The organism is Salmonella sp. NW722 (genome assembly GCF_051702785.1).
In the GTDB taxonomy this organism is placed as follows: Bacteria; Pseudomonadota; Gammaproteobacteria; order Enterobacterales; family Enterobacteriaceae; genus Salmonella; species Salmonella enterica.
This window is the reverse complement of record NZ_JAMMIN010000010.1, coordinates 112,306-169,976: the sequence shown is the minus strand read 5'-3', so window position 1 is coordinate 169,976 and position 57,671 is coordinate 112,306. Positions and strand designations below refer to the sequence as shown.

Here is a 57,671-nt window from a genome sequence, read left to right as displayed (position 1 = left end):
CTCTAATGTCGTTCGCGTCCTGGGGCAGTCCGGTCATTCCAGCGACCCGGCGCGTGGGGTTAACGCCATTGAACTGATGCACGATGCGATTGGCCATATCATGCAACTGCGTGACTCGCTGAAAGCGCGGTATCACTACGAGGCGTTTACCGTTCCGTATCCAACGCTGAATCTGGGCCATATTCACGGCGGCGATGCCTCAAACCGTATCTGCGCCTGCTGCGAATTGCATATGGATATTCGTCCACTGCCGGGCATGACGTTAAACGACCTTAATGGACTGCTTAACGACGCGCTGGCCCCGGTAAGCGAACGCTGGCCGGGCCGCCTGACGGTGGCGGAATTACATCCGCCGATTCCAGGTTATGAGTGTCCACCGGACCACCAACTGGTTGAAGTAGTAGAAAAACTGTTGGGAACGAAAACCGACGTGGTGAACTACTGTACTGAAGCGCCGTTTATGCAGACATTATGCCCAACGCTGGTGCTTGGTCCGGGCTCAATTAATCAGGCGCATCAGCCGGATGAATATCTCGAAACGCGTTTTATTAAGCCAACCCGGGAATTGATTACCCAGGTAGTACACCATTTTTGCTGGCATTAATGCATATTGCCCGGTGACGTGATGTTTACCGGGCCTCCCCCGTCTTGTAGGCCGGATAAGCGCAGCGCCATCCGGCATCTCTACACCACATGTTCATAAGCATTTCTTATTTGGCACGATGCGAATTAACTTTAATAAATTACCGCCATTTTTTCGCTTGCTGAACCGATTTCGCAGTAATTGACGCCACGGGTTTTACGTGGCTTTATAAAGGTGAGAAGTGATGTGAAAAAGCTTGGTCCGAAAGATTTCGCGTTGCGGCAAGACGGCAAACGAGCACATCCCAGGGAGCTTACATAAGTAAGTGACCTGGGTGGGAGAGCGCAGCCAACGCCGCCGCAGCGTGAAAGATGCAGGACAATTACAACAGAGATGGGGTGTCTGGGATCATATGAACGAACAATATTCCGCGTTGCGTAGTAATGTCAGTATGCTCGGCAAGGTGCTGGGAGAAACCATCAAGGATGCGCTGGGAGAACACATTCTTGATCGCGTAGAAACAATCCGTAAGCTATCCAAATCTTCACGCGCCGGCAATGAAGCTAATCGCCAGGAGCTGCTCACCACGCTACAAAATTTGTCTAATGACGAGCTGCTGCCAGTTGCGCGCGCGTTTAGTCAGTTCCTGAACCTGGCCAATACTGCCGAGCAATACCACAGCATTTCGCCAAAAGGCGAAGCCGCCAGCAACCCGGAAGTGATTGCCCGCACTCTGCGCAAACTGAAAAACCAACCGGACCTCAACGACGCAACCATCAAAAAAGCGGTAGAGTCGCTGTCTCTGGAGTTGGTGCTAACCGCCCATCCGACAGAAATTACCCGCCGTACGCTTATTCACAAAATGGGTGAAATCAACAACTGTCTGAAACAGCTTGATAATACCGATATCGCCGACTACGAACGCCACCAGGTAATGCGTCGCCTACGCCAGTTGATTGCCCAATCCTGGCATACGGATGAGATCCGCAAGCAGCGTCCAAGCCCGGTGGATGAAGCCAAATGGGGCTTCGCCGTGGTTGAGAACAGCCTGTGGCAGGGCGTACCTAACTATCTGCGTGAACTGAACGAACAGCTGGAAGAAAATCTCGGCTACAAATTGCCGGTGGATTTTGTGCCGGTACGTTTTACCTCCTGGATGGGCGGCGACCGTGACGGCAACCCGAACGTGACGGCGGATATTACCCGCCACGTGCTCTTGTTAAGCCGCTGGAAAGCCACCGATCTGTTCCTGAAAGACATTCATGTTCTGGTATCAGAACTGTCGATGGTCGACGCCACGCCGGAGCTGCTGGCGTTAGTGGGCGAAGAAGGCGCGTCTGAGCCGTATCGCTACCTGATGAAAAAATTGCGCGCCCGTCTGATGGCGACCCAGTCCTGGCTGGAAGCGCGTCTGAAAGGCGAGAAGCTGCCCAAACCGGCTGGCCTGCTGACGCAAAACGAGCAGCTCTGGGAACCTCTGTACGCCTGCTACCAGTCGTTACAGGCCTGCGGCATGGGCATTATCGCCAACGGCGAGTTACTCGACACGCTCCGCCGCGTGAAGTGTTTCGGCGTACCGCTGGTGCGTATTGATATCCGTCAGGAGAGCACCCGCCATACCGAAGCGCTGGGCGAAATTACCCGCTACCTCGGTATTGGCGACTACGAAAGCTGGTCGGAAGCCGACAAGCAGGCCTTCCTGATCCGCGAACTGAACTCCAAACGTCCGCTACTGCCGCGTAATTGGGAGCCGAGCAACGATACCCTCGAAGTGCTTGAAACCTGCAAGGTTATTGCCGAAGCGCCAAAGGGGTCGATCGCCGCCTACGTGATTTCAATGGCGAAAACGCCGTCTGATGTGCTGGCTGTGCATCTGCTGCTGAAAGAGGCTGGTATCGGCTTTGCCATGCCGGTCGCGCCGCTGTTTGAAACCCTCGACGACCTGAACAATGCCGACGACGTGATGACCCAGTTGTTGAATATCGACTGGTATCGCGGGCTGATTCAGGGTAAGCAGATGGTCATGATCGGCTACTCCGACTCGGCAAAAGACGCCGGCGTTATGGCCGCGTCATGGGCGCAGTATCAGGCGCAGGACGCCCTGATCAAAACCTGTGAAAAAGCCGGCATCGAGCTCACCCTCTTCCACGGCCGCGGCGGCTCTATTGGCCGTGGCGGCGCGCCAGCCCACGCAGCGCTGCTTTCGCAACCGCCAGGCAGTCTGAAAGGCGGTCTGCGCGTGACCGAGCAGGGCGAGATGATCCGCTTCAAATACGGCCTGCCGGAAGTCACCGTCAGCAGCCTCTCGCTCTACACCAGCGCAATTCTGGAAGCAAATCTGCTGCCGCCGCCGGAACCGAAAGACAGCTGGCGTCATATTATGGATGAGCTTTCCGTCATCTCCTGTGAAACCTACCGCGGCTACGTGCGCGAAAATAAAGACTTTGTACCGTACTTCCGCTCCGCGACGCCGGAGCAAGAGCTGGGCAAATTGCCGCTCGGCTCACGTCCGGCGAAACGTCGTCCAACTGGCGGCGTCGAATCGCTGCGCGCGATTCCGTGGATCTTCGCCTGGACGCAAAACCGCCTGATGCTGCCAGCCTGGCTGGGCGCGGGTACTGCGCTGCAAAAAGTGGTGGAAGACGGTAAACAAAGCGAACTGGAAGCCATGTGCCGCGACTGGCCGTTCTTCTCCACGCGTCTTGGGATGCTGGAAATGGTGTTCTCAAAAGCCGACCTGTGGCTGGCCGACTATTACGATCAGCGTCTGGTGGCGAAAACGCTATGGCCGCTGGGCAAAGAGCTACGAGACCTGCTGGAAGAAGACATTAAAGTGGTGCTGGCGATTGCCAACGATTCGCACCTGATGGCCGACTTACCGTGGATTGCGGAGTCCATTCAGTTAAGAAACGTTTATACCGATCCATTAAACGTGTTGCAGGCCGAGTTGCTGTATCGTTCCCGTCTGACTGAAGAGCAGGGCAAATCGCCCGATCCTCGCGTCGAACAGGCGTTGATGGTCACGATTGCGGGCGTCGCCGCCGGTATGCGCAACACCGGCTAACGCCAAAAGAAAGCCGCCCTCACGCAGTTATGTGGGGGCGGCATGAAATACTGCTGTCATCCTCGTCATTTTTTCAATATATTCCTGTCTGCATTTTATGCATTTGTAAATCTTTCTTAGCAAAACGTGCGGCATAAAGCAGGTTTGCTTCAGATTCTTTTAAGGTTCAGGCGTTACGTTTGGCGCTACGATTAAAGACAGGCTCTCATTATGCAATCCACATTACTCCAGACTAAACCCGCGTTTAGCTGGAAAGCCCTGGGCTGGGCACTGCTCTACTTTTGGTTCTTTTCCACCCTCCTGCAGGCCATTATTTATCTCACCGGATACAGTGGGACAAACGGTCTGCGGGATTCGCTACTGTACAGCTCACTGTGGCTGATCCCGGTCTTTCTGTTTCCAGGCCGCATCCGGGTTATTGCTGCCGTTATTGGCGTCGTACTCTGGGCCGCCTCGCTGGCGGCGCTGAGCTATTACGTAATCTACGGGCAGGAGTTCTCGCAAAGCGTGCTGTTTGTGATGTTTGAAACCAACGCCAATGAAGCCAGCGAATATTTAAGCCAATATTTCAGTCTGAAAATTGTTCTTGTCGCCCTGGCTTATACGGTAGCGGCGATTCTGCTGTGGACACGTCTGCGCCCGGTTTATATTCCATCCCCCTGGCGCTATCTGGTGTCGTTTGCCCTGCTGTACGGGCTGATCCTCCATCCCATCGCGATGAATACCTTTATCAAGCATAAGTCGATGGAGAAAACGCTGGATAGCCTGGCGTCACGAATGGAACCCGCCGCGCCGTGGCAATTTATTACTGGCTACTATCAGTACCGTTTACAGCTCGCCTCGCTGAATAAACTGCTGAATGAAAACGATGCCCTGCCGCCGCTGGCTAACTTCAAAGACCACTCCGGCGATGCGCCGCGCACGCTGGTACTGGTGATTGGCGAATCGACCCAGCGTGGCCGTATGAGTCTGTACGGTTATCCGCGCGAAACCACGCCGGAACTGGACGCGCTGCATAAAACCGACCCCGGGCTGACCGTGTTTAATAACGTGGTAACTTCGCGACCGTACACCATTGAGATTCTGCAACAGGCGCTAACGTTCGCGGACGAAAAGAACCCGGACTGGTATCTGACGAAGCCATCGCTGATGAATATGATGAAACAGGCCGGGTATAAAACCTTCTGGATCACTAACCAGCAGACGATGACGGCGCGTAATACCATGCTGACCGTGTTCTCTAAGCAGACTGATAAGCAGTTCTATATGAACCAGCAGCGCACTCAAAGCGCACGCGAATATGACAGCAACGTGCTGGCGCCGTTTAAAGCGGTGTTAGCCGACCCGGCGCCGAAAAAATTCATTATTGTGCATCTGCTGGGAACGCACATTAAATACAAGTTCCGCTATCCAGAAAACCAGGGCAAGTTTGATGGTAAAACCGACCATGTTCCACCGGGATTAAGCAGCGACAAACTGGAATCGTATAACGATTACGACAACGCGAACCTGTATAACGACTATGTTGTCGCCAGCCTGATTAAGGACTATAAAGCGACCGATCCGAACGGTTTCCTGCTCTACTTCTCCGATCACGGTGAAGAAGTGTATGACACGCCGCCGCATAAGACGCAGGGACGAAACGAAGATTCGCCAACCCGTCATATGTATACGGTGCCGTTCCTGCTGTGGACCTCAGAGAAATGGCAGGCAGCGCATCCGCGCGACTTCTCACAGGATGTCGATCGTAAGTACAGCAGTTCCGAGCTTATCCATACCTGGTCGGACTTAGCGGGCCTGACCTATGATGGCTACGACCCGACGCGTTCCATCACCAACCCGCAGTTCAAAGAGACCACGCGCTGGATTGGCAACCCGTATAAGAAAAACGCGCTGATTGATTATGATACGTTGCCGTATGGCGATCAGGTCGGCAATCAATAGCCTGTATGCTGCCCGATAACGCTAACGCTTATCGGGCCTGGCGTGCTTCTCTCCCGTAGTCCGGATAAGGCGCAAAGCGCCGCCATCCGGCAATAATCGCTTGAGGACATCGGTTTTCGACGTTACTGTTTCCTCTGTTTGCGATCGGCAGGGGATTATCATGTATCACGACGTCAGCCACCTTCTCTCCCGTCTCATCAACGGCCCGCTGCCGCTGCGCCAGATTTATTTTGCCAGCGCCAGCGGCCCAGCGCCGGAACTGGCGTACCAGGTGGATTTTCCGCGGCTGGAGATTGTGCTGGAGGGCGAGCTTACTGACATGAGCATTACCGCCCCGCTCATTCCTTGCGATGTTCTCTACGTTCCGGCTGGCGGCTGGAACATCCCGCAATGGCAAACGCCCGTCACCACCCTGAGCATTCTGTTTGGCAAACAGCAGTTAGGTTTCAGCGTGGTCCACTGGGACGGTCAGCAGCATCAAAACCTCACGAAACAGCACGTTGCGCGCCGTGGCCCGCGTATCGGCTCTTTCCTGTTACAAACGCTTAATGAGATGCAGATGCAGCCGCAAGAGCAGCAAACGGCCAGATTGATTGTCGCCAGCCTACTAAGCCATTGCCGCGATCTGCTCGGCAGCCAAATCCAGACCGCCTCCCGCAGCCGCGCGCTTTTTGAAGCCATTCGGGAGTATATTGATGAACGCTACGCCGCGCCGTTGACGCGTGAATCGGTAGCACAGGCGTTTTATATCTCGCCAAATTACCTCTCGCACCTGTTCCAGAAAACGGGGGCCATCGGCTTTAACGAATACCTGAACCATACGCGACTGGAACACGCCAAAACGTTGCTGAAGGGCTATGACCTGAAAGTGAAAGAGGTGGCGCACCGCTGCGGCTTTGTCGACAGTAACTATTTCTGCCGCCTGTTTCGCAAAAATACGGAACGTTCGCCGTCGGAGTATCGCCGCCAGTATCACAGCCAGCTAACGGAGAAATAATCCACACGCCAGTAAAGAGAATACAGTAGATAAAACGCGCATTTACTGGATTATTGTAATATCAATGCAAAAACCTCACTCCCCCACATGGCATACAACAGCACGTTATACGTTAATCATCACCAACTTGTGAAGTAAATCACACTTTACCAAGAGCATCACATTTGTCCAGTTTTTGGCAGATTTGTCACATAGCGCATCCGGGGCACGCTCCTTTATCCTGTCCATAACGAAAACTCACGAAGAGAAAGACTATGGAACTCTATCTGGATACCGCTAACGTGGCGGAAGTTGAACGTCTGGCGCGCATTTTCCCGATTGCCGGCGTCACCACCAATCCAAGCATTGTGGCAGCCAGCAAAGAATCTATCTGGGATGTGCTGCCCAGGCTGCAAAACGCCATCGGCGAAGAAGGCACTTTATTTGCGCAGACCATGAGCCGCGACGCGAAAGGGATGGTGGAAGAAGCCAAACGACTGAATAACGCCATCCCCGGCATTGTGGTGAAAATTCCGGTGACCGCCGAAGGTCTTGCAGCGATTAAATTGCTGAAAAAAGAAGGCATCGTGACGCTGGGCACCGCCGTCTACAGCGCGTCGCAGGGCCTGCTGGCGGCGCTGGCGGGCGCAAAATATGTCGCTCCCTACGTCAACCGCGTTGATGCGCAGGGCGGCGATGGCATTCGTATGGTTCAGGAGCTGCAAACGCTACTGGAACATCACGCGCCCGACAGCATGGTGCTGGCGGCCAGCTTTAAAACGCCGCGGCAGGCGCTGGATTGCTTACTGGCAGGTTGCCAGGCGATTACCCTTCCTTTAGATGTAGCGCAACAAATGCTCAATACGCCTGCGGTAGAGTCAGCAATAGAGAAGTTTGAGCAAGACTGGAAAAACGCTTTTGGTAATCTGAACCTGTAGGAGAGAAATGTATGGATCGCATTATTCAGTCACCAGGTAAGTATATTCAGGGTGCAAACGTCATCGCGCGTCTTGGCGATTATTTAAAACCAATGGCGAACAACTGGCTGGTTGTGGGCGATAAATTCGTGCTGGGATTTGCCGAAGAGACTCTGCGCAAAAGCCTGACGGATGCCGGTTTGTCAGTAGAAATCGCCCCGTTTGGCGGCGAATGTTCGCAAAATGAGATCGACAGGCTGCGCGCCGTCGCCGAAAAAAGTCAGTGTGGCGCCGTACTGGGTATCGGCGGCGGTAAAACGCTGGATACCGCCAAAGCGCTGGCGCATTTTATGAACGTCCCGGTCGCTATCGCGCCGACCATCGCCTCTACCGACGCACCGTGCAGCGCGCTCTCGGTTATTTATACCGATGCCGGTGAGTTTGACCGTTATCTGCTGCTGCCGCATAACCCGAATATGGTCATTGTCGATACGCAGATAGTGGCGGGCGCGCCGGCGCGTCTGCTGGCAGCCGGTATCGGCGATGCGCTGGCGACCTGGTTTGAAGCGCGCGCCTGCTCACGCAGCGGCGCCACCACAATGGCGGGCGGCAAGTGTACACAGGCCGCGCTGGCGCTGGCGGAGCTATGCTATAACACGCTGATCGAAGAAGGCGAAAAAGCCATGTTGGCCGCCGAACAGCACGTCGTCACGCCAGCGCTGGAGCGCGTCATCGAAGCCAACACCTACCTGAGCGGGGTCGGTTTTGAAAGCGGCGGTCTGGCCGCAGCGCACGCGATTCATAACGGTTTAACGGCGATTCCGGATGCGCACCACTATTATCACGGTGAGAAGGTCGCTTTCGGTACGCTGACGCAACTGGTGCTGGAAAACGCGCCGGTCGAAGAAATCGAAACCGTTGCGGCGCTGTGCCATTCCGTTGGCCTGCCGATTACGCTGGCGCAACTGGATATTAAACAGGATATCCCGGCCAAAATGCGCACCGTCGCGGAAGCCTCCTGCGCAGAAGGTGAAACTATTCATAACATGCCTGGCGGCGCAACGCCGGATGAAGTGTACGCCGCGCTGCTGGTCGCCGACCAGTACGGTCAACGCTTCTTGCAGGAATGGGAATAAGGTCTGAGCAATACTCCTGACGATAGTCAGGAGTATTTCAGCTTGCTGACACAACAGAATTCATTTGCTGAATATCGACACAGGCGCCTTATCTGGCCTTGTTATCCAATCATCCAGGCCGGGTAAGCGAAGCTCCATCATCAGGTATTCCATAGCCTGGAATCAGTCCATTTTGTCCTGAAATAGACTTTTTTGTCACGCACCATTCTCTCCGCGGAAAGTCAAATGACGTACTGACACACTTCACGGACGAAGAAGATGAAATTCGCACAGGCGCTTATCGGTATTCTTGCTGCTTTTTTTATTAGCCATATCTCTCATCATTCGCCACGCTCTGATACCAGACCAATAACCGTTCAGGCGCAAACTAATGCTGCAATCGCCCAAAGTGCCGGGACGCAAATAGGTAAGACGCTATTTTATGATGCTGCCTATGTTCGTCTGGATTATCCGAATGGCGATCTTCCGCTGGAGCGTGGCGTATGTGCAGATGTCGTCATCCGCGCGCTGCGCAGTCAGCAGGTTGATTTACAGAAACGGGTACATGAAGACATGCAGGCGCATTTCTCTGCCTACCCGAATAACTGGAAGCTGAAACGCCCGGACAGCAATATCGACCATCGCCGCGTTCCGAATCTGGAAACCTGGTTCCAGCGTCACAACAAAGCGTTACCGGTGACAGATAAATATAGCGATTATCAACCGGGAGATATTGTCTCCTGGCGACTGGATAACGGCCTTGCGCATATTGGCGTGGTATCCCTGAACGTCACGCCTGAAGGGGTGCCGCTGGTTGTGCATAACATAGGCGCGGGAGCACAGGAGGAAGATGTATTATTTAACTGGAAAGTCACGGGGCATTTTCGTTATTTTTCGCATTAAACGCGGAAAACGTCAGCGACTACCGAATAGCAGCCGCTGACGAATTAACCCATCAGATTATTGCAGATCGAAACGGTCCAGGTTCATCACTTTCACCCATGCCGCGACGAAGTCCTTCACAAACTTCTCGTGCGCATCGCTACACGCGTAAACTTCCGCCAGCGCGCGCAGTACGGAGTTGGAACCAAACACCAGATCGGCGCGGGTCGCCGTGTATTTCACCTCGCCAGTCAGACGATCCCGGCCTTCGAACAGCTCATTAGATTCGTCGGTCGGTTTCCACTCGTAACGCATATCCAGCAGATTAGCGAAGAAGTCAGTGCTGAGCACGCCCGGTCTGTCAGTAAAGACACCGTTCTGGCTGCCGTCAAAGTTGGTTCCCAGCACACGCATCCCGCCAACCAGTACCGTCATTTCCGGTGCGGTCAACGTTAACTGCTGCGCTTTATCAATCAACAGCGATTCGGTCGTCGACACATCCAGACGCGCACGATAGTTACGGAATCCATCGGCAATCGGTTCAAGCAGCGAGAACATCTCGATGTCGGTCTGATCCTGACGCGCATCCACCCGGCCCGGCGCAAAAGGTACGCTGATGCTGACACCCGCAGCAGCGGCCGCCTGCTCGATACCGACCACGCCCGCCAGCACAATAATATCGGCCAGCGAGGCTTTATTCGTCGTTTTCTGGATCTCTTCTAATACCGGCAGAACGCGAGCCGCAACGGCGTTGACATCCCAGTCGCGCTGAGGCGCCAATGCCAGACGCGCGCCGTTAGCGCCGCCACGCTTATCGCCGCCGCGGAAAGTAGACGCGGATGCCCAGGCAACCGAAACCATCTCGCTAATAGAAAGCCCGGATGCAGCGATCGCCGCTTTCAGGTTGATAATGTCTTCCTGCGTTGGCTGATAGAGCGGTTGCGGCAACGGGTCCTGCCAGATCAGATCTTCTTTCGGCACTTCCGGTCCGATGTAACGCGCTTTTGGTCCCATATCTCTGTGCGTCAGTTTGAACCAGGCACGAGCAAAGGCTTCATTAAAGGCCTGCGGATCGTTAAGGAAACGACGGGAAATCTTCTCGAACTCCGGATCAAAACGCAGCGTCAGGTCGGTGACCAGCATGGTTGGCTTACGTTTTTTCGACGGATCGAACGGGTCCGGGATGATATCCGGCGCGTCTACCGCTTCAAACTGGATAGCGCCAGCCGGACTACGGGTTTGTACCCACTCATATTTGAACAGGTTCTCGAAGAAATAGTTGCTCCACTGGGTCGGCGTCTGCGTCCAGACCACTTCCAGCCCGGAGGTGATAGCATCCGCGCCAACGCCGCTACCATAGCTGCTGGCCCAACCTAAGCCCTGCGCTTCAATCGGCGCGGCTTCCGGATCGGCCCCTACATGGGATGCCGCTGCCGCGCCGTGGGTTTTACCGAGGGTATGCCCGCCAGCGATCAACGCCACGGTTTCTTCGTCGTTCATCCCCATATTGCCAAAGGTAGCGCGAATAGCGGCGGCGGCAGAAAGTGGTTCGCCGCTGTGATCCGGCCCTTCCGGGTTAACGTAGATAAGGCCCATCTCGGTCGCGCCCAGCGGCGCTTTTGCCAGCGCTTCAGGGTGTCGGTGAGTCAACCAGGCTTTTTCATCGCCCCAGTTCACATCCAGATCCGGTTCCCAGACATCTTCACGCCCGGCGCCGAAACCGAAGGTACGGAAGCCGGAGTTTTCCAGCGCCACGTTACCCGCCAGAATAAACAGGTCGGCCCAGGAAATTTTCTGGCCATATTTCTGCTTAATCGGCCACAACAAACGACGCGCCTTATCCAGGCTGACGTTATCCGGCCAGGAGTTAAGCGGCGCAAAACGCTGTTGACCACGACCCGCGCCGCCACGACCATCAATAGAACGGTAGGTGCCAGCGCCATGCCAGGCCATACGAATAAACAAACCGACATAGCTGCCCCAGTCGGCGGGCCACCACGGTTGTGAATCGGTCAGCAGCGCCTTGAGATCCCCTTTCAGGGCGGAGTAGTCTAACTTGCTAAACTCTTTGCGGTAGTCAAAGTCTTCACCCAGCGGGTTAGAACGGTTGGAATGTTGATTCAAAAGATCCACACGAAGCTGGTTCGGCCACCAGTCGCGGCTGGCTGTCCCTGCGCCTGCGCTTCGGTCATGCCCCCCCTGATGGAAAGGACATTTTCCAGTGGATAACGTGTTATGGGTATCGTCGGTCGTGCTCATATCTCAGCTCCCTTTTAAAGTGTTACCGTTACGATATACACCAGGAGCAAATAGATATAGTTGAATTAATCCACAGATTCGATAGCTAATACCTTTTATATTTTTAGTTACAGAGATGTAGATCAATATGAGGTGTAATAAAGCTCCCGGCAGGGAGCTGGAGGTTATAAACCCGGTCTTACGCCCAGCGTGTGGCAAATGGCATAACTCATTTCCGCACGATTCAACGTGTAGAAGTGGAAATCCTTCACTCCTTCACGGCTTAAAATTTTCACCATGTCCATCGCAATGTTAGCGCCCACCAGCTTGCGGGTTTCTGCGTCATCATCCAGCCCCTCAAACATCAGCGACATCCAGGACGGAATGCGGACATTGGTCATATCGGCAAATTTTTTCGCCTGTTTAAAGTTAGACACCGGTAAAATGCCGGGAATAATTTCTACGTCGATACCGGCGGAAACACAGCGGTCACGAAAACGCAGGTAGCTTTCCACATCGAAGAAAAATTGGGTTATCGCGCGGTTAGCGCCAGCATCCACTTTACGCTTCAGATTAAGCAGATCGGCCTGCGCGCTTTTCGCTTCCGGATGTACCTCCGGATAGGCCGCTACTGAAATATCGAAATCGGCCACCTCTTTGAGCAAACCAACCAGATCGGCGGCGTACATCTCCGGCTTACCGCTGCCCGGCGGCAAATCGCCGCGCAAAGCGACAATGTGGCGGATACCGTTATTCCAGTAGTCGCGGGCGATGGTGCGCAGTTCATCGCGCGTGGCGTCAATACAGGTAAGGTGCGGCGCGGCCTCAAGCCCAGTACGCTCTTTAATGCCTTTAATAACGCTATGGGTGCGGTCGCGTTCCCCGGAGTTGGCGCCATACGTTACCGAAACAAACTTCGGTTTCAGACTGCTCAGGCGATCGATGGAGTTCCACAGGGTTTGCTCCATTTCACTGGTGCGCGGCGGGAAAAATTCAAACGAAACGTTAATCTGACCCTGTACTTCCGCCAGGCTCTGATTCAGGGCTTCCCGCTGGTTGGCGTGAAAAAAGCTCATACCTTACCTCATCAATCGCATGTTATTATTTGTTGTGCTGTAAACATCTATCCGTTTAGACGTCCAGATGTAAAAATGACGGAAAAGCGGAAGGACGTCAACTGAAAAATCACGCCAAAGAATGAGGAATATTCAGCAAAGTTGAAAAAACTTCATTCTCCATCATCTTGAGCAATACCTTCTTCATACGGTTCCGGGTGTTCTTCAACACATAAAAAATAAGGCGTAAATGATATGATTCAACGGCTTTGGCGACGCAGGGACGGGGGAACCAGAAGATGAACACAGCGAATTTCGAGTCGATACATATCATGATCGACGCGCAAGTGTGGCGTAACCTGCCGCTGCATCTGCGCCTGTACCACGCTTTTCGTCAGTTGGTCATTTCCGGCGCGCTGGTCGATGGCGCAAAACTGCCGTCCGCTCGCGCGCTGGCGCAGCGGCTTCGCCTGTCCAGAGATACGGTTGAAAATGCCTATTCCCAGCTTCAGCGCGACGGCTTTATGACCCGCAAGCAAGGGGCCGGGAGTTTCGCCAGCCGCTAGGGGATTCCGCATATTCAGGGGCAGCACAACCTGCCGCCATCGCCTCGTCAGACGCCCACACTTAGCGCCCGCTGGCAGACGATTGCCGATCGCGCCGTATCTTTCGATGCCCGCCGGGTACAGACGTTTACGCTCGGCCTTGCGGAAACGCGAAACTTCCCGCAAACCATTTGGCAGAATTTTGCCCGCCAGATCCAGCGAGAGCGGGCGCATACGCTAATGCTGCATGGCGATCCGCAGGGAGAGCCGGAACTGCGCCAGCAAATTGCTCATTATCTCAATTTTGAACGCGGCGCGAAGGTCGACGCGCAGCAGATTGTGATTGTCAGTGGCGCGCGTCAGGCATTCTGGCTATGCGGGCAACTGCTGGCAGAGGCCGGGCAGTCGGTGGTAATGGAAAATCCAGGCTATCCCGGCGCACGTCAGGCATTCTCTGCCGCACAGCTCAACCTTCTTCCCATTGAAGTCGATAGAGACGGTATTCAGGTAGATAAACTGCCGCCTGCGCCGCTGGTTTACGTTACGCCGTCGCACCAGTTTCCCTCCGGTCATTTGCTCTCTCTGGCGCGGCGTCATGCCCTGATTGACTGGGCGCGGACGCATAATGCCTGGATTATCGAAGATGACTACGACAGTGAATTTCACTACAACGGCGCGCCCGTCGCCTGTATGCAGGGGTTAGATCGCGAGCAGCGCACCCTGTATGTCGGCACCTTCAGCAAAACGCTCTACCCCGGTCTGCGCATTGGTTATCTGGTGGTGCCTGCGTCGCTGGCCGCGCATTTTGCCGCTGCGCGCAATTTGCTTGATGGCGCAACGCCCGCGTTGACCCAATTGACGCTGGCGCGATTTATCGCATCCGGCCATTTTGCCGCCCATATCCGCACCATGCGCAGTATGTACGCGGTGCGGCAGGCGTGCCTGGCGCAGGCCATCAATCAGCATCTTAGTGACTGGGTGACGCCGGTCGTGACGCCCGGAGGATTACAAATGCCCTGCTGGCTGCATGAAGGTATTGACGAACAACAGACCCTTAACGCCGCGCGGCGGGCCGGGTTAAACATCGCCGGGATGCGCCAGTTCTGGCTGACGCACCCCGCGCCCACGGGCTGGCTGCTGGGATTCGCCGCGTTTACCCCCTACGAGATTGAAAATGGAGTCAAGCTTCTGCGGGCTGCATTATGCGCCGAAAACGCCCGCCAAGCCGGGTCATAATCTCATAAGGGATGGTATCGCAGGCGGCGGCAACCTCTTCCAGCGTCTGGCTCACGCCAATAAACTCCACAACATCGCCAGGCGTTGGCATGATGGCGCTGGCGTCCACCATAAAGCTGTCCATGCAAACCCGCCCCAATACCGGTAACCGAACCCCGCGCCAGCACACGCCCGCCGGAGGACGCAAATTACGTGGAATCCCATCAGCGTATCCGGCGGATACCGTGGCGATACGCAGCGGGCGAGTAGTAGTAACCGTACTGCCGTAGCCAATCGGCGTCCCAACTGGCACGTCTTGCACACGCAGAATGCTCAGCGTCAGCGTAAATGCCGGTTTTAACGGCGTTGAAAACCACGGCTGAGCGACGCCGAACAGCGCAACGCCCGGACGGCAGAGATCTTCCCGCCAGGCCGGATGCAGAAACATACCGCAGGAATTTGCCAGCGAATAACGGCTGGTTGGGAATGCCTTTTTTGCCTGCTGGAGTAGCGTATGCTGATAGACATTTAACGCATGATCCGGCCTGTCGGCGTTCGCCAGATGGCTGATGATATAGTCTGGCGCAGCCCAGCCACGCTGGCGAAAAATCGCGGCCAGCCGCGCCAGTTGCTCCGGCGTCACCCCCAGCCGCGACATGCCGGAATCAAGCTGGATCAAAACCGGACGCCGCTGCGACCGCGCCTCCTGTAGCGCCAGCCACGCCATCACCTGGTCAACAGAATTCAGCAACGGCGTGATCTGTTGCGCGCAACAAAACGGCATCGCCTGCGGCATGACGCCATTAAGCAACACCACCATCGCGTCAGCCGACAGGATTTTACGTAGCGCCACCCCTTCTGAAAGTTGCGCGACAAAAAAGATCCGGCAATTGGCCGCATACAGGGCTGGCGCAATCGCCTCCGCCCCCAGGCCATAGCCGTTGGCTTTCAGTACTGCGCCGCATTGCGCGGGGACGACATGGCGCGCCAGCGTTTGATAATTGTCAACGACAGCGGCGAGATCGACACAAAGAACGCCGCACGCCGCCTGAATTTCAGCAAGTTTCATCATTGGTAAGGCAACGGATAGTTAGTGGTTAATTTAGTCACTTTTTGCCGAATATCGGCGCAAATATCTGTAATATTCGGCGTCTTGATGGCAAAAATAATTTCACTGATCCAGTCCGCGATCAGCGCAAAATCACCGGCTTTCATCCCGCGGGTGGCGCAGGCTGCGCTGCCAATGCGAATCCCGGAGGTAATCGACGGCGGCTGCGGATCGCCTGGCAGCGTGTTTTTATTGACCGTGATCCCCGCCAGTTCGAGAAAGTATTCCACCTGAGCGCCGGTTAACCCCTGCGGGCGCAGGTCGATAATGCCCAGATGGCAGTCGGTACCGCCCGTTAACAGCGTCAGGCCGCGCTGCGCCAGTTGCTGACACATCGCTTGCGCATTTTCGATTACCTGCCCGGCGTAACGTTTAAATTCAGGCTGTAGCGCTTCGCCAAGCGCCACCGCTTTAGCCGCGATAACGTGCATCAACGGCCCGCCCTGCAAGCCGGGAAAGATGGCGCTGTCGATTTTTTTCGCCAGCCGGGCGTCGTTGGTCAGAATCATGCCGCCACGCGGCCCGCGCAACGTTTTATGCGTGGTGGTGGTAATTACATCAGCATACGCCAGCGGCGAGGGGAAATAGCCGCCCGCCACCAGCCCGGCAAAATGCGCCATATCTACCAGCAGTATCGCGCCGACGGCATCGGCAATGCGGCGAAAGCGGGCAAAATCATAGTGTCGTGGGTAGGCCGATCCCCCGGCGATAATCAGCCGCGGGCGCTCACGCTTCGCGATCGTCTCAACCTCATCCATATCAATAAGACCGCTATGCGCATCGACGCCATAGTGAAAGGCGTTAAACCATTTGCCGGATTGATTGACCGGCGAACCGTGAGTGAGATGGCCGCCGCATTGCAGGCTCATGCCCAGAATTTTGTCGCCGGGTTTCAGCAGCGCCAGATATACCGCCTGATTCGCCTGGCTGCCGGAGTGAGGCTGCACGTTAACGTAACGCGCGCCGAAAAGTTGCTGCGCGCGGGTTATCGCCAGCATCTCAACCTCATCAATGAACTTACAGCCGCCGTAGTAGCGGTGCTGGTAATAACCTTCGGCGTATTTATTGGTTAACACCGACCCTTGTGCCGCAAGAACGGCAGGGCTGGCGAAATTCTCCGAGGCAATCAGTTCCAGCGAGTGCTGCTGGCGCTGTTGCTCTTTGTTAAGCAGATCAAAAAGCGGATCGTTGTTTATCATGCGGTTCCCCCGAAAATTCATCATGCGATGATTTTCGCAGGGAAAGTTTCCCCCGCACCCCGCCACTTTTTACGCAGGACGCAGACCACCGGATAGAGGGGTAAATTTCGGCAGGAACATGCCGGGAACACAGCGCGTAACCCGGCAAAATTACAGGCGCTACGCCAGACGGTTGATATCCGTGGTCCACGAATGATCCAGGTCAGACATACCGCCGTCCGGCCTGAATGCGCTAAAGGCCATTGTGCACAGGCAAGTAACCCCTTACTTCTTCACATCCGCAACACGCATTCCTTTGAGCTGCTCATCCGTGATGGTGTTGCCCGCCTTAAAGTAATCAACTATCGCATTCGACACATAGTAGCCGCCGGAGGTGTTCCGCGCCTGGCCTTCCGTGAACGCCGCAAAACCATCGCCGCCGTCGGCAAGGAAGCTGTTGGTAGCGATGTGATAAACCGTAGCATCGTCAATCGGCTTGCCATTGAGCGTCAGCACGGTAACCCGCTGGCCGACAGGTTTGCTGCTGTCATACTTCATCTCCAGCCCTTTAGACACCTGCAATACGCCATTGCTTAATCCAGCGCCATGCTCCATCAGGCTGCGCAATTGTTTACCGGTTAAATCCATCGTGACCAGTTCATTAGGGAACGGGAAGGTACTGATTACCGCACCCATCGTCACCGCGCCAGCCGGGATTTCGTTGCGGATACCGCCAGAGTTAGTAAGCGCTAACTGGGTGTCTTTCCCCGCCGTAAAAAGCAGCGCATCCGCCGCCAGATTCCCCAGCGACGACGATTCGCCATACGCGCGCGTTAACTCGACCGGCGACTGGGCCACCGTTTGCTGCACGACTTTATCGAGCTTTTTGTTCCAGCCGTCGATCACCTGTTTCGTTTGCGGATCGGGCTTCCACTCATCAGCAAAAATGGTCTTCAGCTCGAAGTTCTTCACCGTAAAGTGGTGTGGTTTCTCTTTGTAATCCAGCACCAGTTTACCCACATCAATACCGCCGCTGTCCGTTGAGAGGATCAGCGTATAACCGACTTTAATCGGTTCCGGCGTACCGACATGCGCGTGGCCGGTAATCAAAATATCCAGCCCTTTTACCTGACTTGCGGTCTGAATATCTTTATCCAGCGCGCGTCGCACATCGGTATTCCCCATGCTGGACTGGCGGGCCGGGGTGCCTTCGTGGATCAGCGCGACGGTCAGATCGACTTTACCTTTAAGTTCATCAATGTAACGTTGCAGCCACTTAATTTCATCGCGTGCCTCAATGCCCACGCGCGTCGCGGCAGAAACCGTATCATTAAAAGCAAAGACACCGTGTAAGCCGATTACGCCAATCTTGACGCCATCTTTTTCAACAATGGTGTACGGCTTATCCCAGAAGGATTTACTGCTGTCCTCATAAAAAATATTGCCCTGCACGATAGGGAATTTCGCCCGGCTCAGTTGCAACAATGTATTGTCCCAGCCATGATCGAACTCATGATTACCGATAGTGGCAGCGTCATACTGCATGGTATTCAAAATATCGATAATCGCTTTACCCTTCGTCAGGCTGCTGATATACGGTCCGGTAAAGTAATCTCCGGCATCAAAAAACCACGTCGCCTTATTTTTGGCTTTTTCCTGCTTCACCAGCGTAGTGATATTGGCCCAACCGCCAATATCGCGTTTACCGTCAGCAATCCACGGTACTTTATAAGGCTCCACATGGGCGTGTAGATCGTTGGTGTAAATAATGGTGACATCTTTGGCGCAGGCCCAGAACGGCAGCGTGAACAAAATACCGGCAGCAAGCAGTTTTACTTTCATAAATAAGTCCCTTTCAGTCATATAAAGATTCGCTACGTTACGTTCTGAAAGGTTTTTTTATGTGAGAGTCCTCACACCCGCGTACCGTTTTATGAAGGCAGAATCAACGACCTGCCAAAATCGTTGGTAAAATGTATGCCGCCTCTGTTCACCATTAATGCCTGCAAAAGCGCTGGTTGTCGCAATCTTGGGCTGCCTGACTCGCCGGATTATGTGTGGCCGGACTATCGCCTGGGTTATCCGGCATTGCATTGTCGAGCCTGCGGCAGTTATCCGCCGCTCTTCAACGAGGTGGAATTTCGCCGCTGGGCGTCTGCTTATATCGCGCAGTATGCCAAAGAGCATGGTCACTTTTGTCCCGACTGCTATCAAAAAACATGGATTCGCTATGGACGTAATCCCGGCGGAACGCAGCGACTTCAGTGCCAGTACTGTAAGAAGGTCTGGACGCCAAAAAAGCACGCGCTGAATGTCGCCGAAACGCCGGAACAGATTTGCAGTATTCCGCTGCTCGTACCGTTTCAGGGAGCGAATGCCTTCCAACAATTGTACTTTTTATTCAGTTTTGACGCTGTTCGCGGCAATGTTCTTCACCTTTCCAGCAATTTCACGTTACTTTCTGCCGGAAAGAGTTTGCATTACCACTGGAAAGGAATTGCGCCGCCCGAGGGTGAGGATGGCGATATTATTCACCGTATCGCCATTAAAGAACGGCAATTTTTACAGCGTAGTCAGTTCGATGAGATTCAGTATGGCCCGGCGGCGCTTAAACGTAACGCGCAAGGAACAATACTTCGCCCGGTCATTACGGCGCATGGTCATTTTCGGGTGCTGAAAAACCGCTTTCCTGATGTCACGACACACATCATTGCCCATGAGTGTTTTTTGCGCGGCGCGGTCATTACGGCATGGGCGGAGCGGTTTCGCCAGCGTCTCTCCTCGCTGTGGTTCGTTGAGGAAGAGATAAACGATGACGATTGCCGCGCAGAGTGGCAACTGTTAGGCAAAACATGGCAGGGATGGTGGCAAAATCAGTGGCAACTCTGGGGGCAAGGTCACAACCGCAAAATGGTCTGTTCGTTAACCGGTTCCCACTTAGAACAAGGTGTCGCCGTTAATCTGGCGGCCAGTCGCCGCTTTGTTACCTGGCTATGGCAACAACCTGAATTCCAGCAAAGCGCCCACTATTCCGCCAAACGCGTCACACAAATTCTATATTTGCTGACGGAAAAATATAACTCACAATGGAATCACATTTAACCCAATGATGTAATGCCACGCATAAAAAATCACAGATTATCATTCAGAAGGCGCTATAGATTTAATCACCTCACATCCTGCTTTTATACGCTGAAAAAGAATAGAACTATTTGATAAAATGGCCCTTCGTTTTAAGTTAAAATCGGCTATAAACGTTATTCACATAATCAATATTTATTATCAATTTAAATAGTTCTATACATTCTTATTTTCTATGGAAAACAAGGGATAAATATGGAAATTACTTTACCGTCAATGTCAGATAAAAAATGGACCTGCGCCGATCTCCTGAGTAGCTATCGATTCTGGGGGATCACTTTTTTCTTTTTGGTGCTCTCTTTTATCAGTTCGCTGGGATCGTCGTATGGTGTTTATTTTTGGAGTAAATCACTGTCTATTCCAGCCGATCGTATTGGTGTTATTCTCGTTTGCGGCCAACTGGGATACCTCCTGGGTATGGTTGCCAGCTGGTTTGTCTGCCGTATAAAAAATTGTTACCCCTTCTACTTTGTTGCGCTTCTGTTAATCATTGGCGTGGTCTGTTCCTTCTGCATAAATGGCCCGTCTGACGTAGTCAGGCTTATCATAGCGCAGTTTTTAATTAATCTGGGTATGGGGATCATAACGCTGTTAGTCCCCATGCTGCTTTTCAGCGCTATCGGCAGTGCTCAGACATTTGTTATTTTATTTAGCCTCTGCTTACTGTTCAAATTTATCATCGCTGGCTATCTGTCTATATTTATATACTCAATTCCTTATATAGGAATAATCGTAATTACTTTAGCGGTTATCGCGCTTTTGCTACTATTACCGCTCAAAAAAGAACTTTTCTATATTGCACCGCCCAAAAGGTTCTCATCAACCCAGCGACCTGAGTGCGCAGAACCCGTTGTCGTCGCATTATTGGCCTTTTTCATTCCATTTTATATTATTTATTGGTTCTTCAGAATTCACCGGGAAATGCAATTTGTGGCGCCTTCGCCCCGACTCATGACCGCATGTGGCGCGGGATGGCTGTCAGCAATTATGCCGTTTGGCACAGCCATATTGTGTCTGACGCTTAGCGATGAAATCCGCGCTCTGCTGGCGAATAAAAACGAAGATGGCGGAATACGAACCGGCTGGACACTATTCTGGGCGTTACTGCTGCCACCCGTCGGCGCGGCGATTATCCAGGCAAAAATGAACCGTTTTATTACCGCTAATACCGCGGATACTGCTGACAGAGGATAAACATGGAAGGTTTTGAGCTATTTCCAAAAATTAAAGGCGCGATCAAATGGATGGCCGAGCACAGTGACTCGGTAATTCATTTTGGCTGGAATGTTGTTGCCGCCATCATTCTACTTTTCATCGGTAAGTTAATAGCTCGCTTACTATCGAGGGGGCTGGAAAAATTACTTCTCAGGCGGCAAGTGGATGCCACTATTGTCCACTTTTTCTCCGCGCTGGTTCGCTACATCACGATAGCTTTCACGGCAGTAGCCGCTCTTGGCCGTGTCGGTATAGAAACCTCCTCAATTATTGCCGTTATCGGCGCGGCGGGTTTAGCCATTGGCCTGGCGCTGCAAGGGTCACTTTCCAACTTTGCCGCAGGCGTACTGCTTGTCTCCCTGCGCCCTTTCCGCGCCGGGGAAATTGTACAAATTGGCCTGGTTATCGGCACAGTAGAAAAGGTCCATATTTTCTCCACCACTCTGCTCACTGCGGATAGCAAAGAAGTTGTCATCCCGAATGGTAAAATTATTGCTGATAATATTATCAACTATTCACGACACCCCTATCGACGTATTGATCTGATTATTGGCGTGGATTACCAAAGCCGTATTGCTGACGTAAAAAGCGTGATACATCGTATTATTGAACAAGATCATCGCATTGATAAAACCCGCGATATTACGGTCCGCCTGGGCGAACTTGCGCCCTCTAGCCTGAATTTCTATGTTCGCGTATGGGTGCCCAACGCTCAGTACTGGAGTACTTACTACGATCTTCTGGAAAATATCAAGGAAGCGATGGATGAAAACGGCATCAATATTCCTTACCCCCGGATGGATGTCCGGGTTGAGAATGTAAAAAGCATCACGCCATAATGTTTCGTCAGCAATCGGATGGCGCTTCGTATATCAGTATCTACAGAATGACTGCATAACGTATTGAAACGTATTGATGAGGGAGCGAAGCGCAACCCGGCGCTTCGCTCACGAAATTGCCTTTATTACAGCAACTGCGCCAGGCGGTTGATATCCGACTGAATCGCCCCGGCGGTCACATCGCGACCCGCGCCCGGCCCACGGATCACCAGCGGGTTATCGCGATACCAGCGGCTTTCAATAGCAAAGACATTATCGCACGGCAGCAGCGCCGCCAGCGGATGCTCCGGACGCACCGCTTCAACGCCGACGCGCGCTTTGCCATTGGCGTCGAAACGCGCCACGTAACGCAACACCAGCCCCAGTTCGCGGGCTGCCTCCAGACGCTGCACCATCTGTTCATTCAGCGCGTCGCCGTTTTCGAAAAAGTGATCGATAGACCCTTCTTCACAATGCGCCGGCACCAACGATTCTACACGCACCTGATCCGGCTCGATGTCGTATCCCGCCTCGCGCGCCAGAATCACCAGCTTACGCATGACATCTTTTCCGGAAAGATCGACGCGCGGATCGGGTTCCGTCAGCCCCTGCTGCCAGGCCTGATCCACCAGATCGGTAAACGGCACCGTGCCGTCAAATTGCAGGAACAGCCAGGATAGCGTCCCGGAGAAGATCCCGCTGATCGAGAGAATCGTATCGCCGCTGTCAATCAAATCCCGCACCGTGTGGTTGATCGGCAACCCCGCGCCCACGGTGGCGTTATACAGCCAGTAACGCCCGGTTTTTTCAAACGCGTCATGAATCTGGCGATACTTATCGCTGGCGCTTGCGCCCGCCAGTTTATTGGCGCTAATCACATGAAAACCGTGGCTGGCGAAATCCAGATACTGATCGGCCAGTTGCTCGCTTGCTGTCACATCCAGCACCACTAAATCATCATACGGATGCGCACGCATCCACAGGAATAGCGACTCTTCGTCCTGCTCAACGGCTTCATCATCAAAGAATGCCAGCGCGCGGCTGGCATCCAGCCCTTCATAATTCAGCAGGCTACGGCGGCTATCCACCACGCCCGCCAGCACAAATTCAAAACCAGTACGCGCGGAAAGCGTGCTTTGTTCACGGGCAAATAGTTCCAGCCAACGGGAGCCGATGTTCCCCTTACCGAACAGCATCAGGCCAATGCGTTTTTCGGCGCGGAAAACAGACTGGTGCAGCCCCTGAATCAGGCTCTCAGTCGGGCCGGTACGCAGCACCGCCACCAGACTGATGCCCTCCTCCGACTGCCAGGTAAACTCCACTGGCTGACCTTTCAACTGCTGCCAGAAGCGATGGCAGTGTAGCGGATTGCGAGTGACGCCCGCACCGACCATCGCCACCAGCGCCAGCCCCTGCCGCAGGCGCAATTCGCCCGGCAGCCCGACATCGTCGAGGAGTTTCAGTACGCTATCCGCTACCTCGGCGGTATAGCAGAACTGTAATAGCTGGCGATCGCGATGCACGCCCACCGCCAGCGGACGCGCCTGCGCCCGTTTTAAAATTTGGTCGAGCTCTTTGTGCGCCAGCCTGAAATCCTGGCTGGCGGGCACCTGAAACTCAATCAGACAGATATCATCGTGACTGGTCACGATACGCGCGCCCGTCCCGGAAGCCAGCACTCGTTCAATTCGGGTTGACCCTTGATCCGGCGTGTAGCTACAGCGCAACTGCAAATCGATATCGCTGCCGGACACTGGCTGTAGCGTGCGGGCGTGCAGAACAGGCGCCGCCAGACGCGCCAGCTCGCTGGCTTCGTCCAGACGCAGCAACGGCAGCAGGCAGGCATCTTTCACTTTGCGCGGGTCGGCGCTATAAACGCCCGCGACATCGCTCCAGATGGTCACGCGGGAAACGCCCGCCAGCGCGCCGATTTGCGTGGCGGAATAGTCGGAACCGTTCCGGCCTAACAGGACCGTTTCGCCGTCGTGATTGCGGCTGATAAAGCCGGTCACGACCAGACGTTTGCCAGGATGCTGCGCCAGTAGCTGTTGCAATAAAGGATAAGATAGCCCTTCATCAACCTGCGGCTGTGCGGCGCGTTCGGCGCGTAAAAATGCGCGCGCGTCCAGCCAGGCGGCATCCAGCCCCTGCTGATTCAGGACGGCGGACATCAATCTCGCCGACCAAATTTCGCCGTGTCCGACAATCTCGGCATAGACGGCATCCGTTACGCCGCCGTCGAGCAAGGCGGCAAGGCGTTCCAGATCGCTGATAAAAGCACTGGTTAAATCATCTGCCGCGTCGGCGGGAAGCAGCCCGCTAATCAGATCGCACTGGTAGCGGCGTAACGTCTGTAATACCTGATGCGCAGAAAGGCGATCGGTCTGGCTTAACTTGAGCCAGCTAATCAACTGGTTGGTGGTACTGCCTGCGGCGGACACTACCATCATATCGTCAGGCTGCGAATACTCCGCCATAATGCCTGCGACACGCAGGTAACACTTCACATCCGCCAGACTACTGCCGCCAAATTTATGCAGTTGACGACCTTTCGCCCCTGCCTGCGCAATCACACTCATGTTTACCCCTTGTTTGCAGCCCGGAAGCCATTTTCCAGGTCGGCAATTAAATCTTCGCCATCTTCAATACCGGTGGAGATACGCAGTAGCGTTTCGGAGATCCCGGCGGCGGCACGCGCCTGCGGCGACATACCGGCATGCGTCATGGTGGCGGCGTGAGAGATCAAACTTTCCACTCCCCCTAAAGATTCCGCCAGCGTAAACAGCGACAGCCCGCCCAGAAAACGACGCAGCGTCTCCTCATCCCCATCCAGTTCAAAACTCAACATTGCGCCAAAGCCTTTTTGCTGACGCGCGGCAATTTCATGCCCCTGATTTTCCGGCAGCGACGGGTGATACAGTTTTTTCACCAACGGCTGGGTTTGCAGATATTTCACAATCGCCTGCGCGTTGCGCTGCGCCAGCTCCATACGCGGCACCAGAGTTCGCAAACCGCGCAGCAGCAGATAGCTATCAAACGCCCCGCCAGTGACGCCAATATTATTCGCCCACCACGCCAGTTCAGTGACCATTTCCGGATCTTTGGCAATCACCACGCCGGCCACGACATCCGAATGACCGTTGAGATATTTCGTGCATGAATGCAACACCAGATCGGCACCCAACGCCAGCGGATTTTGCAGCGCCGGGCTTAAAAACGTGTTATCAACGACGCTCACTGCGCCCGCCTCGCGCGCCAGCCGACAGATTTTCGCAATATCCACCACGCGTAACAATGGATTACTTGGACTTTCTACCAGTACCAGCTTCGGTTTTTCTTCCAGCGCCGCCTGTAAGGCGCGTTCATCGCCCTGATCGACAAACCGCACACGATAACAGCCGCGTGTCGCCAGACTGTCAAACAGACGATAACTGCCGCCGTAACAATCATGCGGCGCGACCAGCAGATCGCCCGGCTTGAGGAAAACGGTGGTGACCAGATGAATCGCCGACATGCCGGTATTCGTCAATACCGCGCCCGCGCCGCCTTCCAGTTCCGCTAATGCGCGCTGAACCACATCACGCGTGGGATTACCGCGGCGGGAATAATCATGCGCGCGCGGCTCATTGAAACCGGTAAAGTTATAGGTACTGGAGAGGTGGATTGGCGGCACAACGCAGCCGTATTGCTCGTCGTCGTTTAATCCGCTACGCACTGCGATAGTGGCCTGTTTACGCGTCATATGAAGATATTCCTGGCTGAGTCGGTGAAAGTCAGGCCACAGATTAACCACTACCAAGATAGACGTCAATACATCTGGACATCTAAACTTCTTTGCGTATAGATTGAGCAAACCGCAAATAGCCGTTAAAATTATATGCATTAGCGCACATCTGCGACCGCTAACTTCGTGTCAGGGCCGCGCCACTACGGTAAACTACGCGCGATTATGGTCCGGGCTCAGGTTCAGACCTCAATATTAATGACGAAGAGGATTAAGTATCTCATGGCTGAATGGAGCGGCGAATATATCAGCCCATACGCTGAGCACGGTAAGAAGAGTGAGCAAGTCAAAAAAATTACGGTTTCCATTCCTCTGAAGGTGTTAAAAATCCTCACCGATGAACGTACGCGTCGTCAGGTGAACAACCTGCGCCACGCCACCAACAGCGAGCTGTTGTGTGAAGCATTTCTGCACGCCTTTACCGGGCAACCCTTGCCGGATGATGCCGATCTGCGAAAAGAGCGCAGCGATGAAATCCCGGAAGCGGCAAAAGAGATCATGCGTGAGATGGGGATTGACCCGGAAACGTGGGAATACTGATAGCAAAGCATGCGGTCAGAACGCCTCTGGCCGCGCTTTTTTAACGATTCCCCCTGTACGCGGCTATCTCCGACATTTTTCTAAACGTTCATCTTCCCGAATAGCCCTCGATAGATAAATTTGTCAGACATGATAAGTTTCTCTTCGTTACTTTCCTGAAAAAAATTCCCGACATGCCATAACCGATATAATTTTATTATATTTAAACTTCCAATATTTATTTAATGTTTCACGTAGCAAAGCGTACATTAATAATAATACACCGCCATATATTTACTGAACAAATAGTATAACGATGAGTATTGTTAAAAAGACCATGGACACCTCATATTTGTGACCAACATCATTATTCCCCTCCGCGGATTGTTTTACTTTTTTAAATGTTTTTTCATCTCCAATAAATAAGAAGGTTAATATACATTCATTTTATCGATAATATCGAATGGGGAAATAAATATGTTATTTACAAGGAAAGTCTTACCTGTATTATGCTGCCTGTGTTTGAGCGGCAGCGTTTTGGCCTCAGGCGTTTTAGACCCAAACAGGCCAATGGTCGCATCAGCAGATGTCATTCCAGTCCATGAAGGGCCATTAGGTATGGTCGATGTCGCCCCCTACGGCGGCGTTTTCCCATTAACAGCAATCATTAATAAAGCCAATCATAATGTACAGGACGTGAAGGTTACCGTTTTAGGGAAAGGGGAAAAAGGCATCCCGATCAGTTATGATGTCGGCCCGCAGGCTATAAATACCCATGACGGCATACCTGTATTTGGCTTGTATCCAGATTATGTCAATAAGGTTAAAGTTGACTGGACTGAAGAAGGTAAAAAACAAACTTATACGTGGTCCATTTACGCCGCACCGGTATCATTACCCTCTACTACCGGGCAAACTGCCGTTCTTCCTACGGTAGAACCGGTTAAAGTCGATAGCTCGCTTAAAAATCGCTTATATCTTTTTAACCATATAACGGGGATGCCAAGAGCCGGCCACATTATGCATGTCGCAGGCGGCGCGGCGAACTGGGATTATACCGGTATCAACTGGATTAGCGATACGAATGGCGATGTTCGCGGCTATATGAATATTGATAAATTCCGTAACCAGGATGATATAACGCGCTTTGGTTCCATGATGAGCTTCCATCAGGTTAACGATGGCAATCTTATTTTTGGCCAGGGTCAACGTTACTTTAAATATGATTTCTTAGGCCGCGTTATTTCCGATAAACGACTGCCAAAAGGATTTATTGATTTTTCGCACGCCATTACCGAAACGCCGAAAGGCACCTACCTGCTGCGTGTCGCAAAAGAAAATTATCCATTAAATGGTAAATACACCATCAATACGGTGCGTGATCATATTCTTGAAGTTGACCAGAACGGCGATACCGTCGATTACTGGGATCTGCCAAAAATCCTCGACCCCTATCGTGACGACGTTATTCTGGCGATGGATCAGGGAGCGGTATGTTTGAGCGTCGATGCCGAACACTCCGGTCAGGTCATGACCAAAGAGCAGCTTGCAAAACAACCCTTCGGCGATATCGCGGGTTCCGGCCCGGGCCGCAACTGGGCGCATGTTAACTCCGTCAGCTACGATCCTCGCGACGACAGCATTATCATTAGCTCGCGCCACCAGTCTGCCATCATCAAAATTGGTCGCGATAAAAAAGTGAAATGGATACTTTCCGATCCATCCGGCTGGAAAGGCGAACTGGCGAAAAAAGTGCTGAAACCCGTAGACAGCAACGGTAAACCACTAACCTGCGAAGCGCACCACTGCGACGGTGGATTTGACTGGACATGGACACAACATACCGGTTGGTTAGTGCCATCCAAAAGCACCGGAGGTAAAACCGTCGTGACCGCCTTTGATAACGGCGATGCGCGCGGCATGGAACAACCGGCCATGCCATCAATGAAATATTCCCGCGGCGTGGAATATCAAATTGACGAAAAAAATATGACGGTTTCCCAAATGTGGGAATATGGTAAAGAGCGCGGTTTTGACTGGTACAGCGCCATTACTTCCGTCACGGAATATCGCCCGGAAACCAAAACGATGTTCATGTACTCGGCTACAGCGGGAATGAGCGGTACAAAACCGATCGTTTCCGTTCTGGATGAAGTCAAAGACGGTACTCAGGATGTGATGCTGGAGCTAAAAGTACACAGTAACCGTGCCGGTATGCTGGGTTATCGGGCGCTGATTATCGATCCAGAGCAGATGTTTAAAAAATAAAGCGAGATAGTAAAAGTAAAACAGGCGGAAGCTAACTTCCGCCTGAATAGTTAAAACGTATTGTAGTTATGACATTCGCCTTATTGCCCTCGAAGAGGAATGCAAAAATATCAATGAATTACCAATCCAGCACCGACCCGATAAGCGCAGCGTCATTAGACAAACGCCACAATATACCGCGCCTTTGCTGGTGATATGTCATGAAAAAGCTCTTTATCGCCTGGATAAGTTTATTGCTATATGGCTGCACAACCTTTCCACAAGCCGTAAAACCTACGACAGGCGGACAGCCCTCCCCGACGGAAATCTATATCGTCAGTCATGGCTGGCACACGGGAATTATTGCGCCGGCCCATGATGTTAATACCGTTCTGCCACAGCTTAAAAAACGGTTCGCTCAGGAGACGCAGTGGTATGAAATCGGCTGGGGCGATAAGGGCTTTTATCAGTCACAAGAAATAACCACCGCGCTTACGCTCCAGGCCATGTTCTGGTCATCCGGCGCGGTTATGCACATCGTCGCCTTTTCCGGTCAACCAGAACGCTATTTCGCCGGTAGCGAGATAAAATCACTGCTCCTGCACACAAACCAGCGTAACAGTCTGATGCGTTATCTGGGCCGCAGCTTTGCGCGTGACGCAGAGGGTAATCTGATTCCGTTAAAACAAGGAATTTACGGCGATAGCCAGTTTTACGCCGCGAATGGCCGCTACGGCATACTCAATACCTGCAATAAATGGACAGCGAAGGGGCTGGAAAGCGCGGGACTGACTATAAATCCTTCGTTAAAACTCACGGCAGGAAGCGTAATGAAAGCGATTACGGATCACAGAATGTGTCTGAACAAATACTGTTATCCCTAGAAAACAAAAAAAGCGCCCTGCGGCGCTTTTTTCTGACGGTAACTTATTTGCTGCCAGGGATGCTGAAGCGCTTGTTGAAGCGCTCAACACGACCACCGGTATCAACAACACGCTGCTTACCAGTGAAGAACGGGTGGCATTTGCCGCACACGTCCAGGTTCAGGTCGTGACCCACGGTAGAGTGGGTTTTGATAACATTACCGCAAGAACAGGTTGCAGTAATTTCTACGTAATTCGGGTGAATACCTTTTTTCATGGGGAACCTCAGTGTAAGGCCGCGTCGCTCTTCCAGCCCTAACGCCAGACACCACGCGAAGTTAATAGTAAAGGGTTTGATGCTCACAACACGCACCAAAGGCGGCGAATCATACAGAATTTGACCACCGTATGCAAACTGATCCGCGCTCCCTTATCGTAATGTGTATACTACCCGACGAAATTTCAAGTCAGGAAGATGCTATGTCCGTCGCGCACGTTGCCTTGCCCGTTCCGCTTCCCCGAACCTTTGATTACCTGCTGCCGGAAGGCGGGGTCGCCAAAGCCGGGTGCCGCGTGCGCGTGCCGTTCGGCAAGCAGCAAGAGCGCGTGGGCATTGTCGTCTCGGTTAGCGACCACAGCGAATTGCCGCTCGATGAATTAAAATCGGTCATTGAAATCCTGGATAACGAGCCAATCTTTTCTCCCTCCATCTGGCGCTTACTCCTCTGGGCGGCGGATTACTACCACCATCCCCTCGGCGACGTTCTGTTTCACGCTCTGCCAGTTTTACTGCGTCAGGGAAAACCAGCCAGCAACGCGCCTCTATGGTATTGGTTCGCCACCGAAGAGGGGCAAGCCGTCGACATCAACAGCCTGAAACGTTCCGCCAAACAACAACAGGCGCTGGCGGCGCTGCGGCAAGGAAAGATCTGGCGCTATCAGGTAGCCGAGCTTGATTTTACTGACGCCACGCTGCAAACGCTGCGGCGTAAGGGGCTTTGTGAGCTTGCCAGTGAAACGCCCGCGTTTACCGACTGGCGGGAGCATTATGCCGTCGCAGGAGAGCGCCTGCGGCTGAATACCGAACAGGCGACAGCAGTCGGCGCGATTCACAGCGCGTCGGACGGTTTCTCCGCCTGGTTGCTGGCAGGCGTAACCGGTTCCGGCAAGACCGAAGTGTATCTGAGCGTGCTGGAAAACGTCCTCGCCCAGGGCAAACAGGCGCTGGTGATGGTGCCGGAAATCGGCCTGACGCCGCAAACGATCGCCCGTTTTCGCGAACGTTTTAACGCGCCGGTGGAAGTGCTGCATTCCGGGCTAAACGACAGCGAGCGTCTTTCGGCATGGCTGAAAGCGAAAAACGGCGAAGCGGCGATTGTCATCGGCACGCGCTCCTCGCTGTTTACGCCGTTTAAAAATCTTGGCGTGATTGTCATCGACGAAGAGCACGACAGCTCTTATAAACAGCAGGAAGGGTGGCGCTACCATGCCCGCGATTTGGCAGTGTATCGCGCCCATAGCGAGCAGATCCCGATTATTCTCGGCTCCGCCACCCCAGCCCTGGAAACGCTATGCAACGTGCGGCAGAAAAAATACCGGATGCTGCGTCTGACGCGGCGCGCAGGCAACGCCCGCCCAGCCCTGCAGCATGTGCTGGATTTAAAAGGCCAGCGTCTTCAGGCGGGACTGGCGCCCGCCCTTATCGCCCGTATGCGCCAACATCTCCAGGCCGACAATCAGGTAATTTTATTTCTTAACCGCCGGGGATTCGCGCCCGCGCTGCTTTGCCACGACTGCGGCTGGATTGCGGAGTGCCCGCGTTGCGATCACTACTACACGCTGCACCAGGCGCAGCATCATTTACGCTGTCATCACTGCGACAGCCAACGTCCGGTACCGCGTCAGTGCCCCTCCTGCGGCTCCACACATATGCTACCGGTTGGGTTAGGGACCGAACAGCTGGAGCAGGTGCTGGCGCCCTTCTTCCCCGGGGTGCCGATCTCACGAATCGACCGTGATACCACCAGTCGTAAAGGCGCGCTGGAGCAGCATCTGGCGGAAGTTCACCGCGGCGGAGTGCGCATTCTGATAGGCACACAAATGCTGGCGAAAGGCCATCACTTTCCGGACGTCACGCTGGTGGCGTTGCTGGACGTCGATGGCGCGCTTTTTTCCGCAGATTTTCGTTCGGCGGAACGCTTTGCCCAGCTCTACACTCAGGTTTCCGGCCGCGCCGGGCGCGCGGGCAAACAGGGCGAAGTGGTGCTCCAAACGCACCATCCTGAGCATCCCCTGCTGCAAACGTTACTGTATAAAGGCTATGATGCGTTTGCGGAGCAGGCGCTGGCGGAACGGCAAACGCTCCAGCTTCCGCCGTGGACCAGCCACGTCATTATTCGCGCAGAGGATCACAACAATCAGCAGGCGCCCGTCTTTCTCCAGCAGTTGCGTAATCTGATTCAGGCCAGCCCGCTATCAGACGATAAGCTGTGGATCTTAGGTCCGGTTCCGGCCCTCGCGCCAAAACGCGGCGGCCGCTATCGCTGGCAAATTTTACTTCAGCATCCTTCACGGATTCGCCTGCAACACATCATCAGCGGCACGCTGGCGTTGATCAATACGCTCCCTGAAGCGCGGAAAGTTAAATGGGTTCTGGACGTCGATCCGATTGAAGGATAGTCCTCACGATGCGAGGCGGATCGTAAAATTAAAGATCCATCACACTTTTTATGAAAATTCTGTAACCGCTTCCACGCACTATCTGATAAAAATGTTTTCGATGAGTGTTACCAGGGATAGATCTGCGCCAGCAGTTCCCAGGCGAGGAGAAAGAGTGAAATCGAACAAGCAGGTTACTGCCGCTACGATGAAGGATGTTGCGTTGAAGGCGAAAGTCTCTACGGCAACCGTATCCCGCGCGTTAATGAACCCCGATAAAGTCTCCCAGTCGACCCGTAGCCGGGTTGAACAGGCCGCGCTTGAAGTGGGTTATTTCCCGCAGTCGATGGGGCGAAATGTAAAACGCAATGAATCCCGTACGATTCTGGTGATTGTCCCGGATATTTGCGATCCCTTCTTCAGTGAAATTATCCGCGGTATCGAAGTGACCGCGGCAGAACAGGGGTATCTGGTGCTGATTGGCGATTGCGCCCATCAAAACCAGAAAGAAAAAACCTTTCTTAATCTCATCATCACCAAACAGATCGACGGCATGGTACTTCTCAGTTCCCGACTGCCCTTTGACGCCAGCGTTGAGGAGCAGCGCAATTTGCCTCCGATGGTGATGTCGAATGAGTTTGCGCCGGAGCTTGAACTGCCGACGGTACATATCGATAACCTCACCGCCGCGTTCAATGCCATGAACTACCTGTTGGATTTGGGCCACAAGCGGATTGGTTGTATTGCGGGGCCGGAAGATATGCCGCTCTGTCACTATCGCTTACAAGGTTACGTACAGGCATTAAGACGCAGTGGCATTGTGGTCGATCCGCATTACATCGCCCGTGGCGACTTTACCTTTGAAGCCGGGGCAAACGCATTAAAGCAGTTGCTTGAGCAACCGTTGCCGCCTACCGCCGTCTTTTGTCATAGCGACGTAATGGCGCTGGGCGCCCTCTCCTGGGCCAAGCGCCAGGGTCTGAAAGTGCCTGACGATCTGTCGATTATCGGCTTTGACAATATCGCGCTGGCCGAGTTTTGCGACCCTCCGTTGACAACCGTGGCGCAGCCGCGTTTTGACATTGGTCGCGAGGCGATGCTGCTGTTGCTCGATCAGATGCAGGGGCAAAATGTGAGCAGCGGCTCGCGTTTAATGGATTGCGAGCTGATTATTCGCGGTTCTACGCGCGCTTTACCCTAAAGTAAATAGCTTTAAGACTCACCTGTCTGGTCAAAGGCCCGCCGCTTCAGTAACATGACGGGCTGACGAACGAATAAATACAGCGAAACGATAGTGGCACAACGAGATTATGTACGTCGCGGCCAACCGGCTCCTTCGCGGCGCAAAAAGAGCACCTCACGGAACTCACGGAAGAAGCAAAGCAACATGCCTGCCGTCTCGCCGGCAATGGTCGCGATTGCGGCAGCCGTCCTTGTGACCTTTATCGGCGGTCTGTACTTCATTACTCACCATAAGAAAGAAGAGTCCGAAACGCTACAAAACCAGAAAGTCACCGGCAATGGGCTTCCGCCAAAACCGGAAGAGCGCTGGCGTTACATCAAAGAGCTGGAAAGTCGCCAGCCGGGCGTGCGTACGCCAACGGAACCGTCCGCCGGCGGCGAAGTCATGAATCCGAATCAGCTCACCAGCGAGCAGCGTCAACTCCTGGAACAGATGCAGGCGGATATGCGTCAGCAGCCGACGCAACTTAACGAAGTGCCGTGGAACGAGCAGACGCCAGAACAACGCCAGCAAACGCTACAGCGCCAGCGTCAGGCGCAGCAGCAGCAGCAGCAGTGGGCTCAAACGCAGCCTGTTCAGCAACCACGTACGCAGCCGCGGGTAAACGAGCAGCCGCAAACGCGCACGGTACAGTCCGCCCCGGCGCAACCCGCGCGCCAAAGTCAGCCGCCGAAGCAGACGGCCTCGCAGCAACCTTATCAGGATTTGCTGCAAACGCCGGCGCATACCAGCGCGGCAGCGCCGAAAGCCGCGCCAATTACGCGCGCGCCTGAAGCGCCGAAGGCGACAGCAGAGAAAAAAGATGAACGTCGCTGGATGGTGCAATGTGGTTCATTCAAAGGCGCCGAGCAGGCAGAAAGCGTCCGCGCTCAGCTGGCGTTTGAAGGCTTTGACTCCAAAATTACCACCAATAACGGCTGGAATCGCGTGGTTATCGGGCCGGTGAAAGGTAAAGAAAATGCCGACAGCACCATTAACCGTCTGAAGATGGCGGGCCATACAAACTGCATTCGACTCGCCACCGGGGGTTGAAACCCTCAAAATCTCCCCCATCTATACTTGCATTATGCCCCGTACGCCGTACGGGGCCGCAATTCAGCATTAGTAACCAAGGGGTCTGCTCGTGACAACAATAGTAAGCGTACGCCGTAACGGCCACGTGGTAATCGCCGGTGATGGTCAGGCCACACTGGGTAACACAGTAATGAAAGGCAACGTGAAGAAAGTCCGCCGCCTCTACAACGACAAGGTCATTGCGGGCTTTGCGGGCGGTACTGCGGATGCATTCACGCTGTTCGAGCTGTTTGAACGTAAACTGGAAATGCATCAGGGGCACCTGGTCAAAGCCGCCGTTGAACTGGCGAAAGACTGGCGTACCGACCGTATGCTACGCAAACTGGAAGCGTTGCTGGCCGTCGCGGATGAAACCGCCTCGCTCATCATCACGGGTAACGGCGATGTCGTGCAACCTGAAAACGATTTAATTGCTATCGGCTCCGGCGGTCCTTATGCCCAGGCTGCCGCTCGCGCTCTGTTGGAAAATACCGAGCTCGGCGCGCGCGAAATTGCTGAAAAGGCGTTGGATATTGCAGGCGATATCTGCATTTACACCAACCATTTCCACACCATTGAAGAATTGACCGCCAAAGCGTAAGGACCTCTCATGTCTGAAATGACCCCACGCGAAATTGTCAGCGAACTGAACAAACACATTATCGGCCAGGATAACGCAAAGCGTTCCGTGGCGATTGCATTGCGTAACCGCTGGCGTCGTATGCAGCTTGATGAAGAGCTGCGCCACGAAGTAACGCCGAAAAATATTCTGATGATTGGCCCAACCGGCGTCGGTAAAACCGAAATCGCCCGTCGTCTGGCGAAACTCGCCAACGCGCCGTTCATTAAAGTCGAAGCCACCAAATTCACCGAAGTGGGCTACGTCGGGAAAGAAGTGGACTCTATCATCCGCGATCTGACCGATGCCGCTGTGAAAATGGTTCGCGTACAGGCTATCGAGAAAAACCGCTATCGTGCGGAGGAATTGGCGGAAGAGCGTATTCTCGACGTACTGATCCCACCCGCAAAAAATAACTGGGGCCAGGCCGAACAGCAGCAGGAGCCTTCTGCCGCCCGTCAAACGTTCCGCAAAAAACTGCGCGAAGGCCAGCTCGACGATAAAGAGATCGAGATTAACCTCGCCGCCGCGCCGATGGGCGTAGAGATTATGGCGCCTCCGGGCATGGAAGAGATGACTAGCCAGTTGCAGTCTATGTTCCAGAACCTGGGCGGCCAGAAACAGAAACCGCGTAAGCTGAAAATTAAAGACGCGATGAAACTGTTGGTTGAAGAAGAAGCTGCTAAGCTGGTCAACCCGGAAGAGCTGAAACAGGACGCTATCGACGCGGTTGAACAGCACGGCATCGTGTTTATCGATGAAATTGACAAAATTTGTAAGCGTGGCGAAACCTCCGGCCCGGATGTTTCACGCGAAGGCGTACAGCGCGACTTACTGCCGCTGGTAGAAGGCTGCACGGTTTCGACCAAACACGGGATGGTCAAAACGGATCATATTCTGTTTATCGCCTCTGGCGCGTTCCAGGTGGCGAAGCCGTCTGATCTGATCCCGGAACTGCAGGGCCGCCTGCCGATTCGCGTTGAACTTCAGGCGCTGACCACCAGCGATTTCGAACGCATTTTGACCGAGCCAAACGCCTCCGTCACCGTGCAGTATAAAGCGCTGATGGCAACTGAAGGCGTCAATATCGAGTTCACCGATTCCGGTATTAAACGTATTGCCGAAGCCGCCTGGCAGGTTAACGAAACCACCGAAAACATCGGCGCGCGCCGTCTGCATACCGTACTGGAGCGTCTGATGGAAGAGATTTCCTATAACGCCAGCGATCTGCACGGCCAAAACATCACAATTGATGCGGAATATGTGAGCAAACATCTGGATGCGCTGGTCGCAGATGAAGATCTAAGCCGTTTTATCTTATAATCGCGTCCAATGCATTTTCATCACTGTTGATGGGGCTGAAAAGCCCCATTTTTATTGGCGCTAAATATGACTGAACAACAACAAATTAGCCGCACCCAGGCCTGGCTGGAAAGCTTACGACCCAAAACCTTGCCCCTCGCCTTCGCGGCGATTATCGTCGGTACGGCCCTGGCATGGTGGCAAGGCTATTTCGATCCTCTGGTCGCACTGCTGGCCCTTATCACCGCCGGGCTGCTGCAAATTTTATCCAACCTCGCCAACGATTACGGCGACGCTGTCAAAGGCAGTGATAAACCGGATCGCATCGGGCCGCTGCGGGGGATGCAAAAAGGCGTCATCACCCGGCAGGAGATGAAGCGGGCGTTAATCATTACCGTCGTGCTGATCTGTATCTCCGGACTGGCGCTGGTGGCGGTCGCGTGCCATACGTTAACCGATTTTGTCGGCTTCCTGATTTTGGGCGGACTGTCGATTATCGCCGCCATCACCTACACCGTGGGTAATCGGCCCTACGGCTATATCGGGCTGGGTGATATCTCTGTCCTGGTATTCTTTGGCTGGCTAAGTGTCATGGGGAGCTGGTATCTCCAGGCGCATACGTTGATTCCGGCGCTAATTCTCCCGGCCACCGCCTGCGGTTTACTGGCGACGGCGGTGCTGAATATTAATAACCTGCGCGATATTAATAGCGACAGAGAGAACGGCAAAAACACCCTTGTGGTACGACTCGGCGATGTCAACGCGCGTCGTTATCACGCCTGCCTGTTGCTAGGCGCGCTGCTCTGTCTGGCGCTGTTTAATCTGCTCTCGCTACACAGTCCGTGGGGATGGTTGTTTATTCTGGCCGCGCCCTTGCTCATTAAACAAGCGCGCTACGTAATGCGCGAAAGGGAGCCTGCGGCAATGCGCCCGATGCTTGAACGTACCGTTAAAGGCGCGTTGTTAACCAACCTGTTATTTGTGATTGGGATACTCTTAAGTCAGTGGGCCGTTTAACTGACAAATATCAATTAACAATTGATGATTTTGCCAACAGTATACTTAGCGCGATATACTAAAAATTCTCGCAGCAACTGAACGTTAAGCCTATGAAATACGATACTTCCGAGCTTTGTGACATCTATCAGGAAGATGTCAACGTCGTGGAACCGCTGTTCTCTAATTTTGGAGGGCGGTCGTCGTTTGGCGGACAAATCATCACGGTAAAATGTTTCGAGGACAACGGGTTGCTGTACGATCTGCTCGAACAAAATGGCCGTGGTCGGGTTCTGCTGGTCGATGGCGGCGGTTCTGTCCGCCGTGCATTAGTCGATGCGGAGCTGGCGCGTCTGGCCACGCAAAATGAATGGGAAGGGCTGGTTATCTATGGCGCGGTGCGTCAGGTGGACGATCTGGAAGAGCTGGATATCGGCATTCAGGCGATCGCCGCCATTCCGGTTGGCGCCGCAGGTGAAGGCATTGGGGAAAGCGATGTGCGCGTCAATTTCGGCGGCGTGACGTTCTTCTCCGGCGATCATCTCTATGCCGACAACACCGGGATTATCCTTTCCGAAGACCCACTTGATATCGAGTGATCAAAAAAGGCGCCGTAAGGCGCCTTTTTTATGCGTTGTCGCTGATTGCCGGATGTCGGCTTACGCCTTATCCGGCCCACCGGTATCCGCATTCTAAATCCTCTATAGATTTCGCGTCAGGGCAAGGCGGCAAGTAAGTGAATCCCCAGGAGCATAGGCCACTATGTGACTGGGGTGAACGCACGCAGCCAACGCCGCCATAACGTGAAATATGACGAGGATTAGACTTCTTCCATACGACCAAGCAGCGCCTGCAAACGTTCCTGCCAGCCGCTCTGCTGTTCCTTCAGAGAATTATTTTCACGCTCGAGTTCTTCACGTTGATGCTGTGCAGACTGCACTTCCTGCGTCAGGCTGTTGTTCTTTTCTTTCAGCTCTTCAATTTCCATCTGTAACAGGGTGATGGTGTCAATCGCCTGCTGTACTTTTGCTTCCAGTTTCTCAAACACTTCTAAAGACATGATCTTACCTCTCCTGAATTGCAAGGCGACGCTTCACGTAAACGCGCACAATATATAGTGTCGATTGTATGAAGCCCCGCTCTCGCTGTCCAGCGACATACCGCGTAGATCGCGGTTTGCAGCAATTTTCATCCATCTCCTGGTAACATTCATTCAATAACTTAAAAGTGTTAACATATTGGTTAATGAAATGATTCAATTCACTCTCTTCTGCTGTCTCAAAATGCGCCTCATGGCGCGATAACGCTCATTTTATTGACGCAGTACACACATTTTGATTTCGATATTTCTCGTTTTTGCTCGTTAACGATAAATTAACAGTGTGCCTACAGGGCATCGTGGATGTCCATGACCTCCTCGCATACCAATAATCATTACATACTCTTCAGGATCCGATTATGAGTCAAACATCAACCTTAAAAGGCCAGTGCATTGCTGAATTCCTCGGTACCGGGTTGTTGATTTTTTTCGGTGTGGGTTGTGTCGCTGCGCTTAAAGTTGCCGGAGCTACTTTTGGACAGTGGGAAATCAGCGTCATCTGGGGTCTGGGAGTAGCGATGGCTATCTACCTGACGGCAGGTGTTTCTGGCGCACACCTGAACCCGGCAGTGACCATCGCACTCTGGCTATTTGCCTGTTTCGACAAACGTAAAGTTGTTCCTTTTATTATTTCTCAAGTTGCCGGCGCCTTTTGCGCAGCGGCGTTAGTTTACGGGCTTTATTACAATCTTTTTGTGGACTTCGAACAAACCCACCATATCGTCCGTGGCAGCGTTGAAAGTCTCGATCTCGCAGGCATTTTCTCAACTTACCCGAATCCTCATATCAATTTTGTGCAGGCCTTCGCGGTTGAAATGGTGATTACCGCTATTCTGATGGGGCTGATTCTGGCGCTGACCGACGACGGTAACGGCGTACCTCGCGGTCCGCTTGCGCCACTGCTCATTGGTTTACTGATCGCCGTTATCGGTGCCTCTATGGGGCCGTTGACCGGGTTTGCGATGAATCCGGCGCGTGACTTTGGCCCCAAAATGTTCGCCGGGCTTGCCGGCTGGGGTGAAATTGCGTTTACCGGCGGTAGAGACATTCCTTACTTCCTGGTGCCGCTGTTTGGCCCCATCGTCGGCGCCATTCTGGGCGCGTTTGCTTATCGCAAATTTATTGGCCGTCATTTGCCGTGCGATACCTGCGTCGTGGAAGAGAAGGACTCCACCGCGACCACACAACAAAATGCTTCGCTGTAATCTGATTACGGGACAAAATTATGACTGAAAAAAAATATATCGTTGCGCTCGACCAGGGTACCACCAGCTCCCGCGCGGTCGTTATGGATCATGACGCGAATATCGTCAGCGTATCACAGCGTGAATTTGAGCAAATTTATCCTAAGCCAGGCTGGGTAGAACACGACCCGATGGAAATTTGGGCGTCCCAAAGCTCAACGCTGGTAGAAGTGCTGGCTAAGGCCGATATCAGTTCCGATCAGATTGCCGCTATCGGTATCACCAACCAACGTGAAACCGCGATCGTCTGGGAACGTGAAACCGGCAAACCGATATACAACGCTATTGTCTGGCAGTGCCGTCGTACCGCCGATATTTGCGAACAGCTTAAACGCGACGGTCTGGAAGATTACATCCGCGACAATACCGGTCTGGTCGTCGATCCGTACTTCTCTGGCACTAAAGTGAAATGGATCCTTGACCATGTGGAAGGTTCGCGCGAACGCGCGAAGCGTGGCGAGCTGCTGTTCGGTACGGTGGATACCTGGCTTATCTGGAAGATGACGCAGGGCCGCGTCCACGTTACGGATTACACCAACGCCTCACGAACCATGCTGTTCAACATCCATGATTTGGACTGGGACGATAAAATGCTGGACGTGCTGGATATCCCACGCGCGATGCTGCCCCAGGTACGTAAGTCCTCCGAAGTCTATGGCCAGACCAATATTGGCGGTAAAGGCGGTACACGTATTCCTATCGCCGGGATTGCCGGGGATCAGCAGGCCGCGCTCTTCGGCCAACTGTGCGTAAAGGAAGGAATGGCAAAGAACACCTACGGCACCGGCTGCTTTATGCTGATGAACACCGGCGAGAAAGCGGTAAAATCGGAAAACGGCCTGCTGACCACCATCGCCTGCGGCCCAAGCGGCGAAGTCAACTATGCGCTGGAAGGTGCGGTGTTTATGGCGGGAGCGTCCATTCAATGGCTGCGTGATGAAATGAAGCTCATCAGCGACGCGTTCGACTCCGAATATTTCGCCACGAAAGTGAAAGATACCAACGGTGTCTACGTGGTTCCGGCCTTCACCGGTCTGGGCGCGCCGTACTGGGATCCGTATGCCCGCGGCGCCATTTTTGGCCTGACCCGCGGCGTGAACTCTAATCACATTATCCGCGCGACGCTCGAATCTATCGCTTACCAGACCCGCGACGTACTGGAAGCGATGCAGGCCGACTCCGGTATCCGCCTGCACGCTCTGCGTGTGGACGGCGGCGCAGTGGCCAACAACTTCCTGATGCAGTTCCAGTCAGATATTCTCGGCACGCGGGTGGAACGCCCGGAAGTGCGCGAAGTGACCGCGCTGGGCGCCGCCTATTTGGCTGGTCTGGCCGTCGGTTACTGGCAGAACCTGGACGAGCTGCAGGAAAAAGCCGTCATTGAGCGAGAATTCCGCCCCGGCATTGAAACCACCGAGCGTAACTACCGTTACAGCGGCTGGAAGAAAGCGGTTAAACGCGCAATGGCGTGGGAAGATCACGACAAGTAAGGTCGCCATCCGGCAAAATCTTTGTGCGGGGGCAACTCCGCACACACATCAATTATTCCCTCCTTCCCCTGTGCTACACTGCGCGCCACTCCTTTTTGCTACGAGTTTGTTATGAGACGAGAACTTGCCATCGAATTTTCCCGTGTGACCGAAGCGGCGGCGCTGGCTGGCTACAAATGGCTGGGACGCGGCGATAAAAATACCGCGGACGGCGCGGCAGTCAACGCCATGCGTATCATGCTCAACCAGGTCAACATTGACGGCACCATCGTGATTGGCGAAGGCGAAATCGACGAGGCCCCGATGCTCTATATCGGCGAGAAAGTCGGTACCGGCCACGGCGATGCGGTAGATATCGCCGTCGATCCGATTGAGGGTACGCGCATGACGGCGATGGGTCAGGCGAACGCGCTGGCGGTGCTGGCGGTCGGCGATAAAGGCTGCTTCCTGAATGCGCCCGATATGTATATGGAAAAACTGATTGTCGGTCCGGGCGCCAAAGGGGCGATCGATCTCAATCTGCCGCTGGCGGATAACCTGCGCAACATCGCGGATGCGCTGGGTAAACCGCTTGGCGATCTGACCGTGACCATTCTGGCAAAACCGCGTCATGACGAGGTTATCGCAGAGATGGCTAAACTGGGCGTACGCGTGTTTGCCATTCCTGACGGCGACGTCGCGGCCTCAATTCTGACCTGTATGCCGGATAGTGAAGTCGACGTGCTGTACGGGATTGGCGGCGCACCAGAAGGCGTGGTATCCGCAGCGGTGATCCGCGCGCTGGACGGCGATATGCAGGGGCGTCTGCTGGCGCGCCATGACGTGAAAGGCGACAGCGAAGAAAACCGCCGCATTGGCGAACAGGAACTGGCGCGCTGCAAAGCAATGGGCATTGAAGCGGGCAAGGCGTTATGCCTGGGCGACATGGCGCGTAGCGATAACGTTATTTTCTCCGCGACCGGCATCACGAAAGGCGATCTGCTGGAAGGAATTAGCCGGAAAGGCCATATTGCCACGACGGAAACGCTGCTGATCCGCGGCAAATCACGCACCATCCGCCGCATTCAGTCGATCCACTATCTTGATCGTAAAGATCCGGATGTACAGGCGCATATCCTCTAGCGCATTTGTTAGTTAGAGCCTTCCAGCCTCGCGGGGCTGGAAATCTTTCTCCTGACGAACGAAGATAAGGTTAGCGATTCAGAACAGGAGAAAACCATGGCCGATTGGGTAACAGGTAAAGTCACTAAGGTGCAAAACTGGACTGACGCACTGTTCAGCCTGACCGTTCACGCCCCCATTAATCCTTTTACTGCAGGCCAATTTACCAAACTCGGACTGGAGATCGATGGCGAGCGCGTTCAGCGCGCGTATTCCTATGTCAATGCGCCTGACAATCCGAATTTAGAGTTTTATCTGGTGACGGTGCCGCAAGGAAAGCTCAGCCCGCGGCTGGCGGCGCTAAAACCTGGCGATGAGGTGCAAGTGGTCAGCGACGCGTCGGGTTTCTTTGTACTGGATGAAGTGCCTGACTGCGAGACGCTATGGATGCTGGCAACCGGAACCGCTATTGGCCCGTATTTGTCTATTCTGCAATATGGCCAGGATGTCGCGCGCTTTAAAAATCTGGTCTTGGTCCACGCCGCACGCTTCGCCGCCGATTTAAGCTATCTGCCGCTAATGCTGGAACTACAACAGCGTTATGAAGGCAAGCTGCGCATCCAAACGGTGGTCAGCCGGGAGAGCGTGCCAGGCTCGCTTACCGGGCGCGTGCCTGCGCTCATTGAAAACGGCGAGCTGGAAAAAGCCGTTGGATTGCCGATGGATAAAGAGACCAGCCACGTCATGCTGTGCGGGAACCCGCAGATGGTGCGCGATACGCAGCAACTGCTGAAAGAGACCCGACAGATGACTAAACATCTGCGCCGCCGACCGGGGCATATGACGGCTGAACATTACTGGTGATGTTTTACCGAATGGCGGCTGGGGCTTATCCGGCCTGCAAATCATCACCAATCTGTAGGCCCGGTAAGCGTCAGCGCCACCGGGCAAATTACGGTTTACCGCCCGTTTACGGTTCTGCTTTAAACTTCACGTCCTGTGTCGCTTTCCCAAACTTATTTTCCCCCTGAACACCGACAAACGCGCCCAGATCGATAAGCATCATCACCAGGATCAGCGTCGGAATAAATCGCCCGACGACCCACTGCCACATCCCCGGCAGCATCACCCAGTTTCCGGCCAGCAGCATCCACGCCAGAATCATCAGCAACGCCCACGCGCCGGATCGCCCCCGGTCATGCAGACGTTTGACCATGACGGCGGCGGTCGGCCACAGCAGGCACACCAGGCAAAATGCCGCCGTTTGGATATCAAGCAGGTTTTTCCCCGCCAGCGAAAATAGCGCCAGCATCCCGGCAAACCAGAGGCCGATCCAAATCCAGAAATCACGGCGTCCGATACGCCCTTTAAATGAGAATAACCATTGCTGTATGGTCATGTAAGTTCCTTATATTTTGCCTTCCGCTACAGTTTACCCTTTTGACAAGCCCGACAGTTATCGTTTTAATCGTGAGCAGTCCTAACGAAAGGTAAGATTGATGAAGCCAGGATGTACTCTGTTTTTACTGTTGTTTTCTGCTCTCACCGCCAGCATAACGGCGCACGCGCAGCTCTCTTCATCGACCACGACAGCGCCCTATTTGCTGGCGGGCTCGCCAACCTTTGATCTTTCTATTAGCCAGTTTCGTGAGAACTTTAACCGCCAGAATCCCGATCTGCCGCTCAATGAATTTCGCGCCATTGAGAATAGCCGCGATAAGGCGAATCTGACCCGCGCCGCCAGTAAGATTAACGAAAATCTGTATGCCTCCACGGCGCTGGAGCGCGGTACGCTCAAAGTGAAAAGTATGCAGATTACCTGGCTGCCCATTCAGGGGCCGGAACAGAAAGCGGCGAAAGCGAAAGCGCTGGAATATATGGCCGCCATTATTCGCACTGTCGCCCCGTTACTGACAAAAGAGCAAAGCCAGAAAAAACTGCAAAAGATGCTTATCGCCGGTAAAGGTAAACACTATTACGCCGAGACCGAAGGCGCGGTACGTTATGTTGTCGCAGATAACGGCGAAAAGGGGCTGACCTTCGCGGTTGAACCGATTAAGCTGGCGTTATCTGAAAATCTGGAAGGGGCGAATTGATGACAAAAAGCAAAGCCTTTCCGGGGATGAATCTCTATACTGTTTCACAGACCATGCTGCTCTGACGAGCGGCCATCTTCCTTAATTCGCTGACTAAGCGTGGAGAAATGAAATGCGACATCCTTTAGTGATGGGTAACTGGAAACTGAACGGCAGCCGCCACATGGTAAACGAACTGGTGGCTAACCTGCGTAAAGAACTGACGGGCGTAGCAGGCTGCGACGTGGCAATCGCTCCGCCGGAAATGTATATCGATCTGGCGAAACGCGCTGCTGCCGGTAGCCACATTATGCTGGGCGCGCAGAACGTTGATCTGAATCTGTCTGGCGCATTCACCGGTGAAACTTCGGCTGAAATGCTGAAGGATATCGGCGCGCAGTACATTATTATCGGCCACTCCGAGCGTCGTACTTATCACAAAGAATCTGACGAGCTGATCGCCAAAAAATTCGCCGTACTGAAAGAACAAGGTCTGACGCCAGTACTGTGCATCGGTGAAACCGAAGCGGAAAACGAAGCGGGCAAAACAGAAGAAGTGTGCGCACGCCAAATCGACGCGGTACTGAAAACGCAGGGCGCGGCAGCCTTTGAAGGCGCGGTTATCGCTTACGAACCCGTATGGGCGATCGGTACCGGTAAATCTGCAACTCCTGCGCAGGCGCAGGCAGTGCACAAATTCATCCGTGACCACATTGCTAAAGCTGACGCGAAAATCGCTGAACAGGTTATTATCCAGTACGGCGGTTCTGTTAATGCCTCTAACGCAGCCGAACTGTTCGCGCAGCCGGACATCGACGGCGCGCTGGTAGGCGGCGCTTCTCTGAAAGCTGACGCCTTCGCCGTGATCGTGAAAGCAGCAGAAGCTGCTAAACAGGCTTAATTGCCAATCAATGTCTGATGGCGCTGCGCTTATCAGGCCTACCAGCCGAGTGCTTATGTAGGCCTGATAAGGTAAAGCCGCCATCCGGCATTTATGCTGTGGAGGGTAAGAAAGTAGTATCCCCGGCAACCTTAAACATCGCCCTCCAGCTCCGCGTATTCTCAACCAGCCGATCATCACGAAATAACGCACTACCAGAAACAACACGATCGATGCCCTGTGCAATCAGCGAAGGCAACTGATCCTGCGTTAACGACCCATCAATAACGATAATTTTACCTTCGCGTTTATCACCAAGTAGACAGAGAAGCTGCGCCACGCGCTCGTGCAAATCACTGGAGCGCATTTTACTGCCGTATCCAGGGTTCACTGCTAGTAGTTGAATAACCTCAACGTCGCTCAGAATAGGGATAATGACATCCAGTGGCGTTGCCGGGCATAAACTAATCCCCCGGATCACCGGCATTTCACCGCCGATAACGGGCACGGTCTGCTGACCAAGCCAGCTTAGCGTATGATGCAGATGAATATCGCCTTCAGCCTGAAGCGTGATGCAGTGTGCGCCCGCCTTCACGCAGGCTTGCGCCGCCGTCCATTGATCCGCTACCATCAAATGAACATCTTTGATAAAAGTTTGCGGCAGTTGCCCAACTGCCCATGGCCCAACGGTAAACTGCGGGCAAAATTGACCATCCATCAAATCCAAATGCAACAGCGGCTGGTTTAGCGCTTCCAACTGTTGCAGATAGCGATGCAACGCAATCCACTGCCCTGCCAGAATACCCACACTAAGCGGATATGACGCTAACAATGCCACACATGCTTCGCGCGTTAATCCGGCAAACTGGCTGTTCATGAGCGCTCCTTAAGGCATCAAACCCATAAAAACTTTTTTTGTCCGCGGACCGGTCATCAACGGTTCAAGCTGCTCCACGCAAGTTTTATAGTGTGGCGTTGTCTTGTGAAAAGCGACGGCCTGTTCATCAACGTAGGCTTCATAAATATAAAATCGCGTAGGCACCTGCGGATCCTGCAGAACATCAAAACGCAAGTTACCCGGCTCTTTAATTGAGCCCAGATGATTCTGCCGAAAAACATCGATAAATTGTTCAACCTTGTCATCATGAACGTTAATTTCAACCAGCGTAACGTGCATCATTAACCCCCTGATTATTCCAAATAAAATAACAGTCATCCCCATCTCCTCGCATCGGTAAAAGATGGGGAAGCGATCTCATTTAACCTTTCTCACTCAAAAACAGCTCATAAGCACGCTCTGCTGTTTCGTTATGATGAACGACAGCATGTACCGCTTTAATCATGGCTACCGGATCTTCTGACTGGAATATATTACGCCCCATATCTACGCCAGAAGCCCCCTGGTCAATCGCCTGATAGCACATTTCCAATGCTTCACGTTCAGGCAGTTTTTTACCGCCGGCGATGACAATCGGCACCGGACAACCTGCCGCAATACGCTCAAAACCTTTATCGACATAATACGTTTTGATAATTTGCGCCCCCATTTCCGCAGCGATACGCGTTGCCAGTGAAAAATAACGCTGGTCGCGAGCCATATCTTTACCCACTCCGGTCACTGCCATTATTGGCATCCCGACGCGTAACCCGGCATCAATCAGTTGAATAATATTTTTAATCGACTGATGTTCATGCTCACTACCAATATAAACCTGTGCGGCAGCAGCACAGCTATTCAACCGCACAGCGTCATCCATCGCCACCGCAACCGCCTCATTGCTTAATTCAGTGAGAATAGAATTCGCCCCGGACGCGCGTAAAACGACTGGTTTATTGATTGCCGGAGGTACCACACTGCGTAATATGCCGCGAGTACACATTAAGACATCAGCATATTCAAAGAGCGGCGCAATATTGATATCAATACGCTCAAGTCCGGTTGTCGGCCCCTGGAAATATCCATGGTCAAAGGCCAGCATGACCGTTTTTCTGGTCCTGGGATTAAAAATCCTCGCCAGTCTGGACTGCATTCCCCAATCCAGCGCGCCACAGCCTTTTAATGCGAACAAAGTGTTAGTTTGTGGTTTATCGGTGTGAAAATCTTTGCCATCTTTAATATCATCTAAATCAGCCATTCTTTACTCCGTCGATACATAACAGTTATCAGAAATCATATTTGTCGATATTGTCTTTGTTGAAAATGACACGCTCCGGCAATAACACAATGCCGTTACCTTTTGCCTCATAGTGATATCCCTGCTCACTATTAGGTGAAACGGTGACTTTGCCGATGCCGGGAATATCCAGTGAATCACCGACATTCATTGGCATATTTTTCAGCAACGCGTTGGCGACATATACGGAAATTTTTCCCTGTTGGACGACATCCCACAGGCCAAACTCTTTAACAGTGCCGCGCTGAACATAAGGGCGCATTACATTCGGCGTACTAAAACCAACAATCGCGAGATTATTGCGTTTAAGGTTCTCCGCCGCCTGTGCCGCAGCAGGTAAAGCGTTAGCGTCAGGCGCGATGATGGCATCCAGATCGGGATACGCTTTGATGATACCTTCCGCCGTCTGGAGCGATTTCGTGGCATCGTTATAGCCAAACTGGGTAGTGACTATCTCCCACCCCGGATGTTCCTGGCTAATTTTGGCTTTAGCTTCTTTCACCCACTGGTTCTGGTCGGTCACCGTTGGGCTGGAATAGAAGAAAGCGACTTTCGCTTTCTCTTTGTCCACCTGATGAGCGGCCATCTCTACCAGCATGCTGCCGAGCTGTTTTGGCGTCCCTTGATTGATATAGTAAGAACGGCACTCCGGCTTGGTATCGGAATCCCAGGTTAATATTTTCACGCCTCTTTGCATTGCCCGCTTCAACGCCGGGCACAGGCCATCAGGCGAAACGGCAGAAACGATAATGGCGTCATACCCCTGATTGACAAAGTTATTCACCAGTTGAACCTGGCCTGAGACGCTGGGCTCTGTAGGGCCATCGTAAGTTACGTCAATGCCCAGCGCTTTTCCCGCTTCCTGCGCGCCATTGCCGCCGCTGGTAAAAAAGCCCACGCCAACCAGTTTGGGAATAAAAGCAATCCGCTCTGCCGCCTGCACGGTCATTGCCGCAGATGCCAGACCAAACGCAGTGAGTAAGGCGATCATTTTAATGCTGTGTCTTGCCATTTTTTTCTCCATAAATTTCAAAAGGAAATCATGCCTGATGCGCATTGCGACGGCGTGAGTACCATTCAAGGATTTGGTGACGATGCAAACTGACGGAACGACCAACGACAACAACAATGAGAAGCGCACCGGACAATGCGCTGGAAATTTGATTCGGCACTCCGGCCATCTGTAGCCCCTGCTGTAAAAATCCCACCAGCAGCGCCGCCAACGCGGACCCCATAATCGACCCGGAGCCGCCATAAATATTGGCGCCTCCCAGCACAACCGCCGTAATGGCCGGCATCAGGAAAGAGGCGCCCAGATCCGAACGTGCGGAGCCAAAGTAAGAAACCAGTAATACGGCGGCGATCGCGGAGGCGCATCCGGTCATGGCATACACGGTATACAACGTGCGATTCACCGGGATCGCGCTGTACTGCGCGACACGGGCGCTCTGGCCAATCAGGAAAACGTTGCGTCCCATATGCGTGCGATGCATGAGCAGCCAGAAAAACAGACAGCACACAAGAAAAAAAATAAGCGGCATGGGAATACCAAGAAATGAAATATTGGCAAAGTCAGTGAACGCTGTGGGAAATCCACCAATACCTTCATAACCCGTGGCGCCAGCCATACCAGATAACAATAATGCGCTACCACCAAATAAATACATGGTTCCCAGAGTAATCACCAACGGGTTTACGCCGGTATAAATAATAAGTCCGGCATTTATCAGCCCACATATTGCGCCGAGTAGTAGGGTAATAATAATCGCTAAAGGTAGCGGCATACCGAGCTGAAACAGCACACCCAGGGTAATCGCGCATAGCCCGATTGTAGAACCAAATGAAATATCCATGCCACCGCTGACAATAACCATTGTTAGCGGCAAAGCGACAATACCGATACAAATAAAATCGCTAGTGCTAAAAAGTAAGACATTAATATCTAATAAACGTGGATTAATCAGACCGAAAGCCAGAATTTCAAAGATCAATAAGGCTGCCAGCGCAATTTCCCAGCTATAGCGTCGCCATGGATTCATCATGCCACCTCTTTGTTTTTATTCTGTTGTGCGTGCGTTTTTGCTTCCGCCTGTAGTGGAGTGGGTGGTGATATAAAACGGGCATATTTCTGGCGGCGCAGATTGCGTTGTAATGCGCAACGCAGTCGCCCATCGAATACCAGTACGCCCAACAATACCAGGCCAGCAATAAAATCGTTCCACCAGGCGGGGATACGCAGCAGCACTAACACACTATCGATTTGCGTAAGAAAATAAGCGCCGAGAATAGCGCCGATGACCGTGCCTGACCCGCCTAACAGGCTAATTCCCCCCAATACGCAGGCCGCGATGGCTTTCATTTCCAGCCCCGTGCCGGTTTGATTGGGAATGAAGCCAATCTGCGAGGCAAACACGATTCCAGCCAATGCCGCCATACCGCCATTAAGTGAAAATGCCATGATGCGTACCATCTCGGTACGGACACCCAATTGCCGGGCGCCCTGCAGGTTATCGCCGGTGGCGTAAAAATTGCGGCCAAAGGCGGTTTTCGCCAGGAGCCAGGCCATAAGTAGCGCTAACACCAGGGTAAACCAGCCGATTGCGGAAATTCCCAGAAACACCGGAGCAGAGAGTTGCTTTAAGCCTGCGGGTAATCCTTCAATCCATTTCCCCCCTGTCCATAGCAGCATGATCCCACGATACAAGCCCAGCGTTCCCAGCGTGGCGACAATGGCGGGTATCTTCAACCAGGCAACCAGTACGCCATTAAAAAATCCGGCGACAATTCCTAATATTAGTGTGGCCAGGCAGGCGACCGGCAGGCTATAGCCGGCGTTTAACATCACTCCCAGCAATACCGCGCACATGCCTGTCGTCGAGCCCACCGATACATCAATATTGCGGGTGAGCATTACCATCGTCGCGCCAATCGCCAACAGCATCAAAATTTGCGCGCTACTGAAAACCATTGTCAGCGTTTGCACGCTCAAATACTGGCTATCCAGCGCGCCAGGAAACACGAATAAACAGACTATTGCCAGCAGTGCCGTCGCTTCCCGGTTATTTTGGATGAATTTCAACATGTTGCCTCCGACGCACCATGTTCGCCAAACGCAACGTGCATGATGGTATCAACGTTAATTTCCTCGCCGCATAACGCAGGCCCCCCCAGTTCCCCCTGGTGCATGACATATACGCGATCGGCCATCTGCTCTATCTCTTCCAGATCGGAGGAAATAAACAGCACCGCGACATTTTGTTGCGCGATACTGCGCAACAACTGATAAATATCGCTGCGGGCGGAGACATCGACACCGCGGGTCGGTTCATCGACAATCAGTAATTGCGGAGAGGCCTCCAGGCATTTGGCAATCAATACTTTTTGCTGGTTACCGCCGGATAAAGTACGCGCCGCCTGTTCGGCATTATTGAGTTTGATATTTAACGCGCGGTGGTAACGTTCAAGGGTGGCGTTATCCCGCTGGGGCTTTATCCAAAATCCTTTTTGGTTGTGGGTCAGCGAACAGACATTCCATGCCAGGGAAGCGTCAAGATACAGCCCGGATGACTGCCGATCTTCCGGCAAATAGACCAGGCCGAGCTGCAACCGCTGTTGGGTTGTCAGGGCGTTAATTTCTTCACCATTGAACAGCATCCGCCCCGCATTGACCGGTCTAATACCGTACAGCGTTTCAGCCAGTTCTGTGCGTCCCGCGCCGACCAACCCGGCCAGACCAAGGATTTCGCCTGCCCGCACCTCAAGGTTGATATTCATAAAACCTTCGCCCGTCAGTGACTCCAGCGCTAATACCGTCGCGCCGCGTTCGTTCTGCGGGCGGCTGCCAGGCAATTCCAGCCACAACTTTTGATTCGCGGAAAGACTGACGCCCTGCGTTGCCGGGGTGATAGCTTGAATAATCTCGTCGGTAGAAAGGTCATGCGTTTTTCCGAATAATGCGATTTTACCGTCACGCATCACGCTAACGCAGTGAGCTAACTGTCTAATTTCTGGCAGCTTATGAGAAATAAATACAATTCCGACACCCTTTTTCAGCAACTCTTGCAGACGCGTAAATAACCGGTCAGTTTCGGCTGGCGTTAACGACGCCGTGGGCTCATCAAGAATTAAGATTCGCGAGTCGCGCATCAAGCCGCGCATAATTTCAACGATCTGGCGGTCTGCAACATCAAGCGTACCCGCAGCGCTCGCCGGATCGAGTTGGCATCCCATCGCCTTTAATAGCTGCTGCATTTTTTCCGTGGAGGCCTGACGTCCCTGCAAGCCAAACAAGATATTTTCCCGCACAGATAAACTCGGAAATAACAGAGGCTCCTGGGGAACCAGGTAAATGCCATACTGGTGCGCCTTCAGAGGCGTTAAATGACTGCAACGCACACCAGCAATATCGATAGTCCCTCCATCTGGCGGGACTATACCGGCAATAATCTTCATTAATGTTGATTTACCCGCACCATTGCCGCCAAGCAATGCGTGCACCTCTCCCGCATGCAGAGTAAAGTCAATTCCCTTTAGTACTTCGACGCCGGAATAACTTTTATAAATGTTCTGCACACAAATCAGAGGGGATGCAGTATTGTGACTGATTTGCATGTTGCCTCCGCTCCCTCAATGTTGACTGACGGGACTGAACAAATGTTTTTTGAAAAAGAAATTGTTCAAAACGGTAGTAGTTATTTGGTCAAAAAACTCTCATCCAGATCACGTTTTCTGAATAAATGAATTTTTAGATGATAAATGTTCAGATTTGACGCGTTTTTGTGGCGTTAATCACGGTTATTTCGGAGTGATAACTGAACAATTGTGTTAATGATTTAGAAATGTTCAAAGTAAAGCCAGGTTATGACAATGAGCGATAATACGTTGGTATCTGATTATGGAATGTGCGAAGAAGAGCAGGTGGCGCGTATTGCCTGGTTCTACTATCACGATGGATTGACGCAGAGTGAAATCAGCGAGCGTCTGGGGCTAACCCGGCTAAAGGTTTCTCGTCTGCTGGAGAAAGGGCATCAGTCCGGTATTATTCGCGTACAAATCAACTCCCGCTTCGAAGGGTGTCTTGAGTATGAAAATGCCTTGCGCAACCACTTCGCATTGCAGAATATCCGCGTGCTGCCGGCATTACCCGATGCCGATATTGGTCTGCGCTTAGGAATCGGCGCCGCCCATATGTTGATGGAGTCACTGCGGCCACAGCAACTGCTGGCCGTCGGCTTTGGCGAAGCCACGATGACCACATTAAAACGCCTCAGCGGATTTATCTCGGCGCAACAAATCCGACTGGTCACGTTATCCGGCGGCGTGGGGCCGTATATGACCGGAATAGGCCAGCTTGATGCCGCTTGTAGCGTAAGTATTATGCCCGCGCCGCTGCGCGCATCATCGCAGGAAATTGCCTGCACGCTGCGCAATGAAAATAGCGTGCGGGATGTGATGCTCACAGCGCAAGCTGCCGATGCCGCCATCGTGGGGATTGGGGCAATTAACCAGAAAGATCAAGCCAGTATCTTAAAATCCGGCTATATCACTCAGGGTGAACAACTCATGATTGGCCGCAAAGGCGCAGTAGGCGATATTCTGGGCTATTTTTTTGATGCTCATGGCGAAATTATTCCAGACATCAAAATCCATAACGAATTAATTGGCCTGAAGTTAAATTCACTTTCCACGATCCCAACCGTGATTGGCGTCGCCGGCGGCGAACAAAAAGCAGAAGCTATTATTGCCGCTATGCGCGGTAACTATATCAATGCGCTGGTTACCGATCAGAAAACCGCAGGGAAAATAATTCAACTTATTGAAAAATAAAAAATAAAATAACACTTACCTCAATTCAATAAACAATAACTGACAGGATTTTATGTAACGATGTAAAAATAGCCGAGGATAAAAAAATGGCTCGACTCTGTACCCATACTGAATCAGGACATTACCTGATGGCTCTTGACGCCGGTACCGGTAGCGTCAGAGCAGTAATTTTTGATCTACAAGGAAAGCAAATAGCTGTCGGTCAAGCGGAATGGCAGCATCTGGCCGTGCCGGATGTGCCTGGTTCGATGGAGTTTGATCTTGCCAAAAACTGGCAACTGGCTTGCCAGTGTATCCGTCAGGCACTACAGAAAGCCGCCATCCCTGCAACGGCTATCGCTGCCGTATCGGCCTGCTCGATGCGTGAAGGCATTGTTATTTATGACAGTAACGGCGAACCCATTTGGGCCTGCGCTAATGTTGACGCCCGCGCGGCGCACGAAGTCAGTGAATTAAAAGAGCTGCACGATAACACCTTTGAGGAGGAAGTTTATCGTTGCTCCGGGCAAACGCTGGCGCTCAGCGCTATTCCGCGTCTGCTCTGGCTTGCCCACCATCGTCCGGATATTTATCATCGCGCGTCAACCGTCACTATGATCAGCGACTGGATGGCCTTTATGCTCAGCGGCGAACTGGCGGTCGATCCCTCCAACGCAGGCACGACGGGGTTATTGGATCTGGTGACCCGCAACTGGAAACGTAGTCTGTTACAGATGGCGGGCCTGCGTTCTGACATTCTCTCGCCGGTAAAAGAAACCGGGACGCTGCTCGGTCACATTTCACAGAAAGCGGCTGAACAGTGCGACCTGCAAGCGGGTACGCCGGTCATCGTTGGCGGCGGCGATGTGCAGTTAGGCTGTCTGGGGCTGGGCGTCGTACGCCCGGCGCAAACGGCCGTGCTGGGCGGAACCTTCTGGCAACAGGTGGTCAATCTTCCCGCGCCGGTCACCGACCCAAACATGAACGTTCGCATCAATCCTCATGTGATCCCCGGTATGGTACAAACCGAGTCTATTAGCTTTTTTACTGGGTTAACGATGCGTTGGTTCCGCGACGCCTTTTGCGCCGAGGAAAAACTAATCGCTGAAAGGTTAGGTATTGATGCGTATTCCCTGCTGGAAGATATGGCCAGCCGGGTTCCTCCCGGCGCGTACGGTGTGATGCCCATCTTCTCTGACGTTATGCGTTTTAAACGCTGGTACCATGCCGCGCCGTCGTTTATCAATCTGTCTATCGATCCTGAAAAGTGTAATAAAGCGACCCTATTTCGCGCGCTGGAAGAGAATGCCGCCATTGTTTCCGCCTGCAATTTACAGCAAATTGCCGCGTTTTCCGGCGTACAGGCCGACTCGCTGGTTTTTGCCGGCGGAGGATCTAAAGGCAAATTATGGAGCCAAATCCTTGCCGACGTTACGGGACTCACCGTTCACGTACCTGTCGTCAAAGAAGCTACCGCGCTAGGGTGCGCTATTGCCGCAGGCGTTGGCGTGGGTGTCTGGCCATCGCTGGCGGAAACGGGAGAAAAGCTAGTGCGCTGGGATCGGGAGCATAAACCTAATCCTGAAAATTTCGCTGTCTATCAGCAGGCCAGAGAAAAATGGCAGGCCGTTTATCAGGATCAACGCGCGCTGGTCGATGGTGGCTTAACGACATCCCTCTGGAAAGCGCCAGGCCTGTAACAGGAGAATAAGCATGCAAAAAACGAATGAGAAGAATCATGAATACCGCTTTGGCGATAATGGCCCTAAATACTTAATCCGTGGGCCGGGCTGCGATATGGGCGTCGTCATACTACAACCAGGGCAGTCATTCCCTAACCATCGCCATAATACCGCTTGTGAGATTTTTTATACCCTAAGCGGTGAAGTGTGCCTGTATCTGGAAGGAACACCTCATATCCTGCAAACTGGAGATGTTTTACAGTGCGAACCTGGGGAGGCGCATTATCTCATTAATAACGGCGATAAACCCTGGAAAGGCGTGTTTATTAAATCGCCGCATCTGGAAAATGACAGCCACCCCGCAGATCCACCGGCCTGGTAACGCCCGCGCCATCGCCAGATTTTGCCGGATAGCGCCACGAGAGCCTTGTCCGGCCTCCAAACGGCATTCGTTAATGCAATATCAAGCTGTCATTTGATGACCTGTTGGTTCAAGATATCACACTGATGATCCTGAATTTCCTCGGCAGAAGCGCGATTGAAGATCAGTAAATTACGCTCGGTCGCCAGCAGGACAAAAGAGCCATCGCTTTGGCGTATCACCGCCAGCGCGATACATCACAGCATCCCCGCCCGCGCAGGAACTTTCCCTGGTCCCATCGCCACCACAGCAACAAAAAATAGCAGTGCGGTCATAAACTCCGGCAGTAGCGAAGTCGCCAACAGAAGGATAGTAACGCCAACCATGATGAAAGGAAGAAACAGAGGATGGGGCAACCAGAGCGACATACCTGTCTCCTGACGATTTTTTCAGCAAGAATACGACGGACAGTCAGGCAGGTAAACGCCAGATATAGTGGGGTTATCGCAGGATTAAGTGGACAGATCAGTGATAATGAATTTCACCAAAGTATTCAGACAGCACGTAATAGCGGCAATACTCAAAAGGGCTGTCCTTCCCGGCCTGAAACGTCTGTCTGGCGACGGATAACAGCGGTTTATTGGCGGCGATTTGCAATTTTTCGCACAGGTCAGCGGAAGGTAAAATCGCCTCAACTTTTTCTATCGCCGAGTCGCTTGTGACGTTTAATAACGAATAGAGCGACGTATGCTCCAGCGCCTGCGGCGTCAGTTCCAGGCCGGGAAAGAAGCTGAGATCGAGATATATTTTCTCATGGTTAAATGGGCGGTTATTCAGGCAACGAATACGCGAAATATAGAGATAGTGATGCTGTGCGGGCAGGCTCAAGCCGTCTGCCTGAGCGTCGCGCGCGCGGCGCGGCGCGATTTCCAGAATACGGTTCTCAATCGCCACGCTGGCGTCCTGGAGATCGCGGGTAATACCGCGAAACGTGTGCCCGTAGCTCACGCCTTCCGGCACCGAGCACACCACCGAACCACTCCCGCGCTGCGACGAAATAATGCCCGCATTGATCAATTCGCTCCAGGCCTGTTTAACCACAATCAGCGAGACGTTGTAGGCTCTGGCAATCTCTTTTTGCGTCGGCAGCTGGCTGCCTAAAGGCAGGGATCCATTTTGGATCTGCTGACAGATGATAAAAAATAGTTGCTTATAAAGCGGAGTAAAGCTCGTTTTATCAACCTGCAAGCTGCGCACCTCACGTCTTCGCCAGCAGGGGACGTTTTACCGTCCCCGGCAGGGTGAAGTCGCTACCCTGCGATTTGCCTGGCCAGTTCTGCCAAATCGAAATGATTCATACGATCCAAAGTCGTTAAATAATCGGCGGGAAAAGCCTCCACGCCATGGAATGCGCCGGAAATCGCCCCAACCATGGTGGCGACAGTATCAGTATCATTGCCGATATTAACGCCGGAGATAATAGCATCTACGGCAGAATTCGGACAACACGCGAACAGGCCAAAGGCCGCCGGCACCGCTTCACTCACGTGCAGTCCGGAGCCAATAATATCAGCAAGTTCCACCACCGCCGTTTCCCAATGGCGATGACGTTTACCGATATCCACGGCCAGCTCAATGCGTCGGGCAACGGAAGGACCTGCCACCATCATCGCCCCTTGCTCCTGCGCCAGCAGATAGCCTCTTTGCGCGCCGTAAATACCGGCAGCAATAATGCTGTCTGCATTGGTCTGCGCTCTTAACGCCTCGCTGGTTGCCGCCGCCATCGCCGCCGCGCCGGACATCGCCAGCACGTTATTATGCGTAAAACGGCAAATCTGTAGCGCGCAGTCAATCGCCGCGTCAATATCACCCGGATGCAGCACCGCCGCTGGCCAAATCTTCATGGCGGCGCCGTTCGTTGCCTCCGCGTTACCCTTATTAATAATCTGTACCGACTGTTTTTCGCCTTCCAGCTCACCCTGTAAAGAGGCGCGGTTATCATTAAATATCGCTTTCATTGCCGCACGCGTCGTCGGGCCGGTAAAGTTGGCGTAGTACGGGTAATCCAGCCACTGCTGAAAAGCCTCGCGCATCGCCTCGTCGCTGACCTGGCGTTGATGGCGCAGCAGCGCATCCATGATGTACTTCGCCTGAATAAAATCATCCGTGCACATCCCCGCTTCATTGCAGCGGCCAAACGTGTCCGCAGGCGGTTTTTGAAAGGTCGTCACCCAGCCGCCAAAATAGTCTTTTATCTGCTGCTGGGTGCGTACTTCCGTCGCGGCTCCCATCGCGTCCGCGGCGGCGGCGCCCACCAGGCATCCCAGTATTTTGTTTTGATCAACGTGCATGATGACTCCTTATTTCACGGTCATGGCTTGTGCCAGCGAATGGCTGGACAGAAAAGTGTTGAGCTGCTCAGGAAACGGTAAAGCGGTCATTGCGCCCTTTGCCGTCACCGCCATAGCGCCACAGGCGTTGG

49 protein-coding genes and 3 pseudogenes (2 of these 52 only partly in view) are annotated in these 57,671 nt (G+C 53.2%); 30 read left to right on the top strand and 22 right to left on the bottom strand.

Annotated elements, in window-relative coordinates:
* From argE to NA330_RS21240, 7 genes are all read left to right on the top strand, one after another.
* Nucleotides 1-604: the 3' portion of an acetylornithine deacetylase gene (argE, locus tag NA330_RS21270; RefSeq protein ID WP_000800208.1), read on the top strand. It extends 548 nt beyond the left edge of the window; only the last 604 of its 1,152 coding nucleotides appear in the window; its start codon lies off the left edge, out of view; it ends in the stop codon at nucleotides 602-604.
* Nucleotides 605-995: 391 nt separating this feature from the next.
* Entirely contained in the window at nucleotides 996-3,647 is a 2,652-nt protein-coding gene (gene ppc, locus NA330_RS21265) for a phosphoenolpyruvate carboxylase (protein ID WP_023242423.1), read from the top strand.
* Between the two features lie 210 nt (nucleotides 3,648-3,857).
* Nucleotides 3,858-5,591 carry a phosphoethanolamine transferase CptA gene (locus tag NA330_RS21260; RefSeq protein ID WP_023242422.1) on the top strand — a complete coding sequence of 578 codons (1,734 nt, stop codon included), beginning with the start codon at nucleotides 3,858-3,860 and terminating at the stop codon, nucleotides 5,589-5,591.
* Nucleotides 5,592-5,751: 160 nt separating this feature from the next.
* On the top strand, nucleotides 5,752-6,588 hold the full coding sequence (locus NA330_RS21255) for a helix-turn-helix transcriptional regulator (RefSeq protein WP_000274595.1): 837 nt from the start codon (nucleotides 5,752-5,754) through the stop codon (nucleotides 6,586-6,588).
* A 254-nt stretch (nucleotides 6,589-6,842) separates the two neighbouring features.
* On the top strand, nucleotides 6,843-7,505 hold the full coding sequence (fsa, locus tag NA330_RS21250) for a fructose-6-phosphate aldolase (RefSeq protein WP_000424866.1): 663 nt from the start codon (nucleotides 6,843-6,845) through the stop codon (nucleotides 7,503-7,505).
* A gap of 11 nt (nucleotides 7,506-7,516) precedes the next feature.
* Nucleotides 7,517-8,620 (top strand): bifunctional L-1,2-propanediol dehydrogenase/glycerol dehydrogenase, encoded by a 1,104-nt coding sequence (gene gldA, locus NA330_RS21245; protein ID WP_000374031.1) that lies wholly within the window; start codon nucleotides 7,517-7,519, stop codon nucleotides 8,618-8,620.
* Nucleotides 8,621-8,878: 258 nt separating this feature from the next.
* A complete protein-coding gene (locus tag NA330_RS21240; protein ID WP_000666688.1) occupies nucleotides 8,879-9,502 on the top strand; it encodes a DUF1287 domain-containing protein in 624 nt (207 codons plus the stop codon).
* A 57-nt stretch (nucleotides 9,503-9,559) separates the two neighbouring features.
* On the opposite strand, the gene katG is transcribed toward NA330_RS21240, so the two are convergent.
* Nucleotides 9,560-11,740 carry a catalase/peroxidase HPI gene (katG, locus tag NA330_RS21235; RefSeq protein WP_000108105.1) on the bottom strand — a complete coding sequence of 727 codons (2,181 nt, stop codon included), beginning with the start codon at nucleotides 11,738-11,740 and terminating at the stop codon, nucleotides 9,560-9,562.
* Between the two features lie 164 nt (nucleotides 11,741-11,904).
* Entirely contained in the window at nucleotides 11,905-12,795 is an 891-nt protein-coding gene (gene metF / locus NA330_RS21230; protein WP_000007507.1) for a methylenetetrahydrofolate reductase, read from the bottom strand.
* Nucleotides 12,796-13,073: 278 nt separating this feature from the next.
* On the opposite strand from metF, the pseudogene NA330_RS21225 reads away from it, so the two are divergent.
* Nucleotides 13,074-14,555, top strand: a pseudogene (locus NA330_RS21225) (PLP-dependent aminotransferase family protein).
* Here the strand turns inward: NA330_RS21225 and NA330_RS21220 are convergent.
* The 3 genes from NA330_RS21220 to NA330_RS21210 form a co-directional block, all read right to left on the bottom strand.
* Nucleotides 14,500-15,606, bottom strand: coding sequence for an alanine racemase (locus tag NA330_RS21220; RefSeq protein ID WP_023242421.1), 1,107 nt, complete (start codon nucleotides 15,604-15,606; stop codon nucleotides 14,500-14,502). The pseudogene NA330_RS21225 and the gene NA330_RS21220 overlap by 56 nt on opposite strands.
* Nucleotides 15,603-16,841 (bottom strand): serine hydroxymethyltransferase, encoded by a 1,239-nt coding sequence (locus tag NA330_RS21215; protein WP_023242420.1) that lies wholly within the window; start codon nucleotides 16,839-16,841, stop codon nucleotides 15,603-15,605. The genes NA330_RS21220 and NA330_RS21215 overlap by 4 nt, the downstream gene beginning before the upstream one ends.
* A 264-nt stretch (nucleotides 16,842-17,105) precedes the next feature.
* Nucleotides 17,106-18,662, bottom strand: a complete 1,557-nt coding sequence (locus NA330_RS21210; protein ID WP_023242419.1) for a bifunctional metallophosphatase/5'-nucleotidase — start codon at nucleotides 18,660-18,662, stop codon at nucleotides 17,106-17,108.
* Nucleotides 18,663-18,797: 135 nt separating this feature from the next.
* On the opposite strand from NA330_RS21210, the gene NA330_RS21205 reads away from it, so the two are divergent.
* The 3 genes from NA330_RS21205 to mscS all read left to right on the top strand — a co-directional run bounded on the left by NA330_RS21205 (nucleotide 18,798) and on the right by mscS (nucleotide 22,015).
* Nucleotides 18,798-19,922, top strand: coding sequence for a hypothetical protein (locus NA330_RS21205; RefSeq protein ID WP_023242418.1), 1,125 nt, complete (start codon nucleotides 18,798-18,800; stop codon nucleotides 19,920-19,922).
* Between the two features lie 234 nt (nucleotides 19,923-20,156).
* Nucleotides 20,157-21,155: a hypothetical protein gene (locus NA330_RS21200; protein ID WP_023208675.1), complete on the top strand. Its 999-nt coding sequence runs from the start codon at nucleotides 20,157-20,159 to the stop codon at nucleotides 21,153-21,155.
* A gap of 2 nt (nucleotides 21,156-21,157) precedes the next feature.
* The gene (mscS, locus tag NA330_RS21195) at nucleotides 21,158-22,015 is read left to right on the top strand and encodes a small-conductance mechanosensitive channel MscS (RefSeq protein ID WP_000398251.1); all 858 of its coding nucleotides are present in this window, start codon (nucleotides 21,158-21,160) and stop codon (nucleotides 22,013-22,015) included.
* Nucleotides 22,016-22,140: 125 nt separating this feature from the next.
* Here the strand turns inward: mscS and metL are convergent, their stop codons facing one another.
* Together metL and metB are read right to left on the bottom strand one after the other, a co-directional pair.
* A complete protein-coding gene (gene metL, locus NA330_RS21190; RefSeq protein ID WP_000110811.1) occupies nucleotides 22,141-24,573 on the bottom strand; it encodes a bifunctional aspartate kinase/homoserine dehydrogenase II in 2,433 nt (810 codons plus the stop codon).
* A 2-nt stretch (nucleotides 24,574-24,575) separates the two neighbouring features.
* A complete protein-coding gene (gene metB / locus NA330_RS21185; protein ID WP_000197213.1) occupies nucleotides 24,576-25,736 on the bottom strand; it encodes a cystathionine gamma-synthase in 1,161 nt (386 codons plus the stop codon).
* A gap of 264 nt (nucleotides 25,737-26,000) precedes the next feature.
* Here metB and metJ point away from each other — a divergent pair, with 264 nt between their 5' ends.
* The 3 genes from metJ (at nucleotide 26,001) to NA330_RS21170 (ending at nucleotide 29,428) form a co-directional block, all read left to right on the top strand.
* Entirely contained in the window at nucleotides 26,001-26,318 is a 318-nt protein-coding gene (gene metJ, locus NA330_RS21180; protein WP_000852811.1) for a met regulon transcriptional regulator MetJ, read from the top strand.
* A gap of 456 nt (nucleotides 26,319-26,774) precedes the next feature.
* Entirely contained in the window at nucleotides 26,775-28,565 is a 1,791-nt protein-coding gene (locus NA330_RS21175) for an aryl-sulfate sulfotransferase (protein ID WP_000899639.1), read from the top strand.
* 200 nt (nucleotides 28,566-28,765) lie between these two features.
* The gene (locus NA330_RS21170) at nucleotides 28,766-29,428 is read left to right on the top strand and encodes a TIGR02117 family protein (protein WP_052894827.1); all 663 of its coding nucleotides are present in this window, start codon (nucleotides 28,766-28,768) and stop codon (nucleotides 29,426-29,428) included.
* Between the two features lie 43 nt (nucleotides 29,429-29,471).
* Here NA330_RS21170 and rpmE read toward each other — a convergent pair whose 3' ends face one another.
* Entirely contained in the window at nucleotides 29,472-29,684 is a 213-nt protein-coding gene (rpmE, locus tag NA330_RS21165) for a 50S ribosomal protein L31 (RefSeq protein ID WP_000715284.1), read from the bottom strand.
* A gap of 203 nt (nucleotides 29,685-29,887) precedes the next feature.
* Here rpmE and priA point away from each other — a divergent pair, with 203 nt between their 5' ends.
* The 7 genes from priA (at nucleotide 29,888) to rraA (ending at nucleotide 37,877) form a co-directional block, all read left to right on the top strand.
* Nucleotides 29,888-32,086 carry a primosomal protein N' gene (priA, locus tag NA330_RS21160; protein ID WP_023242415.1) on the top strand — a complete coding sequence of 733 codons (2,199 nt, stop codon included), beginning with the start codon at nucleotides 29,888-29,890 and terminating at the stop codon, nucleotides 32,084-32,086.
* A 154-nt stretch (nucleotides 32,087-32,240) separates the two neighbouring features.
* A complete protein-coding gene (gene cytR / locus NA330_RS21155) occupies nucleotides 32,241-33,266 on the top strand; it encodes a DNA-binding transcriptional regulator CytR (protein ID WP_000841337.1) in 1,026 nt (341 codons plus the stop codon).
* A gap of 93 nt (nucleotides 33,267-33,359) precedes the next feature.
* On the top strand, nucleotides 33,360-34,340 hold the full coding sequence (ftsN, locus tag NA330_RS21150; RefSeq protein WP_000068807.1) for a cell division protein FtsN: 981 nt from the start codon (nucleotides 33,360-33,362) through the stop codon (nucleotides 34,338-34,340).
* Nucleotides 34,341-34,431: 91 nt separating this feature from the next.
* The gene (hslV, locus tag NA330_RS21145) at nucleotides 34,432-34,962 is read left to right on the top strand and encodes an ATP-dependent protease subunit HslV (protein ID WP_000208240.1); all 531 of its coding nucleotides are present in this window, start codon (nucleotides 34,432-34,434) and stop codon (nucleotides 34,960-34,962) included.
* 9 nt (nucleotides 34,963-34,971) lie between these two features.
* Nucleotides 34,972-36,303 carry an HslU--HslV peptidase ATPase subunit gene (gene hslU, locus NA330_RS21140; RefSeq protein ID WP_001293360.1) on the top strand — a complete coding sequence of 444 codons (1,332 nt, stop codon included), beginning with the start codon at nucleotides 34,972-34,974 and terminating at the stop codon, nucleotides 36,301-36,303.
* A gap of 66 nt (nucleotides 36,304-36,369) precedes the next feature.
* On the top strand, nucleotides 36,370-37,299 hold the full coding sequence (gene menA, locus NA330_RS21135; protein WP_000139639.1) for a 1,4-dihydroxy-2-naphthoate polyprenyltransferase: 930 nt from the start codon (nucleotides 36,370-36,372) through the stop codon (nucleotides 37,297-37,299).
* Between the two features lie 92 nt (nucleotides 37,300-37,391).
* On the top strand, nucleotides 37,392-37,877 hold the full coding sequence (rraA, locus tag NA330_RS21130) for a ribonuclease E activity regulator RraA (RefSeq protein WP_000872918.1): 486 nt from the start codon (nucleotides 37,392-37,394) through the stop codon (nucleotides 37,875-37,877).
* 221 nt (nucleotides 37,878-38,098) lie between these two features.
* On the opposite strand, the gene zapB is transcribed toward rraA, so the two are convergent.
* Nucleotides 38,099-38,338 (bottom strand): septal ring assembly protein ZapB, encoded by a 240-nt coding sequence (zapB, locus tag NA330_RS21125; RefSeq protein WP_000051370.1) that lies wholly within the window; start codon nucleotides 38,336-38,338, stop codon nucleotides 38,099-38,101.
* 398 nt (nucleotides 38,339-38,736) lie between these two features.
* Here zapB and NA330_RS21120 point away from each other — a divergent pair, with 398 nt between their 5' ends.
* From NA330_RS21120 to fpr, 4 genes are all read left to right on the top strand, one after another.
* Nucleotides 38,737-39,582 (top strand): MIP/aquaporin family protein, encoded by an 846-nt coding sequence (locus NA330_RS21120; RefSeq protein WP_000084285.1) that lies wholly within the window; start codon nucleotides 38,737-38,739, stop codon nucleotides 39,580-39,582.
* Nucleotides 39,583-39,602: 20 nt separating this feature from the next.
* Complete coding sequence (gene glpK, locus NA330_RS21115; RefSeq protein WP_000136808.1) at nucleotides 39,603-41,111, top strand: glycerol kinase GlpK; 1,509 nt, start codon at nucleotides 39,603-39,605, stop codon at nucleotides 41,109-41,111.
* Between the two features lie 111 nt (nucleotides 41,112-41,222).
* Nucleotides 41,223-42,233 (top strand): class II fructose-bisphosphatase, encoded by a 1,011-nt coding sequence (gene glpX, locus NA330_RS21110; RefSeq protein ID WP_001250624.1) that lies wholly within the window; start codon nucleotides 41,223-41,225, stop codon nucleotides 42,231-42,233.
* 96 nt (nucleotides 42,234-42,329) lie between these two features.
* Nucleotides 42,330-43,076: a ferredoxin--NADP(+) reductase gene (gene fpr, locus NA330_RS21105; RefSeq protein ID WP_000796303.1), complete on the top strand. Its 747-nt coding sequence runs from the start codon at nucleotides 42,330-42,332 to the stop codon at nucleotides 43,074-43,076.
* Between the two features lie 106 nt (nucleotides 43,077-43,182).
* Here the strand turns inward: fpr and NA330_RS21100 are convergent, their stop codons facing one another.
* Complete coding sequence (locus NA330_RS21100) at nucleotides 43,183-43,611, bottom strand: DUF805 domain-containing protein (RefSeq protein ID WP_000155237.1); 429 nt, start codon at nucleotides 43,609-43,611, stop codon at nucleotides 43,183-43,185.
* A gap of 100 nt (nucleotides 43,612-43,711) precedes the next feature.
* Here NA330_RS21100 and NA330_RS21095 point away from each other — a divergent pair, with 100 nt between their 5' ends.
* Complete coding sequence (locus tag NA330_RS21095; RefSeq protein WP_000802241.1) at nucleotides 43,712-44,308, top strand: YiiQ family protein; 597 nt, start codon at nucleotides 43,712-43,714, stop codon at nucleotides 44,306-44,308.
* A 112-nt stretch (nucleotides 44,309-44,420) separates the two neighbouring features.
* Nucleotides 44,421-45,188: a triose-phosphate isomerase gene (gene tpiA, locus NA330_RS21090; protein WP_001216339.1), complete on the top strand. Its 768-nt coding sequence runs from the start codon at nucleotides 44,421-44,423 to the stop codon at nucleotides 45,186-45,188.
* Between the two features lie 91 nt (nucleotides 45,189-45,279).
* Here the strand turns inward: tpiA and NA330_RS21085 are convergent, their stop codons facing one another.
* The 7 genes from NA330_RS21085 to lsrA form a co-directional block, all read right to left on the bottom strand.
* Complete coding sequence (locus tag NA330_RS21085; RefSeq protein WP_001088049.1) at nucleotides 45,280-46,044, bottom strand: epimerase; 765 nt, start codon at nucleotides 46,042-46,044, stop codon at nucleotides 45,280-45,282.
* Between the two features lie 9 nt (nucleotides 46,045-46,053).
* The gene (gene lsrG, locus NA330_RS21080) at nucleotides 46,054-46,344 is read right to left on the bottom strand and encodes a (4S)-4-hydroxy-5-phosphonooxypentane-2,3-dione isomerase (protein WP_001543603.1); all 291 of its coding nucleotides are present in this window, start codon (nucleotides 46,342-46,344) and stop codon (nucleotides 46,054-46,056) included.
* Nucleotides 46,345-46,426: 82 nt separating this feature from the next.
* Nucleotides 46,427-47,302 carry a 3-hydroxy-5-phosphonooxypentane-2,4-dione thiolase LsrF gene (lsrF, locus tag NA330_RS21075; protein ID WP_000774150.1) on the bottom strand — a complete coding sequence of 292 codons (876 nt, stop codon included), beginning with the start codon at nucleotides 47,300-47,302 and terminating at the stop codon, nucleotides 46,427-46,429.
* A 28-nt stretch (nucleotides 47,303-47,330) separates the two neighbouring features.
* Nucleotides 47,331-48,353, bottom strand: coding sequence for an autoinducer 2 ABC transporter substrate-binding protein LsrB (lsrB, locus tag NA330_RS21070; protein ID WP_000090737.1), 1,023 nt, complete (start codon nucleotides 48,351-48,353; stop codon nucleotides 47,331-47,333).
* Nucleotides 48,354-48,381: 28 nt separating this feature from the next.
* Nucleotides 48,382-49,383 (bottom strand): autoinducer 2 ABC transporter permease LsrD, encoded by a 1,002-nt coding sequence (gene lsrD, locus NA330_RS21065; RefSeq protein ID WP_000981826.1) that lies wholly within the window; start codon nucleotides 49,381-49,383, stop codon nucleotides 48,382-48,384.
* A complete protein-coding gene (lsrC, locus tag NA330_RS21060) occupies nucleotides 49,380-50,423 on the bottom strand; it encodes an autoinducer 2 ABC transporter permease LsrC (protein ID WP_000911133.1) in 1,044 nt (347 codons plus the stop codon). Before lsrC ends, lsrD begins: the two co-directional genes overlap by 4 nt.
* Nucleotides 50,417-51,952 carry an autoinducer 2 ABC transporter ATP-binding protein LsrA gene (gene lsrA, locus NA330_RS21055; RefSeq protein WP_001167248.1) on the bottom strand — a complete coding sequence of 512 codons (1,536 nt, stop codon included), beginning with the start codon at nucleotides 51,950-51,952 and terminating at the stop codon, nucleotides 50,417-50,419. Before lsrA ends, lsrC begins: the two co-directional genes overlap by 7 nt.
* A 255-nt stretch (nucleotides 51,953-52,207) precedes the next feature.
* Here lsrA and lsrR point away from each other — a divergent pair, with 255 nt between their 5' ends.
* The 3 genes from lsrR (at nucleotide 52,208) to NA330_RS21040 (ending at nucleotide 55,210) form a co-directional block, all read left to right on the top strand.
* The gene (lsrR, locus tag NA330_RS21050) at nucleotides 52,208-53,167 is read left to right on the top strand and encodes a transcriptional regulator LsrR (protein ID WP_001283049.1); all 960 of its coding nucleotides are present in this window, start codon (nucleotides 52,208-52,210) and stop codon (nucleotides 53,165-53,167) included.
* An 86-nt stretch (nucleotides 53,168-53,253) separates the two neighbouring features.
* A complete protein-coding gene (gene lsrK, locus NA330_RS21045) occupies nucleotides 53,254-54,846 on the top strand; it encodes an autoinducer-2 kinase (RefSeq protein WP_000113085.1) in 1,593 nt (530 codons plus the stop codon).
* A 13-nt stretch (nucleotides 54,847-54,859) separates the two neighbouring features.
* Nucleotides 54,860-55,210 (top strand): cupin domain-containing protein, encoded by a 351-nt coding sequence (locus tag NA330_RS21040; RefSeq protein WP_001173080.1) that lies wholly within the window; start codon nucleotides 54,860-54,862, stop codon nucleotides 55,208-55,210.
* Between the two features lie 89 nt (nucleotides 55,211-55,299).
* Here the strand turns inward: NA330_RS21040 and NA330_RS21035 are convergent.
* The 5 genes and pseudogenes from NA330_RS21035 to NA330_RS21015 all read right to left on the bottom strand — a co-directional run.
* Nucleotides 55,300-55,440: pseudogene (locus NA330_RS21035) on the bottom strand (CDP-diacylglycerol diphosphatase); the annotation flags it as partial.
* Nucleotides 55,441-55,491: 51 nt separating this feature from the next.
* Nucleotides 55,492-55,617: pseudogene (locus tag NA330_RS21030) on the bottom strand (hypothetical protein); the annotation flags it as partial.
* 97 nt (nucleotides 55,618-55,714) lie between these two features.
* Nucleotides 55,715-56,437, bottom strand: coding sequence for a GntR family transcriptional regulator (locus NA330_RS21025; protein ID WP_023242413.1), 723 nt, complete (start codon nucleotides 56,435-56,437; stop codon nucleotides 55,715-55,717).
* 62 nt (nucleotides 56,438-56,499) lie between these two features.
* Nucleotides 56,500-57,540, bottom strand: coding sequence for an ADP-ribosylglycohydrolase family protein (locus NA330_RS21020; protein WP_000557882.1), 1,041 nt, complete (start codon nucleotides 57,538-57,540; stop codon nucleotides 56,500-56,502).
* 9 nt (nucleotides 57,541-57,549) lie between these two features.
* Nucleotides 57,550-57,671 carry the 3' portion of an aminoimidazole riboside kinase gene (locus NA330_RS21015; RefSeq protein WP_023242412.1) on the bottom strand. The gene runs 838 nt beyond the window's last position, so only the last 122 of its 960 coding nucleotides appear in the window; its start codon lies beyond the right edge, outside the window; its stop codon occupies nucleotides 57,550-57,552.

What these genes read in the sequence shown, in the direction of transcription:
- lsrA (WP_001167248.1), bottom strand. Translation starts at nt 51,952, where the DNA reads ATGCAAATCAGTCACAATACTGCATCCCCTCTGATTTGTGTGCAGAAC.
- NA330_RS21255 (WP_000274595.1), top strand. Translation starts at nt 5,752, where the DNA reads ATGTATCACGACGTCAGCCACCTTCTCTCCCGTCTCATCAACGGCCCG.
- lsrG (WP_001543603.1), bottom strand. Translation starts at nt 46,344, where the DNA reads ATGCACGTTACGCTGGTTGAAATTAACGTTCATGATGACAAGGTTGAA.
- rraA (WP_000872918.1), top strand. Translation starts at nt 37,392, where the DNA reads ATGAAATACGATACTTCCGAGCTTTGTGACATCTATCAGGAAGATGTC.
- NA330_RS21220 (WP_023242421.1), bottom strand. Translation starts at nt 15,606, where the DNA reads ATGATGAAACTTGCTGAAATTCAGGCGGCGTGCGGCGTTCTTTGTGTC.
- NA330_RS21170 (WP_052894827.1), top strand. Translation starts at nt 28,766, where the DNA reads ATGAAAAAGCTCTTTATCGCCTGGATAAGTTTATTGCTATATGGCTGC.
- lsrF (WP_000774150.1), bottom strand. Translation starts at nt 47,302, where the DNA reads ATGGCTGATTTAGATGATATTAAAGATGGCAAAGATTTTCACACCGAT.
- lsrD (WP_000981826.1), bottom strand. Translation starts at nt 49,383, where the DNA reads ATGATGAATCCATGGCGACGCTATAGCTGGGAAATTGCGCTGGCAGCC.
- glpX (WP_001250624.1), top strand. Translation starts at nt 41,223, where the DNA reads ATGAGACGAGAACTTGCCATCGAATTTTCCCGTGTGACCGAAGCGGCG.
- tpiA (WP_001216339.1), top strand. Translation starts at nt 44,421, where the DNA reads ATGCGACATCCTTTAGTGATGGGTAACTGGAAACTGAACGGCAGCCGC.
- katG (WP_000108105.1), bottom strand. Translation starts at nt 11,740, where the DNA reads ATGAGCACGACCGACGATACCCATAACACGTTATCCACTGGAAAATGT.
- NA330_RS21040 (WP_001173080.1), top strand. Translation starts at nt 54,860, where the DNA reads ATGCAAAAAACGAATGAGAAGAATCATGAATACCGCTTTGGCGATAAT.
- NA330_RS21095 (WP_000802241.1), top strand. Translation starts at nt 43,712, where the DNA reads ATGAAGCCAGGATGTACTCTGTTTTTACTGTTGTTTTCTGCTCTCACC.
- NA330_RS21085 (WP_001088049.1), bottom strand. Translation starts at nt 46,044, where the DNA reads ATGAACAGCCAGTTTGCCGGATTAACGCGCGAAGCATGTGTGGCATTG.
- lsrK (WP_000113085.1), top strand. Translation starts at nt 53,254, where the DNA reads ATGGCTCGACTCTGTACCCATACTGAATCAGGACATTACCTGATGGCT.
- fsa (WP_000424866.1), top strand. Translation starts at nt 6,843, where the DNA reads ATGGAACTCTATCTGGATACCGCTAACGTGGCGGAAGTTGAACGTCTG.
- fpr (WP_000796303.1), top strand. Translation starts at nt 42,330, where the DNA reads ATGGCCGATTGGGTAACAGGTAAAGTCACTAAGGTGCAAAACTGGACT.
- metB (WP_000197213.1), bottom strand. Translation starts at nt 25,736, where the DNA reads ATGACGCGTAAACAGGCCACTATCGCAGTGCGTAGCGGATTAAACGAC.
- metL (WP_000110811.1), bottom strand. Translation starts at nt 24,573, where the DNA reads ATGAGTGTGATTGCGCAGGCAGGGGCGAAAGGTCGTCAACTGCATAAA.
- ppc (WP_023242423.1), top strand. Translation starts at nt 996, where the DNA reads ATGAACGAACAATATTCCGCGTTGCGTAGTAATGTCAGTATGCTCGGC.
- priA (WP_023242415.1), top strand. Translation starts at nt 29,888, where the DNA reads ATGTCCGTCGCGCACGTTGCCTTGCCCGTTCCGCTTCCCCGAACCTTT.
- NA330_RS21120 (WP_000084285.1), top strand. Translation starts at nt 38,737, where the DNA reads ATGAGTCAAACATCAACCTTAAAAGGCCAGTGCATTGCTGAATTCCTC.
- hslU (WP_001293360.1), top strand. Translation starts at nt 34,972, where the DNA reads ATGTCTGAAATGACCCCACGCGAAATTGTCAGCGAACTGAACAAACAC.
- glpK (WP_000136808.1), top strand. Translation starts at nt 39,603, where the DNA reads ATGACTGAAAAAAAATATATCGTTGCGCTCGACCAGGGTACCACCAGC.
- rpmE (WP_000715284.1), bottom strand. Translation starts at nt 29,684, where the DNA reads ATGAAAAAAGGTATTCACCCGAATTACGTAGAAATTACTGCAACCTGT.
- lsrB (WP_000090737.1), bottom strand. Translation starts at nt 48,353, where the DNA reads ATGGCAAGACACAGCATTAAAATGATCGCCTTACTCACTGCGTTTGGT.
- NA330_RS21210 (WP_023242419.1), bottom strand. Translation starts at nt 18,662, where the DNA reads ATGAAAGTAAAACTGCTTGCTGCCGGTATTTTGTTCACGCTGCCGTTC.
- lsrR (WP_001283049.1), top strand. Translation starts at nt 52,208, where the DNA reads ATGAGCGATAATACGTTGGTATCTGATTATGGAATGTGCGAAGAAGAG.
- mscS (WP_000398251.1), top strand. Translation starts at nt 21,158, where the DNA reads ATGGAAGGTTTTGAGCTATTTCCAAAAATTAAAGGCGCGATCAAATGG.
- NA330_RS21205 (WP_023242418.1), top strand. Translation starts at nt 18,798, where the DNA reads ATGCCGCCTCTGTTCACCATTAATGCCTGCAAAAGCGCTGGTTGTCGC.
- NA330_RS21260 (WP_023242422.1), top strand. Translation starts at nt 3,858, where the DNA reads ATGCAATCCACATTACTCCAGACTAAACCCGCGTTTAGCTGGAAAGCC.
- zapB (WP_000051370.1), bottom strand. Translation starts at nt 38,338, where the DNA reads ATGTCTTTAGAAGTGTTTGAGAAACTGGAAGCAAAAGTACAGCAGGCG.
- lsrC (WP_000911133.1), bottom strand. Translation starts at nt 50,423, where the DNA reads ATGTTGAAATTCATCCAAAATAACCGGGAAGCGACGGCACTGCTGGCA.
- metF (WP_000007507.1), bottom strand. Translation starts at nt 12,795, where the DNA reads ATGAGCTTTTTTCACGCCAACCAGCGGGAAGCCCTGAATCAGAGCCTG.
- NA330_RS21215 (WP_023242420.1), bottom strand. Translation starts at nt 16,841, where the DNA reads ATGATAAACAACGATCCGCTTTTTGATCTGCTTAACAAAGAGCAACAG.
- NA330_RS21200 (WP_023208675.1), top strand. Translation starts at nt 20,157, where the DNA reads ATGGAAATTACTTTACCGTCAATGTCAGATAAAAAATGGACCTGCGCC.
- NA330_RS21240 (WP_000666688.1), top strand. Translation starts at nt 8,879, where the DNA reads ATGAAATTCGCACAGGCGCTTATCGGTATTCTTGCTGCTTTTTTTATT.
- metJ (WP_000852811.1), top strand. Translation starts at nt 26,001, where the DNA reads ATGGCTGAATGGAGCGGCGAATATATCAGCCCATACGCTGAGCACGGT.
- NA330_RS21175 (WP_000899639.1), top strand. Translation starts at nt 26,775, where the DNA reads ATGTTATTTACAAGGAAAGTCTTACCTGTATTATGCTGCCTGTGTTTG.
- menA (WP_000139639.1), top strand. Translation starts at nt 36,370, where the DNA reads ATGACTGAACAACAACAAATTAGCCGCACCCAGGCCTGGCTGGAAAGC.
- NA330_RS21100 (WP_000155237.1), bottom strand. Translation starts at nt 43,611, where the DNA reads ATGACCATACAGCAATGGTTATTCTCATTTAAAGGGCGTATCGGACGC.
- gldA (WP_000374031.1), top strand. Translation starts at nt 7,517, where the DNA reads ATGGATCGCATTATTCAGTCACCAGGTAAGTATATTCAGGGTGCAAAC.
- NA330_RS21020 (WP_000557882.1), bottom strand. Translation starts at nt 57,540, where the DNA reads ATGCACGTTGATCAAAACAAAATACTGGGATGCCTGGTGGGCGCCGCC.